General features: G+C 71.4%; 51 protein-coding genes and 1 pseudogene (2 of these 52 only partly in view). 20 read left to right on the top strand and 32 right to left on the bottom strand.

Translation table 11 applies throughout. The features are described from left to right. Positions 1-209 carry the 3' portion of an HAD-IA family hydrolase gene (locus tag AC07DI_RS00780; protein WP_478901314.1) on the top strand. 424 nt of this gene lie to the left of the window's left edge, so 209 of the gene's 633 nt are visible here — the last part of the coding sequence; the start codon falls outside the window, past its left edge; its stop codon occupies positions 207-209. A gap of 49 nt (positions 210-258) precedes the next feature. On the opposite strand, the gene AC07DI_RS00775 is transcribed toward AC07DI_RS00780, so the two are convergent. Next, on the bottom strand, positions 259-1,167 hold the full coding sequence (locus AC07DI_RS00775) for an aminoglycoside phosphotransferase family protein (protein ID WP_384249148.1): 909 nt from the start codon (positions 1,165-1,167) through the stop codon (positions 259-261). A 152-nt stretch (positions 1,168-1,319) separates the two neighbouring features. Here AC07DI_RS00775 and AC07DI_RS00770 point away from each other — a divergent pair, with 152 nt between their 5' ends. Beyond that, complete coding sequence (locus AC07DI_RS00770; protein ID WP_478901312.1) at positions 1,320-2,252, top strand: sigma-70 family RNA polymerase sigma factor; 933 nt, start codon at positions 1,320-1,322, stop codon at positions 2,250-2,252. A gap of 24 nt (positions 2,253-2,276) precedes the next feature. On the opposite strand, the gene AC07DI_RS00765 is transcribed toward AC07DI_RS00770, so the two are convergent. The 4 genes from AC07DI_RS00765 to sodN form a co-directional block, all read right to left on the bottom strand. After that, the gene (locus AC07DI_RS00765) at positions 2,277-4,466 is read right to left on the bottom strand and encodes a GTP-binding protein (RefSeq protein WP_478901310.1); all 2,190 of its coding nucleotides are present in this window, start codon (positions 4,464-4,466) and stop codon (positions 2,277-2,279) included. A 223-nt stretch (positions 4,467-4,689) separates the two neighbouring features. Then, a complete protein-coding gene (locus tag AC07DI_RS00760) occupies positions 4,690-5,469 on the bottom strand; it encodes an ANTAR domain-containing protein (RefSeq protein WP_384249141.1) in 780 nt (259 codons plus the stop codon). Between the two features lie 88 nt (positions 5,470-5,557). Further along, the gene (locus tag AC07DI_RS00755) at positions 5,558-6,298 is read right to left on the bottom strand and encodes a GAF and ANTAR domain-containing protein (RefSeq protein WP_478901309.1); all 741 of its coding nucleotides are present in this window, start codon (positions 6,296-6,298) and stop codon (positions 5,558-5,560) included. Positions 6,299-6,548: 250 nt separating this feature from the next. Beyond that, complete coding sequence (gene sodN, locus AC07DI_RS00750) at positions 6,549-6,944, bottom strand: superoxide dismutase, Ni (RefSeq protein WP_164560667.1); 396 nt, start codon at positions 6,942-6,944, stop codon at positions 6,549-6,551. A 143-nt stretch (positions 6,945-7,087) separates the two neighbouring features. Here sodN and sodX point away from each other — a divergent pair, with 143 nt between their 5' ends. Beyond that, positions 7,088-7,522: a nickel-type superoxide dismutase maturation protease gene (gene sodX / locus AC07DI_RS00745; protein ID WP_478901707.1), complete on the top strand. Its 435-nt coding sequence runs from the start codon at positions 7,088-7,090 to the stop codon at positions 7,520-7,522. Here sodX and AC07DI_RS00740 read toward each other — a convergent pair. After that, positions 7,405-8,055 (bottom strand): CGNR zinc finger domain-containing protein, encoded by a 651-nt coding sequence (locus tag AC07DI_RS00740; protein ID WP_478901308.1) that lies wholly within the window; start codon positions 8,053-8,055, stop codon positions 7,405-7,407. The two genes, sodX and AC07DI_RS00740, sit on opposite strands and share 118 nt — an antisense overlap. A gap of 92 nt (positions 8,056-8,147) precedes the next feature. On the opposite strand from AC07DI_RS00740, the gene AC07DI_RS00735 reads away from it, so the two are divergent. Then, positions 8,148-8,933, top strand: a complete 786-nt coding sequence (locus tag AC07DI_RS00735) for a class I SAM-dependent methyltransferase (RefSeq protein WP_478901307.1) — start codon at positions 8,148-8,150, stop codon at positions 8,931-8,933. A gap of 118 nt (positions 8,934-9,051) precedes the next feature. Here AC07DI_RS00735 and AC07DI_RS00730 read toward each other — a convergent pair whose 3' ends face one another. The 3 genes from AC07DI_RS00730 to AC07DI_RS00720 are packed head-to-tail and all read right to left on the bottom strand — an operon-like array spanning position 9,052 to position 11,751. Beyond that, positions 9,052-9,813 carry an amino acid ABC transporter ATP-binding protein gene (locus AC07DI_RS00730; protein ID WP_478901306.1) on the bottom strand — a complete coding sequence of 254 codons (762 nt, stop codon included), beginning with the start codon at positions 9,811-9,813 and terminating at the stop codon, positions 9,052-9,054. After that, positions 9,810-10,751: an amino acid ABC transporter permease gene (locus tag AC07DI_RS00725; protein ID WP_478901304.1), complete on the bottom strand. Its 942-nt coding sequence runs from the start codon at positions 10,749-10,751 to the stop codon at positions 9,810-9,812. The genes AC07DI_RS00730 and AC07DI_RS00725 overlap by 4 nt, the downstream gene beginning before the upstream one ends. A 43-nt stretch (positions 10,752-10,794) precedes the next feature. Continuing rightward, positions 10,795-11,751, bottom strand: a complete 957-nt coding sequence (locus AC07DI_RS00720) for an ABC transporter substrate-binding protein (protein WP_478901303.1) — start codon at positions 11,749-11,751, stop codon at positions 10,795-10,797. A 687-nt stretch (positions 11,752-12,438) separates the two neighbouring features. Between AC07DI_RS00720 and AC07DI_RS00715 the strand changes: the two genes are divergently transcribed. Together AC07DI_RS00715 and AC07DI_RS00710 are read left to right on the top strand one after the other, a co-directional pair. Further along, entirely contained in the window at positions 12,439-13,659 is a 1,221-nt protein-coding gene (locus tag AC07DI_RS00715; protein ID WP_384249120.1) for an NAD(P)-dependent malic enzyme, read from the top strand. A gap of 118 nt (positions 13,660-13,777) precedes the next feature. Continuing rightward, positions 13,778-14,740 (top strand): zinc-binding dehydrogenase, encoded by a 963-nt coding sequence (locus tag AC07DI_RS00710; protein WP_478901302.1) that lies wholly within the window; start codon positions 13,778-13,780, stop codon positions 14,738-14,740. On the opposite strand, the pseudogene AC07DI_RS00705 reads toward AC07DI_RS00710, so the two are convergent. The 3 genes and pseudogenes from AC07DI_RS00705 to AC07DI_RS00695 form a co-directional block, all read right to left on the bottom strand. Then, positions 14,696-14,857: pseudogene (locus AC07DI_RS00705) on the bottom strand (helix-turn-helix domain-containing protein); the annotation flags it as partial. The gene AC07DI_RS00710 and the pseudogene AC07DI_RS00705 overlap by 45 nt on opposite strands. A gap of 132 nt (positions 14,858-14,989) precedes the next feature. Next, positions 14,990-16,051 carry a PadR family transcriptional regulator gene (locus AC07DI_RS00700; protein ID WP_478901301.1) on the bottom strand — a complete coding sequence of 354 codons (1,062 nt, stop codon included), beginning with the start codon at positions 16,049-16,051 and terminating at the stop codon, positions 14,990-14,992. A gap of 1 nt (position 16,052) precedes the next feature. Next, on the bottom strand, positions 16,053-17,021 hold the full coding sequence (locus AC07DI_RS00695; protein WP_478901300.1) for a DUF4097 family beta strand repeat-containing protein: 969 nt from the start codon (positions 17,019-17,021) through the stop codon (positions 16,053-16,055). Between the two features lie 246 nt (positions 17,022-17,267). On the opposite strand from AC07DI_RS00695, the gene AC07DI_RS00690 reads away from it, so the two are divergent. Next, positions 17,268-18,107, top strand: a complete 840-nt coding sequence (locus AC07DI_RS00690) for a hypothetical protein (RefSeq protein WP_478901299.1) — start codon at positions 17,268-17,270, stop codon at positions 18,105-18,107. Between the two features lie 114 nt (positions 18,108-18,221). On the opposite strand, the gene AC07DI_RS00685 is transcribed toward AC07DI_RS00690, so the two are convergent. The 5 genes from AC07DI_RS00685 to AC07DI_RS00665 form a co-directional block, all read right to left on the bottom strand. Continuing rightward, positions 18,222-18,404, bottom strand: a complete 183-nt coding sequence (locus tag AC07DI_RS00685; RefSeq protein ID WP_003961784.1) for a DUF6104 family protein — start codon at positions 18,402-18,404, stop codon at positions 18,222-18,224. A 132-nt stretch (positions 18,405-18,536) separates the two neighbouring features. After that, positions 18,537-22,352, bottom strand: a complete 3,816-nt coding sequence (locus tag AC07DI_RS00680; protein ID WP_478901297.1) for a multifunctional oxoglutarate decarboxylase/oxoglutarate dehydrogenase thiamine pyrophosphate-binding subunit/dihydrolipoyllysine-residue succinyltransferase subunit — start codon at positions 22,350-22,352, stop codon at positions 18,537-18,539. Positions 22,353-22,627: 275 nt separating this feature from the next. Then, entirely contained in the window at positions 22,628-23,707 is a 1,080-nt protein-coding gene (locus AC07DI_RS00675; protein ID WP_384249105.1) for a HAMP domain-containing sensor histidine kinase, read from the bottom strand. 13 nt (positions 23,708-23,720) lie between these two features. Continuing rightward, positions 23,721-24,461, bottom strand: coding sequence for a response regulator transcription factor (locus AC07DI_RS00670; RefSeq protein ID WP_384249103.1), 741 nt, complete (start codon positions 24,459-24,461; stop codon positions 23,721-23,723). A 65-nt stretch (positions 24,462-24,526) separates the two neighbouring features. Then, on the bottom strand, positions 24,527-25,204 hold the full coding sequence (locus tag AC07DI_RS00665) for a spermidine synthase family protein (protein ID WP_384249101.1): 678 nt from the start codon (positions 25,202-25,204) through the stop codon (positions 24,527-24,529). Between the two features lie 164 nt (positions 25,205-25,368). Between AC07DI_RS00665 and AC07DI_RS00660 the strand changes: the two genes are divergently transcribed. Then, on the top strand, positions 25,369-26,310 hold the full coding sequence (locus AC07DI_RS00660; protein ID WP_478901296.1) for a rhomboid-like protein: 942 nt from the start codon (positions 25,369-25,371) through the stop codon (positions 26,308-26,310). 67 nt (positions 26,311-26,377) lie between these two features. Here the strand turns inward: AC07DI_RS00660 and AC07DI_RS00655 are convergent, their stop codons facing one another. Beyond that, positions 26,378-27,412 carry a methyltransferase gene (locus AC07DI_RS00655; RefSeq protein ID WP_478901294.1) on the bottom strand — a complete coding sequence of 345 codons (1,035 nt, stop codon included), beginning with the start codon at positions 27,410-27,412 and terminating at the stop codon, positions 26,378-26,380. Positions 27,413-27,660: 248 nt separating this feature from the next. On the opposite strand from AC07DI_RS00655, the gene lon reads away from it, so the two are divergent. Next, positions 27,661-30,081 carry an endopeptidase La gene (lon, locus tag AC07DI_RS00650; RefSeq protein ID WP_384249093.1) on the top strand — a complete coding sequence of 807 codons (2,421 nt, stop codon included), beginning with the start codon at positions 27,661-27,663 and terminating at the stop codon, positions 30,079-30,081. A gap of 53 nt (positions 30,082-30,134) precedes the next feature. On the opposite strand, the gene AC07DI_RS00645 is transcribed toward lon, so the two are convergent. Beyond that, positions 30,135-30,971 (bottom strand): lysozyme, encoded by an 837-nt coding sequence (locus tag AC07DI_RS00645; RefSeq protein ID WP_384249091.1) that lies wholly within the window; start codon positions 30,969-30,971, stop codon positions 30,135-30,137. A 268-nt stretch (positions 30,972-31,239) separates the two neighbouring features. Between AC07DI_RS00645 and AC07DI_RS00640 the strand changes: the two genes are divergently transcribed. After that, positions 31,240-31,728 (top strand): MarR family winged helix-turn-helix transcriptional regulator, encoded by a 489-nt coding sequence (locus AC07DI_RS00640; protein WP_384249089.1) that lies wholly within the window; start codon positions 31,240-31,242, stop codon positions 31,726-31,728. Between the two features lie 48 nt (positions 31,729-31,776). Here AC07DI_RS00640 and AC07DI_RS00635 read toward each other — a convergent pair whose 3' ends face one another. Continuing rightward, the gene (locus tag AC07DI_RS00635; protein WP_478901292.1) at positions 31,777-32,622 is read right to left on the bottom strand and encodes a protein phosphatase 2C domain-containing protein; all 846 of its coding nucleotides are present in this window, start codon (positions 32,620-32,622) and stop codon (positions 31,777-31,779) included. Positions 32,623-32,978: 356 nt separating this feature from the next. Between AC07DI_RS00635 and AC07DI_RS00630 the strand changes: the two genes are divergently transcribed. Genes AC07DI_RS00630 through AC07DI_RS00610 form a run of 5 tightly spaced genes read left to right on the top strand, consistent with a single transcriptional unit; the run spans position 32,979 to position 38,743 of the window. Then, on the top strand, positions 32,979-35,861 hold the full coding sequence (locus tag AC07DI_RS00630) for a sensor histidine kinase (RefSeq protein ID WP_478901291.1): 2,883 nt from the start codon (positions 32,979-32,981) through the stop codon (positions 35,859-35,861). Between the two features lie 8 nt (positions 35,862-35,869). Beyond that, positions 35,870-36,454 (top strand): roadblock/LC7 domain-containing protein, encoded by a 585-nt coding sequence (locus AC07DI_RS00625; protein ID WP_478901289.1) that lies wholly within the window; start codon positions 35,870-35,872, stop codon positions 36,452-36,454. Further along, complete coding sequence (locus AC07DI_RS00620; RefSeq protein ID WP_384249082.1) at positions 36,451-36,882, top strand: DUF742 domain-containing protein; 432 nt, start codon at positions 36,451-36,453, stop codon at positions 36,880-36,882. The genes AC07DI_RS00625 and AC07DI_RS00620 overlap by 4 nt, the downstream gene beginning before the upstream one ends. Then, a complete protein-coding gene (locus tag AC07DI_RS00615) occupies positions 36,863-37,480 on the top strand; it encodes a GTP-binding protein (RefSeq protein ID WP_478901288.1) in 618 nt (205 codons plus the stop codon). The genes AC07DI_RS00620 and AC07DI_RS00615 overlap by 20 nt, the downstream gene beginning before the upstream one ends. Before the next feature lie 24 nt (positions 37,481-37,504). Next, positions 37,505-38,743: a styrene monooxygenase/indole monooxygenase family protein gene (locus AC07DI_RS00610; protein ID WP_384249076.1), complete on the top strand. Its 1,239-nt coding sequence runs from the start codon at positions 37,505-37,507 to the stop codon at positions 38,741-38,743. Here the strand turns inward: AC07DI_RS00610 and AC07DI_RS00605 are convergent. The 4 genes from AC07DI_RS00605 to AC07DI_RS00590 all read right to left on the bottom strand — a co-directional run bounded on the left by AC07DI_RS00605 (position 38,713) and on the right by AC07DI_RS00590 (position 42,434). Continuing rightward, positions 38,713-39,864 carry a C40 family peptidase gene (locus AC07DI_RS00605; protein WP_478901285.1) on the bottom strand — a complete coding sequence of 384 codons (1,152 nt, stop codon included), beginning with the start codon at positions 39,862-39,864 and terminating at the stop codon, positions 38,713-38,715. The genes AC07DI_RS00610 and AC07DI_RS00605 overlap by 31 nt on opposite strands. A gap of 475 nt (positions 39,865-40,339) precedes the next feature. Continuing rightward, on the bottom strand, positions 40,340-40,615 hold the full coding sequence (locus AC07DI_RS00600) for a hypothetical protein (protein ID WP_478901284.1): 276 nt from the start codon (positions 40,613-40,615) through the stop codon (positions 40,340-40,342). Positions 40,616-40,656: 41 nt separating this feature from the next. Further along, positions 40,657-41,385: a TetR/AcrR family transcriptional regulator gene (locus AC07DI_RS00595; RefSeq protein WP_384249069.1), complete on the bottom strand. Its 729-nt coding sequence runs from the start codon at positions 41,383-41,385 to the stop codon at positions 40,657-40,659. A 110-nt stretch (positions 41,386-41,495) separates the two neighbouring features. Beyond that, the gene (locus AC07DI_RS00590) at positions 41,496-42,434 is read right to left on the bottom strand and encodes an AurF N-oxygenase family protein (RefSeq protein WP_478901282.1); all 939 of its coding nucleotides are present in this window, start codon (positions 42,432-42,434) and stop codon (positions 41,496-41,498) included. A 127-nt stretch (positions 42,435-42,561) separates the two neighbouring features. On the opposite strand from AC07DI_RS00590, the gene AC07DI_RS00585 reads away from it, so the two are divergent. Then, the gene (locus AC07DI_RS00585; RefSeq protein ID WP_384249063.1) at positions 42,562-43,668 is read left to right on the top strand and encodes a ferritin-like domain-containing protein; all 1,107 of its coding nucleotides are present in this window, start codon (positions 42,562-42,564) and stop codon (positions 43,666-43,668) included. A gap of 27 nt (positions 43,669-43,695) precedes the next feature. Here AC07DI_RS00585 and AC07DI_RS00580 read toward each other — a convergent pair whose 3' ends face one another. The 6 genes from AC07DI_RS00580 to AC07DI_RS00555 all read right to left on the bottom strand — a co-directional run bounded on the left by AC07DI_RS00580 (position 43,696) and on the right by AC07DI_RS00555 (position 50,155). Then, on the bottom strand, positions 43,696-45,156 hold the full coding sequence (locus AC07DI_RS00580) for a penicillin-binding transpeptidase domain-containing protein (protein ID WP_478901279.1): 1,461 nt from the start codon (positions 45,154-45,156) through the stop codon (positions 43,696-43,698). Positions 45,157-45,181: 25 nt separating this feature from the next. After that, complete coding sequence (locus AC07DI_RS00575; protein WP_478901277.1) at positions 45,182-46,546, bottom strand: FtsW/RodA/SpoVE family cell cycle protein; 1,365 nt, start codon at positions 46,544-46,546, stop codon at positions 45,182-45,184. A gap of 283 nt (positions 46,547-46,829) precedes the next feature. Then, entirely contained in the window at positions 46,830-47,180 is a 351-nt protein-coding gene (locus AC07DI_RS00570) for an SH3 domain-containing protein (RefSeq protein ID WP_384249056.1), read from the bottom strand. Between the two features lie 192 nt (positions 47,181-47,372). Further along, on the bottom strand, positions 47,373-48,695 hold the full coding sequence (locus AC07DI_RS00565) for an ATP-binding protein (protein WP_478901275.1): 1,323 nt from the start codon (positions 48,693-48,695) through the stop codon (positions 47,373-47,375). After that, the gene (locus tag AC07DI_RS00560; RefSeq protein ID WP_478901273.1) at positions 48,695-49,477 is read right to left on the bottom strand and encodes a hypothetical protein; all 783 of its coding nucleotides are present in this window, start codon (positions 49,475-49,477) and stop codon (positions 48,695-48,697) included. The genes AC07DI_RS00565 and AC07DI_RS00560 overlap by 1 nt, the downstream gene beginning before the upstream one ends. Positions 49,478-49,531: 54 nt before the next feature. Then, positions 49,532-50,155 carry a class F sortase gene (locus tag AC07DI_RS00555; protein WP_478901271.1) on the bottom strand — a complete coding sequence of 208 codons (624 nt, stop codon included), beginning with the start codon at positions 50,153-50,155 and terminating at the stop codon, positions 49,532-49,534. Between the two features lie 309 nt (positions 50,156-50,464). Between AC07DI_RS00555 and AC07DI_RS00550 the strand changes: the two genes are divergently transcribed. Further along, positions 50,465-51,274 (top strand): nuclease-related domain-containing protein, encoded by an 810-nt coding sequence (locus tag AC07DI_RS00550; protein WP_384249046.1) that lies wholly within the window; start codon positions 50,465-50,467, stop codon positions 51,272-51,274. A 382-nt stretch (positions 51,275-51,656) separates the two neighbouring features. On the opposite strand, the gene ligD is transcribed toward AC07DI_RS00550, so the two are convergent. Next, positions 51,657-52,541: a non-homologous end-joining DNA ligase gene (gene ligD, locus AC07DI_RS00545; protein ID WP_478901270.1), complete on the bottom strand. Its 885-nt coding sequence runs from the start codon at positions 52,539-52,541 to the stop codon at positions 51,657-51,659. Positions 52,542-52,650: 109 nt separating this feature from the next. Between ligD and ku the strand changes: the two genes are divergently transcribed. Next, complete coding sequence (gene ku / locus AC07DI_RS00540; protein ID WP_478901269.1) at positions 52,651-53,874, top strand: non-homologous end joining protein Ku; 1,224 nt, start codon at positions 52,651-52,653, stop codon at positions 53,872-53,874. 37 nt (positions 53,875-53,911) lie between these two features. Here ku and AC07DI_RS00535 read toward each other — a convergent pair whose 3' ends face one another. Then, a complete protein-coding gene (locus tag AC07DI_RS00535; RefSeq protein ID WP_478901267.1) occupies positions 53,912-54,676 on the bottom strand; it encodes a thioesterase II family protein in 765 nt (254 codons plus the stop codon). Positions 54,677-54,957: 281 nt separating this feature from the next. Here AC07DI_RS00535 and AC07DI_RS00530 point away from each other — a divergent pair, with 281 nt between their 5' ends. Next, complete coding sequence (locus tag AC07DI_RS00530; protein ID WP_478901706.1) at positions 54,958-55,353, top strand: ArsR/SmtB family transcription factor; 396 nt, start codon at positions 54,958-54,960, stop codon at positions 55,351-55,353. Beyond that, positions 55,346-56,315 carry the 5' portion of a cation-translocating P-type ATPase gene (locus AC07DI_RS00525; RefSeq protein WP_478901266.1) on the top strand. It continues 1,076 nt past the right edge of the window, so only the first 970 of its 2,046 coding nucleotides appear in the window; it begins with the start codon at positions 55,346-55,348; its stop codon lies off the right edge, out of view. The genes AC07DI_RS00530 and AC07DI_RS00525 overlap by 8 nt, the downstream gene beginning before the upstream one ends.

The following is a 56,315-nucleotide window of genomic DNA, read 5'->3' as shown; positions in this document are numbered from 1 at the left end:
ACGTGATCAGCAGCGCCGACATCGGCATCACCAAACCGGACCGCCGCATGTACGAGGCGGCGGCGGAGCGGGCCGGTGCCGCCCCGGACCGTTGCCTCTTCGTGGACGACCGGCAGGAGAACGTGAAGGCCGCCGTCGCGCTCGGGATGACCGGTCTGCTCTACCGCGAACCGGCCGACCTGCGAACGGCGCTGGCCCCGCTGATCTGACCGGTGCACACGCCGCCCGCCCGGCCCATCCCGCCCATCCCGCCCACCTCTACGTACGCGCGTACTCCGCGAAGTCGTCGAGCACCGCGTTCAGGTGTCGCAGGGCCGCTGTCACCCGCGCGGGGACGGCGAAGAACGGGTCGTCGGGCACCGGCAACGATCCGGCGAGTGCCAGGCCGCGGGCGCGGGCCCACGTCGCGTCATCCATGTCGACCGCCGCGCGGAACGCCTCGCGCGCCTCGGCGGGCAGGAACATCCAGGTGGGGATCAGATCGCAGGCCGGGTCGCCGACGGCGAGCGTGCCGAAGTCGATGACGGCGCTCAGGTGGCCGTCGACGGCGAGGAGATTGCCGGTCGCGAGGTCTCCGTGCAGCCACACCGGATCGCGGTCCCACGCGGGCGCCGCCAGAGCCGCCTCCCAGACCGCCGTGACGGCGTCCGTGTCGACGATGCCGGCCAGTTTCGTGATCTTGGACCGTACGAGGGAGTCGGCGGCCAGTGCGTCACATTCGGTGCCCACGCGCTCGCCGCGGAAGGCGTTGCTCAGGTCCGGGGCGGGGCCGCCGGTGGCGTCGATCTTGTGCAACGCCCGGACGAACCCGGCCAGCTCATGCGCCGCGCGTACCGGGTCGGCGAGTCCTTCGGTCGTCGCGGCCTCGCCGTCCAGCCAGCGGTAGACCGACCAGGGGAAGGGGTAACCCTGTCCGGGGCGGCCCGCGGCGATCGGTGTCGAGACGGTGAGCGGCAGCTGTGGGGCCAGCCATGGAAGCCACCGCTGCTCGCGCTCGACCTGCCCGGTCCATCGGGGATACCGGGGCAGTCGTACGGACATGTCGTCACCGAGCCGGAACGTCGCGTTGTCCATGCCGGGCAGCGGTACCGACGCCACGGGCAGTCCGGCCCACTGCGGGAACTGCTCGGCGAGCAGGCGGCGGACGAGGTCGGCGTCGATCTTCACGTACAACTCCTGTGGTGGTGGACGGGCTTGGGTGGGCGGGGCCCTGGGCGGAGCTCACGCGCGGGTGATCATTACTGTTCTCCTCGGTTGTCACGTTTGTGTGGGGTGGGTCCGTCATACCTATGACGGACCGCGAGGGGAGAAAGTGACAGATGGACGAGAACGGATCCGCGCAAGTCGCGCTCGCGGCAAGGTTCGAGGAGCACAGGCCCCGGCTGAACGCGGTCGCCTACCGCATGCTCGGCTCGCTGAGCGACTCCGAGGACGCGGTGCAGGAGGCGTGGTTCCGGCTGAGCCGCACCGAGGACGGCCCGGGGCCGGGGGAGGTGCAGAACCTGGGCGGCTGGCTGACCACCGTCGTCGGCCGCATCTGCCTCGACCAGTTGCGCTCGCGGCAGTCCCGGCGCGAGGACTCCCTGGACGCCTCACTCCAGATCTTCGGCGAGACGCACATTCCGGACCCGGTCGTGAGGCGCCTGGACACCGTCGACCCCGAGCAGGAGGTGCTGCTCGCCGACTCGGTGGGCCTCGCGCTCCTCGTCGTACTCGACACGCTGGCGCCCGCCGAGCGGCTCGCGTTCGTGCTGCACGACATGTTCGCCGTGCCCTTCGACGAGATCGCGCCCATCGTGGAGCGTTCGACGGCGGCGACGCGACAGCTGGCAAGCCGGGCGCGCCGCCGCGTGCAGGGTTCCACACCGGCCGCCGAGACCGATGTGGCCAAGCAGCGCGAGGTCGTCGAGGCCTGGCTGGCCGCCACGCGCGCCGGCGACTTCGACGCGCTGCTCGAACTCCTCGACCCGGACGTCGTGCTGCGTGCGGACACCGGCGAGCTGTCCTCGGGCCTGTCGAAGGTGGTCCGGGGCGCCGCCGCGGTGGTCGGGCAGGCGAAGATGTTCGCGCGGGTCGCCGCCGACCAGCATCTCGTGCTGATCAACGGCCTGCCCGGCATGGTCGGGATGCCCGGCGGCGAGGCGGTCGCGCTGGGAGCCTTCACGGTGGTGGACGGCAGGATCGCGGAGATCAACATCATCGCGGACATCGCGCGGCTGAAGCGGCTCAACCTTCCTGCGGTGGGCGCCTGATCACGACCTGACCCAAGGAGGGCGTCAACGCCCCACGGCGCCCTCCCGGCTCCCCCGCGCCGCCCGACTCCCCTGCCCCTCGCGTCCCCCGCCGCTCGTCCGGCGCACCACTCGCAACAGGTACTCCTTGCGGTTGAGCGGGTCGTGGTCCGTCCGCTCGCGCGTCGGGGGCGTGTCGCCGCGTACCGGCTCGTAGTGGTCGAAGGCCGTCTCCAACTCGGCCTCGCCGCGCGTCAGTCCGGGGAGCAGCTGTTCCAGCGCGTGCACGCGCTGCGCGGGAACGTCCCCTTCCAGGCGGTACGACGCCCCGGCCGCCGTCGGCGTGTGCGGGACGGCCCGCAGCCGCGCGAGGGCGGGCAGGACCGCCCCGACCGTGTCGGCGGGCACGTCGAGCCGGAAGCGGTGCATCGGCTCGTACACCGCCGTGCCCGCCGCTCGCAGCGCGTCCATCAGCACGAGCGGCGTCAGGTTCCGGAAGTCTCCCGCGGTGCTCGACATGCTCTTGTCGAAGGTGCCGTGGGCGTGGCTCTGCCGCGGCCAGTACCCGCAGTGCGTCATCGTGACCACGCAGTCGGGGACGCGCCAGCCGTAAAGGCCCTGCCGCAGTGTCTCCCCGACGGTTTCCTCGACGGCACGGAAGAACGCGTACGGCATCGAACCGAGCTCGACGCCGAGCCGGAACAGCACACCGGCGCCGACCGGCGCGGGCTCCACCCGCAGTCCGACCGTGGCGAGGAACGGATTGGGCTCCTTGTCGATGAGCTCGAACGCCGAGCCGGTGCCGACGACCCGTTCCACGCAGATCGTCGTCGTCTCCCGGAAGGCGACGTCGAGCCCGAAGTCCTCGGCGAGCGTCGCCTGGATGACCTCCTTCTGGACTTCGCCGTAGAGCGAGACCGACACCTCCTGGCGGATGTCGTCCTGCCGCAGGTCGATCAGCGGGTCCTGCTCGGCGAGCTGGGTGAGGGCCAGGTGCAGGGCGCCGCGGTCGGCGGGGCGCAGCGGGGAGACGACCGTCTCCAGGGTCGGCGGCGCGAAGAAGTGGGCGCTGGGCCCGACCCCCTCACCCGGCACGCCGATCACGTCCCCGATCCGGATGTCGCCGAGCCCCCAGAGCCTGCCGATCCGCCCCGCCCTGACCTCGGGGCCGCGCACGTCCGTGCCCCGGTCGAAGACGTTGACGGCGGTGACCTTGCCCTCGCGGCGGGTCGCGTGACCGTGCTCCCCGTAGGTCGTGATGTCCAGGCGGTCGCGCGTGCGGACCGTGCCAGAGAACATCCGTACGTACGCGATCTTCTCCCCGGCCGCGCCGCGCTCGACCTTGAAGACGCTCCCGGAGACCGGCCCTTCGGCATCGCCGGGTGAAGAGGGCAGCAACTCCCTGATGCCGTCCATCAGTTCCGCGACTCCCATCCCCGTCACGGCCGAGCCGAAGAACACCGGGTGCACGAGGGCGCGACGGGTCTGACGGGCCAGTTCGGTGCGGAGACGGTCGTAGGAGAGGGACGTCGCGTCGTCGAGGTACGCGGCGAGGAGCGCGTCGTCGTGGCTGGTGAGCAGGTCGGTGAGGCGGGCGGTGTGGCTCTTCGGTCCCGTTCCCGCACGGGGATGCGCGGCGTACGCGGTGAAGTCGGCCTCGCGCGTCCCGAGGCCGGAAACCGTGCCCATCGGGACGATGTCCGGGGTCAGCCGCTCGGCGATGTGCCGCAGGACGCCCTCGTACCGCGCGCCGCGGCGGTCCGCCTTGTTGACGAAGATCAGCGTGGGGATGCGCAGCCGCCGCAGCGTCCGCAGCAGGACGCGGGTCTGCGCCTGGACGCCCTCCACGGCGGAGATCACGAGCACGGCGCCGTCGAGCACGCTCAGGACCCGCTCCACCTCGGCGATGAAGTCCGGGTGGCCGGGGGTGTCGATCAGGTTGACCGTGACGCCGTCGCCGGGCATACCGTCGCCCGCCGTGCCGTCGCCCGGCGTACCGTCCCGCGCGCCCCCTCGCGGCGCCTCGATGACGAAGGAGACGACGGCGGACTTGATGGTGATGCCGCGTTGCCGTTCCAGGGCGAGTGAGTCGGTCCGGGTGTTTCCGTCGTCGACGCGGCCGATCTCGTCGATCACTCCTGCGGCATGCAGGAGCCGCTCGGTCAGGCTGGTCTTACCGGCGTCGATGTGGGCCAGGATGCCCAGGTTCAGAAAGTGCGGAGCACATGAATGCACGTACCGTCATGTCCTTTGCGGAAGTGGGAATTCCTTTCGTGTGGGACATGCACGAACGCCGCATTTCGTCTCCTTCGCAGGTACATCGCTGTTTGCGCCGGGCCCCGCAGGCTCCGGCAGGACCAGTGCAGCAGGGGTCGGCCGGGCGCCGCAAATGGTTTAGCCCGCGCGTACGGCAGGTGCGTATGGCAGGTGCGTACGGCACGTGCGTGGCGGGCGAGGGTCAGGACGGGCCCGTGCCGCCGCCCGCCGTGCCGCCGCCGTCCGTGCCGCCGCTCTCCGCGCCGCCCCCGCCGACGTTGTTGGCGTCCAGACGCAGTCGGCGGGCCAGGACGTCACGGGCGACATCGAGGAGCGGGCGGTCGTGGCTGTAGGCGTAACCGCGCAGCCGGACCAGGGCGTGGTCGCAGTCGGTCTCCAGCTGGGCGGCGAGCATGCCGGTGGCCTGGTGGACCTCGGCGAAGTGCAGGCCGGGATCGTCGAGCAGCGGGGCCTGCGGGAGCCCGGCGTCGGCGGCGGTGGCGATGGCGATCTGCGCGATGGTGTCGGCCAGCCGGAACGCCTCGGTGAGCTGCTCGGTGGTCATTGCGCCGGGACGCGTGCGGTGACCGGTGAGGGCGCCGAGCGAGATGACCCCGATACGCAGCGGGAAGGAGAACACCGCGCGCACGCCGAGACCCTGGATGGCGACGGGCAGACCGGGCCAGCGTTCGGGTGCGAAGGTGGAGCCGTCGCTCACGTCGGGCAGCAGGAGCAGCGCGCCGTGCCGGGCCGCGTCCAGGCTGGGGCCCTGGCCCTGGACCTGCTGGAGGTCCTCAAGGGCGAGCGAGCGTGCCCCGAAGGACTGCACCAGCTCGGCGGGGCCGCCCCCCGGGGACAGCAGCAGGCCGAGACCGTCCAGGCCCAGCATGTCGGCGCAGGCCTCCAGCGGGAGCGGCGCGAGGCCCGGCCCCTTGTGCGAGCTGAGGGCACGCAGGTAGTCGGCCATCACCGGATGGGTCACCGGACACCCTCCGTTCCCGGTGCGGTGGCGTGACTTGGCGGACACGACCCAGGGCCGGCCCACCAGTCAGCGCCGATGGGCCGACGCTTCACGGATCGCGCCTGAGGAGCGAGGCGTCGGCTGTCCCCTGCAGGACCTGGCGGGCGATCTCGGTGAGTCGCATCTGGTGGCTGCGTGCGTAACGGCGCATGAGGGTGAATGCCTCCTCTACGCCGGTGTCGCGACGGTGCGCCAGGTAGCCCTTGGCCTGTTCGATGATGATGCGGCTGTCCAGAGCGGCCTGCAGCTGCGCGGACACCGTCATCTGCTCACTCACCGCCCGCTGTTGCAGGACCCCGATGGTGGCGGTGTCGGCCAGCGCCTGGCCGAGCCGCACCTGGGAGTCGCTGAGCGGCCCCGGGCGGTCCCGGAACAGGTTGAGCGCCCCGATGACCTGGTCGTGCAGCCGCAGCGGCGCGGCCACGACCGAGGTGAATCCCGTCTCGACGGCCCGCGGCGAGAACCGCGGCCACCGCATCCGGGCCGCGGCGGACGCCAGCGGTACGTCGGGGACCTGGTCCCCGGTGCGGTAGCAGTCCCTGCAGGGGCCCTCGTCCCACTCGATGCTGGCGAGCTCGAGCTGACGCGTGCGCTCGTCCGACGCCGCGGCGTCCACCAGCCGTCCGTCCGGAGTGGCGAGCAGTACTCCGGCGGCCGCGACGTCCAGCAGGGCGACGCAGTGCTCGGCGAGCGAGTGCAGGAAACCGATGACGTCGAAATCCTGCACCAGGGTGTCGGCGAGGTCGACGAATGCGGAGGCCAACAGCTCCTCGCGTGGCGGCTCCAGCATGTCCCACCCACCTCCCAGTGATGTGGCTCTACCTTCCCACAGGCTCGCCGCGTCCACCGGCCGTCCAGCGCTCATTCGGCGGTCGTCCGGCAGCCATTCGGCGGCTGTTCGGCGGCGGCCCGCCAAGGGGCCCGACGCAGAACCGCACCCGGCCCGCCATGGGCGCCGTTCTCTTGGCGGTGGGCGGACCGGGTGCGGTCGAAGAGGCGTGACGACCCGCTCAGCAGCAGGTCGACGGCTCGGACGGCGATCAGGCCTTCTTGGTCTCCCAGAAGATCTTGTCGATCTGGGCGATGTAGTCCAGCGCCTTCTGGCCCGTGGCCGGGTCGGTCGAGCCCTTCGCGGCCGAGAGGGCCTTGAGGGTGTCGTTGACCAGCTGGTGCAGCTCCGGGTACTTCTCGAAGTGCGGGGGCTTGAAGTAGTCGCTCCAGAGCACCGAGACGTGGTGCTTGGCGAGCTCGGCGCGCTGTTCCTTGATGACCGTGGCGCGCGCCTGGAAGTGCGCGTCGTCGTTGCCGGCCATCTTCTCCTGCACGGCCTTGACCGACTCCGCCTCGATGCGGGCCTGGGCCGGGTCGTACACACCGCAGGGCAGGTCGCAGTGGGCGCTGACCTTCACCTTGGGGGCAAACAGGCGGGAAAGCATGTGCTGTCCTCCTCGTGATCGTCTTCTCAGGTGGGACATTACTCCGTGAGAGGCGGGTTTTCGCGGGTGCCCCCATGGGCTTAGGACAAAAGTCCAGGGTCAGACTGGGACTGGTGGAGGATAGGACCGGGGAGGTGCCGGTGATGCCGGAGCTGTCGCAGGAGAGCGAGCGCGGGAAGGCCCTTGTGCCGTGGGGCGCGGCGGAGGTGACGGGTCCTTCGATGGTGCCGACGCTGCGGCACGGGGACCGGTTGCTCGTGCGCTGGGGGGCGCGCGTACGTCCGGGTGACGTGGTGATCCTGTGCCATCCCTTCCAGCAGGACCTGCTGGTCGTCAAGCGGGCCGCGGAGCGGCGCGAGGGCGGCTGGTGGGTGCTCGGCGACAACGCCTTCGCGGGCGGGGACAGCACGGACTACGGCGTCGTCCCCGAGGAGCTCGTCCTCGGGAAGGTGCGGTTCCGCTACCGCCCGCCCGCGCCGGGCCGCCGCTCGCCGTTCGCGCTGGTGCGCTGGGCGCTGGGTGCCGTACGGCCGGTGCCGGCGGATCGTTCCGTCTCCAGGCGCTTGCGGGCGCGGTAGGCGGCGACGTTGGCGCGGGTCGCGCAGCGGTCCGAGCAGTAGCGCCGGGAGCGGTTCGTCGACGTGTCGAGGTAGGCGTTGCGGCACGGCGCGGCCTCGCACAGGCCGAGGCGTTCCACGCCGTGCTCGGTGAGGTGGAAGGCGAGGCCCATGGCGGCGATCGCGGCGTACCCCGCCGTCGCGTTCGAGGGGTGGTCCGCCAGGTGCATGTGCCACAGCGGGCGGCCGTCGTCGTCCCGGTGGTCGTGGCCCGAGATCTGCGGGCTGACGGGGAACTCCAGGAGCAGTGAGTTCAGCAGGTCGACCGCGAGCGTCTCGTCGCCGCCGTCCGCCGCCTCGAAGACCGCCCGGAGCCTGCCGCGTACGGAGCGGAAGCGGGTGACGTCGGAGTCGGTCGCGCGGCGGGCCATCTGCGTGCTCGGCCCGAAGAGCTCCCTGATCGCCTCGACGGACGTCAGCGTGTCCGTGTTGCGGCCCGGCTCCTCGCTGTTGACCAGGCGTACGGCGTAGTCCGAGTAATAGGCCAGTTCCACTTGTAGTCCTTACGGGGGCGGGCTAGGGTTCATCTCGTCGGCCGGTAATAGCCGATTGCGGTACCAGGGTATTACGGAGTGGAGGGGTTCTGATGACGGATACGGAGACGGGAACCGAGGCGGGGGCCGCGTCCGGCACCGACTGGCGTGCCTGGCAGGAAAGCTGGGACCGGCAGCAGCAGTGGTACCTGCCCGACCGCGAGGAGCGGTTCCGGATCATGCTCGACATGGTCGAGGCCGTGGTCGGCACCGCGCCGCGCGTCCTCGATCTGGCGTGCGGTACGGGAAGTATTACGGACCGGCTCCTCAAGAGGTTCCCGGAGGCGACGAGCGTCGGCGTCGATCTGGACCCCGCGCTGCTCACCATCGCCGAGGGCACCTTCGCCGGGGACGACCGGGTGACGTTCGTGACGGCCGACCTGAAGGACCCCGACTGGACCGCGGCGCTGCCGCACGACTCGTACGACGCCGTGCTGACGGCGACGGCGCTGCACTGGCTCTACAGCGAGCCGCTGGCCGCGCTCTACGGTCAGGTCGCCGGGATCGTCCGCGACGGCGGCGTCTTCATGAACGCGGACCACATGCCGGATCCGGCGACGCCGCGGCTGAACGCCGCCGAGAGTGCGTATCGCCACGGGCGGATGGAGCGAGTCAAGGCCGAGGGGGTCCTGGACTGGAAGGAGTGGTGGCAGCTCGCCGCCCAGGATCCGGTCCTCGCGGGGCCCACCGCCAAGCGGTTCGAGATCTACGGGGAGCATGCGGACGGGGACACGCCCTCTGCCGAATGGCATGCCCGCACCCTTCGTGAGGCCGGTTTCGCCGAGGCGCGGCCCGTCTGGGCCTCGCCCTCGGACGCGGTGGTTCTTGGTCTCAAGTAGCCGGCCAACACAAGGGGCGGTACGGATCACTGATCCGTGCCGCCCCTTGTGTGCGTTCTCGCGTGCGGGTCCGCCGTGGTTGCCCGCCGCAGTTCCCCGCGCCCCTTACGGGGCGCTCCTACAGCACCTTCGACAGGAACGACTGCGTGCGTTCCTGCTGCGGGTTCGTCAGGACCTCGCGGGGGTGGCCGGATTCGACCACCACGCCCTCGTCCATGAAGACGAGGCTGTCGCCGACCTCACGGGCGAAGCCCATCTCGTGGGTGACGACGACCATCGTCATGCCGGACTCGGCGAGATCGCGCATCACGTCGAGCACGTCGCCGACGAGCTCGGGGTCGAGCGCCGACGTCGGCTCGTCGAAGAGCATCAGCTTCGGGTCCATCGCGAGCGCCCGGGCGATCGCCACCCGCTGCTGCTGGCCGCCGGAGAGCTGTGAGGGGTAGTTGCCCGCCTTGTCACCGAGGCCGACCCGATCGAGGAGCTGCGCGGCCCGCTCCCGCGCCTGCGCCTTGGCAACGCCCTTGACCTGGACCGGCGCCTCCATGACGTTCTCCAGCGCCGTCATGTGCGGGAAGAGGTTGAAGCGCTGGAAGACCATGCCGATATCCCGGCGCTGCAGGGCGACCTCGTGGTCCCTGAGTTCGTACAGCTTGTCGCCCTTCTGGCGGTAGCCGACCAAATTCCCGTCGACGTACAGCCGCCCGGCGTTGATCTTCTCCAGGTGGTTGATGCAGCGCAGGAACGTCGACTTGCCGGAGCCGGAAGGACCGATGAGGCAGAAGACCTCGCCGGACTTGACCTCGAGGTCGATGCCCTTGAGGACCTCGACGTTGCCGAAGGACTTGTGGACGCCTTCGGACTTCACCATGGCGGTCATGCGGTGCCTCCGCGCGGGCTGTTGAGGGACAGCATGTTGGCCTTGATCTTCTGCCAGGGCGTGGCCGGCAGCGAGCGCGACGAACCGCGCGCGTAGTACCGCTCCAGGTAGAACTGACCGATGCTGAGGATCGACGTCATGATGAGGTACCAGCAGGCGGCGAGCAGCAGCGTCTCCACCGTCGCGCCCGACGAGGTGCCGATGTCCTGGGCGTACTTGAGGAGTTCGTAGTACTGGACGGCCGCGACCAGCGACGTCGTCTTCAGCATGTTGATGAACTCGTTGCCGGTCGGCGGCACGACGACACGCATCGCCTGCGGCAGCACGACGCGGCGCAGCGTCTTGTTGTGGCTCATGCCGAGCGCCTGCGCCGCCTCGGTCTGGCCCTCGTCGACCGAGAGCAGGCCGGCGCGGCAGATCTCCGCCATGTACGCGGCCTCGTTGAGGCCGAGGCCGAGCAGTGCCGTCAGCATCGGCGTCATGAAGTCCGACCACTCGTCCTTGTAGACCGGACCGAGGTTGATGTAGTCGAAGACGAAGCCGAGGTTGAACCAGACGAAGAGCTGGACCAGGACCGGCGTACCGCGGAAGAACCAGATGTAGAACCAGGCGATCGACTGGGTCACGGGGTTCTTCGAAAGACGCATGATCGACAGGAGCACACCGCCGACCACGCCGATGAGCATCGACAGGAAGGTGAGGATCAGGGTCTCGCGGACGCCCTTGAGGATGCGCTCGTCGAAGAAGTTGTCGGGGATGGCGCCCCAGTTGATGTCGCCCTGCGCGAAGGCGAAGACGATCGAGGCGAGCACGCCGATCGCCAGGACGGCGGCGATGTAGCGGCCGAAGTGCCGGACCGGGATGGCCTTGATGGCCTCCGCCGGGCGGGCCGCGGGGACGTCGTCCGCCGGGCCCTTCTTGGAGATGTCGGGGGTCACGTGAGGTGGCCTTTCAGCGACGGGGAGGGAGGGAGACGGTGGATCACTTGCCGCCGTTGACCTTGGCTTCCTTGACCGCGCCGTCCTCGACGCCCCACTTCTTGATGATCTTTGCGTACTCGCCGTTCTTGATGATCGCGTCGAGCGCGGCCTTGACGGCGTCCCGCAGCTCGGTGTTCTTCTTGGCGACCGCGATGCCGTACGGGGCGGCCTGGACCTGCTCGCCGACCAGCTCGAAGTCCTTGCCGCCGCCCGAGGTCTTCACCGCGTACGCGGCGACGGGGAAGTCGGACGAACCCGCGTCGGCGCCGCCGGAGCGCAGCCGGGTCTGGGCCTGCTGGTCGTTGTCGAACTGCTCGATCGCGATCTTCTTGCCGCCCTTGCACTTCTTCGACTCGGCCTTGGCCAGGTCGTGCGAGACGGTGCCGCGCTGGACGACGATCTTCTTCCCGCAGAGGTCGGCCCAGGTCTTGATGGACCGGCCCTCGCCCTTGTTGGCGTAGATCGAGACGCCCGCGGTGAAGTAGTCGACGAAGTCGACGCCGGTGCCGACCTTCTTGCCGGTCTCCTCGTCGATGCCTTCCTGGCGGTTCTTCGTGTCGGTCATGGCCGACATCGCGATCTGGTAGCGCTTGGAGCGCAGGCCGCCGAGGAGGGTGTCGAAGGTGCCGTTCTCGAATTCGACCTTCACGCCGAGCTGCTTGCCCAGCGCCTCTCCCAGGTCGGGGTCGATACCCACGGTGTTGCCGGACTTGTCCTTGAATTCGACCGGCGGGTAGGCGATGTCGGACCCGACCTTGAGGACGCCCTTGTCGCGGATGTCCTGGGGGAGCTTGTCGGCGAGCGGGGCGTTGCTGACCGAGTTGCTCTCCTTGTCGTTGGTCTGGTCGCCACAGCCGGAAAGCAGCAGCGTGCCGACGACCGCGAGCGTACCGACCGCCGTAATCCGTGACTTTGCGGACTTGGCTGCGGTCCTACGACAAATGGAGCGTGCGGTCATGGTGGGTCCTCCGGCGGATGAGGGAGTTGCCGATGGGTCGGGCACACACCTTCGGGTGTCGCGACCTCGTGTGATGACGGCATCTTGCCATTCGGACCGTCCGATTCTGGGTGCCGGAGATGTCAAAATCGGATAACGGGCGGGCTTCGAATCGCAACAACCCGGCACGGTGCGGGCGTATGGGGGCGGTATCGAATCAGCGTCAACCAAGAGATATCCGGTGAATCTCGCTATGTGGACCGCTGGAGCGCACTATTCGGAGAATTCGGACATTGGCTGATCGCGGCCCTGAAAGCCCTCCCTTTCCGGTCGGGTGGGCTGATGTCGGAAAAGGGCGGTAAAGGCTGATCATGGGGCTCTTGGGCGCGGAGTGGGCGCGCCGGAGGTGGCACCACGGTGGCACCGCGTGCCGTCGCGCAGGTCACCCGCCCGGCCCAGTGACACTCGTCCCGGCCTCGAGGGACGTCCGCGGAGCATGCTGCAACCAATGTCACTCGCCCGTGTGCACCGCCTTCGGGTACAAAGGTTGGCTACACCCCTCATCCGGGGCCCAGGGCGCGTGTGCGGCGCGCCCGCGTGTCCGTACCTCCCTCCGCCGACAGGCGGAGAACGGACGCGGTGCCCGCCCACTTCTCAACCGGGAGTGGACACCCTCAACTGATGAATAAGACTTAAGGGGTCAGACAAGTGGCAGCGGAGATCGTCAATCCTCGCAGCGACAGCAGTACGGATCACGAAGGCGACGATCTCGTCGATTCCTTCGATCCGGCGTTTGCGCTGCACCGCGGCGGCAAGATGGCCGTGCAGGCCACCGTGCCGGTCCGCGACAAGGACGACCTGTCCCTGGCTTACACGCCCGGCGTCGCGAAGGTGTGCAGCGCGATCGCCGAGCGGCCGGAACTCGTCCACGACTACACGTGGAAATCCAATGTCGTCGCCGTGGTGACCGACGGGACCGCGGTGCTCGGTCTCGGCGACATCGGCGCCGAGGCCTCCCTCCCCGTGATGGAGGGCAAGGCCATTCTCTTCAAGCAGTTCGGCGGCGTGGACGCGGTGCCGATCGCCCTCGCGACGACGGACGCCGACGAAATCGTCGAGACCGTCGTGCGCCTCGCCCCGTCGTTCGGCGGCGTCAACCTGGAGGACATCTCGGCGCCCCGGTGCTTCGAGATCGAGCGCAAGCTGCAGGAGCGCCTGGACATCCCCGTCTTCCACGACGACCAGCACGGCACGGCCGTCGTGACGCTGGCCGCGCTGCGCAACGCGGCGAAGCTGACCGGGCGCACGCTCGGCGAGCTGCGCGCCGTCATTTCCGGCGCGGGCGCGGCCGGGGTCGCCATCGCCAAGTTCCTCCTTGAGGCGGGGCTCGGCGACGTGGCGGTCGCCGACCGCAAGGGCGTCGTGAGCCGCGACCGGGACGACCTCACCCCGGTCAAGCGCGAGCTCGCCGAGCTGACCAACAAGGCCGGGATCAGCGGTTCGCTGGAGGCGGCCCTCAACGGCGCCGACGTGTTCATCGGCGTCTCGGGCGGCACCGTCCCCGAGCCGGCCGTCGCCTCCATGGCGCCGAACTCCTTCGTGTTCGCCATGGCCAACCCGAACCCCGAGGTCCACCCCGACGTCGCGCACAAGTACGCGGCCGTGGTGGCGACCGGACGCTCGGACTACCCGAACCAGATCAACAACGTCCTGGCCTTCCCCGGCATCTTCGCCGGTGCGCTCCAGGTGCGCGCCTCCCGGATCACCGAGGGCATGAAGATCGCCGCGGCCGACGCCCTCGCGGACGTCGTCGGGGACGAGCTCTCCGCGGACTACGTGATCCCCTCGCCGTTCGACGAGCGGGTCGCCCCGGCCGTGACGGCGGCGGTCGCGGCCGCCGCCCGTGCCGAGGGTGTGGCCCGCAGCTGACACCGGGTCCGGGCATCCACCGCGCCCCCTGCCGCGCACCTCGTGCGGCAGGCGGCGCGGCGCGTGTCACAGCCGTACGAGGTTCCGTCCGGGCACCCCTCACGCCTAGGGTCACCTCATGTTCGCTGCCTACGCTGCTCGTATCGACCGTGACCAGCCGCTCAGTGGCCTTGAGTTGGGGGAGCGGCCCGCCCCCGAGGCGCGCTCCGGCTGGTCGACCGTGAACGTCAGGGCCGCCTCCCTCAACCACCACGACCTGTGGTCGCTGCGCGGGGTCGGCCTGGCCGAGGACAAGCTGCCGATGATCCTCGGCTGTGACGCCGCCGGCGTCGACGAGGACGGGAACGAGGTGGTGCTCCACTCCGTCATCGGACAGAGTGGGCACGGCGTCGGCCCTCGTGAGGGCCGCTCCATCCTCACGGAGAAGTACCAGGGCACCTTCGCCGAACGCGTCGCCGTGCCTACCTGGAACGTCCTGCCCAAGCCGAAGGAGCTCTCCTTCGCCGAGGCGGCCTGCCTGCCCACCGCGTGGCTGACCGCGTACCGGATGCTGTTCACCAACGCCGGGGTACGGCCCGGGGACTCGGTCCTCGTGCAGGGCGCGGGCGGCGGAGTCGCCACCGCGGCCATCGTGCTCGGCAAGGCGGCCGGCCTGCGGGTCTTCGCGACGAGCCGGGACGAGGCCAAGCGCAAGAGGGCTCTTGAGCTGGGCGCGGTGGAGGCCGTCGAGGCGGGCGCGCGGCTCCCGGAGCGGGTGGACGCCGTCATCGAGACGGTGGGCGCTGCGACCTGGTCCCATTCGGTCAAGTCTCTGAAGCCGGGCGGCACGCTGGTCATCTCGGGCGCGACCAGCGGCGACCGTCCCTCGCACGCCGAACTCACCCGGATCTTCTTCCTCGAACTGAAGGTGGTCGGCTCGACCATGGGCACCAAGGACGAGCTGGAGGACCTGCTGGCCTTCTGCGCGGCCACGGGGGTACGGCCGGTGATCGACGAGGTGCTGCCCCTGGACCGGGCCCGCGAGGGCTTCGAACGGCTGGCGTCCGGCGAGCAGTTCGGAAAGATCGTCCTGGAGGTCTGAGCCCGTCACCCGCAGACGCGGGCTGCGCACCTGCACGGCCTCCAGCTACTCCACCAGCTTCCGCAGCGCGGCGACGGCTCGCAGGTCGATCCGTGGGTCGCGATCGCCCGCGCGCAGATCGCCACCGCGCGGCGCGACCGGACGAGGTCTCGCGGGCGGGGCCTCCTGCGCGGGCTTGCGGAGCGCTGCCTGGTGCGGTGGGTGTGACTCCGTACCGGTCGGGGTCACACCCATCGCGTGCCGTCGGTGTCAGTGGCTCGGCGTGCGCAGGGTGGCGCCGATGTGTGCCGCTGCCTGGGTCAAGTGGCGGCGGGCCTCGCGGAGTTGGTCCTCCGTGACGCCGTGGTCGCGGGCCGCGTCGCGGATGTCGTCGCGGAAGCGGTCCAGGAGGCGGTCGAGGTCTCTGCCGGGGTCGCCGGTGGAGTCCTCACCGGCCCAGTCGGGGCTGTACTCCACCAGGACGTCCTCGCGGGCGGCGCTGAACTTGGGCCCGGCCCCGGCGGGCGCCTCCTTGGCGGCGGCACCCGGAGTCCCCGCACCCGCCGCGGCACCGAAGTCCCTGCCGAAGTCCCTGCCCAGGCCCACGCCGAAGTCGCCGAACTCCTTGGCCAGTTCCGTCAGGCCCTCTCGTACGCCCGTCGGCCAGTCTCCGCGCGCGAAGTGGTCCTGGACCTGCTCCTGCACCCGCTTGGCGATGCGCTGGACCTTGTCCTGGGCGTCCTTGGCCTGGCGGCGGGCCCGCTGGGCCTCCTCGCGGGCCCGGCGGCTCTCGTCCTTCGCCCGCCTGGCCTGCTCCTTCCATTCCTGCTTGGCCCGCTTGAACTCCTCCTTGGCCTGGCGCCAGCTCTCCTTGTCGCCCAGCGTCCCGTCGAAGAAGTCACCCGGGTCGGGGAACACGGGACCGATCTCCGGGCCGCCCGCGGCACGCGCCTCCTTGGCGGCCGCGCGCATCTCGCGGCGCAGCGCACCGGCCGCCCCCTGGACGCCGTCGCGGATCTCGGCGGCGAGCTCGGCGACCGACTCGCGGATCTCCAGCTCCAGATCGACCAGCTCGCCGCTGCGGTCGGCCAGTTCGGCACGGCCCGCGTCGGTGATGGCGTAGACCTTCCGGCCGCCCTCGGTGGTGTGGGTGACCAGGCCCTCGGCCTCCAGCTTCGCGAGGCGGGGGTAGACGGTGCCTGCCGACGGTGCGTACAGCCCCTGGAAGCGCTCTTCCAGGAGACGGATCACCTCGTAGCCATGGCGGGGGGCCTCGTCGAGCAGCTTGAGCAGGTAGAGCCGGAGGCGGCCGTGGGCGAACACGGGGGGCATGTCAGAGCACCTTCTTGGGGGTCGGGCCATCGGTCGGGCCGCTGGTTGAGCCGTCGGTCGGACCGGCGGTCGGGCCGTCGTCCGAGCTGTCCGTCGGCGTGGGGGCGGAGTCCACCGGGGCGATGTCCAGGGGGACCTCGTCCTCGTCGTATGGATCTTCGTCCTTCCGCGGCCTGCGCAGGAGCGCGATGGACCCGGACACGGTCGTCGCCTTGAGCCGGCCGCGGCCGGCGCCGAGGCGGCCCGTGATGCGCTTGGCGCCCCACTGGCCGCTCACCCGCAGATCCTCGAAGGCGTTCGACACCGATCCGCTCGCCGTGTCCACCTCGACCTCGGCGTCCGCCGGATGCGGCAGCCGGATCGCGATCTCGCCCGAGACGCTGGTCAGGGCGACGTTCGTCGTGCCGTCCGCGGGGTCGAGGTCCACGATCATCGAGCCGCTCACCGAGTCGGCCCGGAGGGAGGGGCCCGCGGCCTCGACCGCGGTGAGGTTGCCGGAGACGGAGTTGTACCGGAGGTCGCCGGTGACACCCTGTGCCTCCACGCTCCCGGAGACCGTGTCCGCGCGGACCGGGCCGGAGAGGCCGAGCAGGGTCGTGTCGCCGGTGACGCCCTTCACCGCGGTGTGCCCCTCGATCCCGGAGATCACCGCGCCCGCGCCGACCACGCCCACTTCGACACGGGCCCCGGCGGGCACGGCCAGCGAGACCACCGCGCTGCGCCGCCAGCCCTTGCGGTCCAGCCACTTGAGGAACCCCTTCCAGGGCAGGTCCTCATAGGCGACCGTGAGGGTCCCGTCCTCCTCGGTCACGCACAGGGGTGGTCCCTCGATCTCGGAGACCTCCAGGCGGGCGGAGTCCTCGTCCGTGCCCACGACGTTCACCGCGCCGTTGACGAGGCGCACGTGCAGTGCGGTCACGGGTGCGTCGAACGTGAGCTTCTGGGGCTCGGCGACGGACCACTCCGACATGAGCTGACCTCCTTGGCGGGCTTCGGCGGGCCGATACGACACGCCATATCGCAATCTCTGCTACTCACGATATATCGCGGATTCGGAGAGTCAAGACACACGGAAGAGTGAACCTCCGCTGTTCCGCTGCCCCGCTGCCCCGCTGCCCTGTGCGCTGCTGCCCTGCCGCGCCGCCGTCCCGCCGCACCGCCTGCCCCAGAACAACACCTATGCGCCGAATGCTCAGATCTGTCCTAGCGTGGAACCATGTCGTCCGACTCTCCCGCCCCCGGCGCTCCCGCGCGCGCCAGGGCCGCCGGCGCACTGCTGCTCTGCCGGGCCGAGCCCGACGCCGTCGAGCCCGCGGCCCAGCTGCTCCGCGAGCGGATGCTCCTCGCGGAGGCGGGCCCCGGCTGGAGCGTGCTGGTGCCCGAGGGCAAGCCGTGGCTGCACGGCGAGGAGCCCGTCGACCGGGTGCTGACCGGGTGGGCCACCGCGCTCGCCGTCGGCGTGGGCTGGCCTGTGCTCGCCCTGTGGTGGGACGGTGACCGGTCCGGCTACACCCTCGCGGCGGGCTTCCGGCGGACCGTCGGGTACGAATGGCTGGCCAACGGCACACCCGTCGGGGAGGACGAGGCGATGCGCACGTTCGCCGCGCGCCTCGGCCTCGACCCGGTACTGGACATGCAGTCCCTGGACACGCTCACCCGGCCCGACACCGCGGCCGACGCACGCGCCAGGATGCTCGGACTCCTCGCCGTCCTCACCCGCACGGGCCTCACCCTGCCCCCGGGGCTCGCTCCCGGTGAACCCGCCGACCGGCTGCGCGAGGTCGCGCGGCGCCGACAGGGGGTGCGGCAGGTCGAGTGGCCCGGCTGGCGGGACGCGGTGCGCGCGGAGCTCGGGGCGGTCGAGAAGAGCCCGCTCGGCCCCTGGGTGCGCGGGCCCAGGGCGCGGACGGTCGCGGCGGCCCAGGTCGCGGTGGGACTGCCGCTCGCGGGGTGGGCGCTGCGGCGGCACAGTGGCGGGTGGACCGCGGCGGCCGCGCTGCTGCTGGCGCAAGGGGCGGCGGGGCTGGCGTACGACCGGATGCGGGCCCGGGACTGAGCGAAGGGGCCGGCCGAGCTGGTCAGGAGGCTCCGTCCTGCCCAGTGACCACGCCTACGGATAGGTCAGCGGACACCCGGACCCCCAGTCCATCACTGTGGACCACGTGTCGGACTACTCGTCCTCGTCCTCGTCGTCGAGCCGCGCCAGCCACGTCGCCAGGCGCTCGACCGGGACCTCGAAGTCGGGGTTGAGGTCCACGAAGGTGCGGAGCTGCTCGGCGAGCCACTCGAAGGTGACCTCCTCCTCGCCGCGCCGCTTCTCCAGCTCCTCGATGCCACGGTCGGTGAAGTACAACTCATGCTCCTGATGCGGACGGATCGTTCCACCTCAGGATAGGCGGCGCCGGGCGGGCCCAGGAACGCCGGAGGGCCCGGCCCCGAGTCATGGAACTCGGGGCCGGGCCCACCTGCGTACGACCGTCGGGGACTACGCCTCGAAGACCTCGGTGATCAGCTGCTCCTGCTCGGCCTGGTGGCGCTTGGCCGAACCGACCGCCGGGGACGAGCCGTGCGGCCGCGAGATGCGGCGCAGGCGCTCGCCGTGCGGGATGTCCGCGCCGACCGCCAGGTCCAGGTGGTCGATGAGGTTGAGGGCGATGAATGGCCATGCGCCCTGGTTCGCCGGCTCCTCCTGCGCCCACAGGTATTTCTCGGCGTTCGGGTACTTGGCGATCTCCGCCTGGAGCTCCGCACCAGGCAGCGGGTAAAGGCGCTCGATGCGGATGAGGGCCGTGTCCGTGGCGCCGCGCTTCTGCCGCTCGGCCTCCAGGTCGTAGTACAGCTTGCCCGCGCAGAAGACGACCTTGCGGACCGCCGCCGCCTCGACGTGGCTGTCACCGATGACCGGGCGGAAGCCGCCCGTCGTGAACTCCTCCGTCTTCGAGGCAGCCGCCTTGAGGCGCAGCATCGACTTCGGGGTGAAGACCACCAGCGGCTTGTGGTGCGGGTTGTGCACCTGCCACCGCAGGAGGTGGAAGTAGTTCGAAGGGAGGGTCGGCATCGCGACCGTCATGTTGTTCTGCGCGCACAGCTGGAGGAAGCGCTCGATGCGGGCGGACGAGTGGTCCGGGCCCTGGCCCTCGTAGCCGTGCGGCAGGAGCAGGGTGACACCGGAGTGCTGGTTCCACTTCTGCTCGGCGGCGGAGATGTACTCGTCCACCACCGTCTGCGCGCCGTTGACGAAGTCACCGAACTGCGCTTCCCACATGACGAGCGACTCGGGGCGGGCCAGCGAGTAGCCGTACTCGAAGCCCATCACCGCGTACTCGGAGAGGAGCGAGTCGTAGACGTTGTAGCGCGCCTGGTCCTCGGAGAGGTACATCAGCGGCGTGTAGTCCTCGCCCGTCGCGCGGTCGATGAGGACCGCGTGGCGCTGGCCGAACGTGCCGCGGCGGGAGTCCTGGCCCGACAGGCGGACCGGGGTGCCCTCCAGGAGCAGCGAGCCGATGGCGAGGGTCTCGCCCATGCCCCAGTCGATCGTGCCCTCTTCGACCATCGTCGCGCGGCGCTGCAGCTGCGGCAGCAGACGCGGGTGGACGGTGACCCGGTCGGGGATGTTGACCTGGGACTCGGCGATCCGCTTGACGACCTCCTGGGAGATCGCGGTCTCGACGTGCACCGGGAACTCGGCCTGCGGCGCGGGCACGTCGGCCTGCGCGGGCTGCGAGACGGCCTCGCGGACCTCGGTGAAGACCTTCTCCAGCTGGCCCTGGAAGTCCTGCAGCGCCTGCTCGGCCTCTTCCAGGGTGATGTCGCCGCGACCGATGAGGGACTCGGTGTAGAGCTTGCGCACCGAGCGCTTCTTGTCGATCAGGTCGTACATCAGCGGCTGGGTGAACGCCGGGTTGTCCGACTCGTTGTGACCGCGGCGGCGGTAGCAGATGAGGTCGATGACGACGTCCTTGTTGAACGCCTGCCGGAACTCGAAGGCAAGGCGGGCAACGCGGACGACGGCCTCGGGGTCGTCGCCGTTCACGTGGAAGATCGGCGCCTCGATCATGCGGGCCACGTCGGTGGCGTACATGGAGGAGCGCGAGGACTCCGGGGCGGCGGTGAAGCCGACCTGGTTGTTGATGACGATGTGGACCGTGCCGCCCGTGCGGTAGCCGCGCAGCTGCGACATGTTGAGCGTCTCGGCGACCACACCCTGGCCCGCGAAGGCCGCGTCACCGTGCAGGGCGACGGGCAGGACCGTGAAGTCCGTGCCGCCCTTGTTGATGATGTCCTGCTTGGCGCGGACGATGCCCTCGATGACCGGGTCGACCGTCTCCAGGTGGGACGGGTTCGCGGCCAGCGAGACCTTGATCTGCTCGCCGTCCAGGCCGGTGAAGGTGCCCTCGGCGCCCAGGTGGTACTTCACGTCGCCGGAGCCGTGCATGGACTTGGGGTCCATGTTGCCCTCGAACTCGCGGAAGATCTGGGCGTACGACTTGCCGACGATGTTGGCGAGGACGTTCAGGCGGCCGCGGTGGGCCATGCCGATGACGACCTCGTCCAGGCGCGACTCGGCGGCGCTGTCGAGCACGGCGTCGAGCAGCGGGATGACGGACTCGCCGCCCTCCAGGGAGAAGCGCTTCTGGCCGACGTACTTCGTCTGCAGGAAGGTCTCGAAGGCCTCCGCGGAGTTCAGCCGGCGCAGGATGCGCAGCTGCTCCTCGCGCTCGGGCTTGGTGGCGTGGGTCCGCTCGATGCGGTCCTGGAGCCACTTGCGCTGCTTCGGGTCCTGGATGTGCATGAACTCGACGCCGGTGGTGCGGCAGTACGAGTCGCGAAGCACGCCGAGGACATCGCGCAGCTTCATCATCGACTTGCCGGCGAAGCCGCCGACCGCGAACTCCCGCTCCAGGTCCCACAGGGTGAGGCCGTGCTCGGTGATGTCCAGGTCGGGGTGCTTGCGCTGCTTGTACTCCAGCGGGTCCGTGTCGGCCATGACGTGGCCGCGGACGCGGTAGGAGTGGATCAGCTCGAAGACGCGGGCGGCCTTCGTGACGTCGTCGTCGTGCGAGGCGTCGATGTCCTTGAGCCAGCGGACCGGCTCGTAGGGGATGCGCAGCGCCTTGAAGATCTCGTCGTAGAACTCGTTCTCACCGAGGAGGAGGTTCGCGACGATCCGCAGGAACTCGCCGGAGGCGGCGCCCTGGATGACCCGGTGGTCGTAGGTCGACGTGAGCGTCATGACCTTGGAGATGCCGAGCTTGTTCAGGGTGTCCTGGGAGGTGCCCTGGAACTCCGCGGGGTAGTCCATGGAGCCGACGCCCATGATGACCGACTGTCCGGGCATCAGACGCGGGACCGAGTGGACGGTGCCGAGGCCGCCGGGGTTGGTCAGGGAGACCGTCACGCCGGTGAAGTCGTCCATGCCCAGCTTGCCCTCGCGGGCGCGGCGGACGATGTCCTCGTAGGCCTGCCAGAACTCGAAGAAGTTCAGGGTCTCGGCCTTCTTGATGCCCGCGACGACGAGCTGGCGGTCGCCGTTGGGCTTCACCAGGTCGATGGCGAGGCCGAAGTTGATGTGCTCCGGCTTGACCAGGGTGGGCTTGCCGTCCTTCTCGACGAAGGAGTAGTTCATCGAGGGCATGGCCTTGATGGCCTGCACCATCGCGTACCCGATGAGGTGCGTGAAGGAGATCTTCCCGCCGCGGGCGCGCTTGAGGTGGTTGTTGATGACGATGCGGTTGTCGAAGAGCAGCTTCACCGGGACCGCGCGGACCGACGTCGCCGTCGGGACCTCGATCGAGGCGTTCATGTTCTTCGCGACGGCGGCGCTCGGGCCGCGCAGCGTCACGTACTCGGGCCCGGACGGGGCCTCGGTCGCGGGCTCCGCCTTGGCGGCGGGCTTCTCGGCCGCGGGCTTGGTCGCCGCGGGCTTGGCTGCCGCGGGGGCCGGAGCGGCTGCCGCGGGCTTCGCGGGAGCTGCCGGAGCCGCGGTGGCGGGCGCGGCCTGGGCCGCGGGCTTCGCCGGGGCGGCGGGTGCGGCCTGGGCGGCGGGAGCACTGGTGTCCGCGGCCCCCGCGGCCGCGTCACCCGCCGGCTTCGCCGGGGCGGCTGCGGAGGCGCCCGCCCCTGGCTTGTAGTCGGCGAAGAAGTCCCACCAGGCTCGGTCGACCGAGTTCGGGTCCTGGAGGTACTGCTGATAGATCTCGTCGACGAGCCACTCGTTGGGACCGAAGGCAGCGGCAGGGTCCTTGCCCTGCCCGTCTTGGTCGGTCGAGATGCTCGAGCTACTGGGGGACTGTGACGACACGGCGGTAACCGCCCTCTTCCGCTTCACAAGGTGATGGACAGCGGAAATAAAGGCTACGCCTCCCAGGGCGTGAGGTGCAGACCGGGCCGGGCATCCGTCGCGTAAGTCACACCGGAGCAATGGTTTCGGCGCGGTAATTGGCGGGAAACAAGCGAGGTTCCGCAACGCCAGATGGCCGCGCGGGTACGTCGGTCGGACGTCTACGCGCGGCGGCGGCCCCCGGGCGCCCCTGAGCAGCCCGGTTCATCGCTTCCGCTTCGAACCCTACGTCAACTTCACGCTTCGGGCAGGCCCGGAAGAGTGACCTGGATCCGGCAACCGCGAGAGGATTCGGCCACCCCGATGTGACCGCCGTGCAGATCCACCGCCCACCGCGCGATGGCGAGGCCGAGCCCCGTGCCGCCGTCGTTGCCGGAGCCCTTGGCCTGGGCGCCCGCGTGGCCGCCGCGGTTGAAGCGCTCGAAGACGCGGTGCCACTCCGACTCCGGGATGCCGGGGCCCTCGTCGAGCACCTCGAGCTCCAGGGACTCGGGGTAGGGGCCGCGCCGGGCCCGTACCGTCACGCGCCCGTGCGGCGGGCTGTGCTTGACCGCGTTGTCGATGAGGTTCGCCACCACTTGGTGGAGCCGCTCCACGTCCGCGTGCGCCGTCAGCTCCGGGGGCGACACGTCGAGGTGCAGATGGACGTCCGTACGGGTGTGGCTGCCGGAGCCCGAAGCGATGCCCGCGCGCGCGGAGGCCACCATGTTGGCCTCCTTCAGGACGCCCGAAAGGTAGGGCCACACCTCGAAGCGGCGCGCCTTGAGCGGCACGACGCCGTTGTCCAGACGGGACAGGTCGAGCAGCGTCTCCACGAGCCGCCCCAGGCGCTCGGTCTGCTTCAGGGCCGTACGCATCGTCTCGGGGTCGGCGGCCGAGACGCCGTCCACGACGTTCTCCAGGACCGCGCGCAGGCCCGCGATGGGCGTGCGCAGCTCGTGCGAGACGTTGGCGACGAGCTCCTTGCGCTGGGTGTCCTGCGCCTCCAGGTCGTCGGCCATGGCGTTGATCGTGGAGGCCACGTCGCCCAGCTCGTCGCGCCGGTCGGCACCGCGCGCCCGGCGCGTGTAGTCGCCGTGCGAGACGGCGCGGGCCACCGCGTTCATCTCGTCCAGCGGCGCGGTGAGGCTGTGCGCCACGAACTGCGTGATGAGCAGGGTGGCGATCACCGAGAAGACGGTGATGAAGCGCAGCTCGGTCTCCGTCTTCATGGCCACGAGGAGCAGACCCGTGGTGATGAACACCGAGACGACCACGAGGGCGCCGAGCTTGGTCTTGATGGAGAAGGGCCGCAGTCCCTGGAAGGGTCCGCTCATCGCGCGACCTGCCTCACGGGGTGGGGGTCTCCAGCGCGTACCCGACGCCGTGCACGGTACGGATCCGCTCCGCCCCGATCTTCCGGCGCAGCGCCTTGATGTGGCTGTCGACGGTACGGGTGCCCGACGCGTCGGCCCAGTCCCACACCTCCGCGAGCAGCTGCTCGCGGGAGAGGACGGCGCGCGGGGTGTTGGCCAGGCAGACGAGGAGGTCGAACTCGGTGGGCGTCAGGTGGACGTCCTCGCTGCGCACCCGCACACGCCGCTGGGCGTGGTCGATCTCCAGTTCGCCCAGGCGCAGGATGCCGCTGCGGGGCGTGGTCGCGGCGAGCGCGGCCCGCTCGACCCGGCGCAGCAGGACGTGCACCCGGGCCGCGAGCTCCCGCATGGAGAACGGCTTGGTCATGTAGTCGTCCGCGCCGACCCCGAGCCCGACCAGCATGTCCGTCTCGTCGTCACGCGCGGTGAGCATGAGCACCGGGACGGGCCGCTGGGCCTGCACGCGCCGGCACACCTCCAGGCCGTCGAAGCCCGGCAGCATGATGTCGAGGATCAGCAGGTCGGGCTGCCATGCCTGGGCGGTGTCGACCGCCGAAGGGCCGTCGACCGCCGTTTGCACAACAAAACCCTCGGCACGTAGCCGTGCGGCGATGGCGTCGACGATCGTCGGGTCGTCCTCGACCACCAGCACCCGGCGCTGGGAGCCGGGTGTCGCCGCCGCGGCGCCGTTGTGGGAGGTGTGTGTCTGCTCCATCGCCCGCCCCTGACACTGATCGCTTGTGTTCGGTCAGCAGAGTACGGGTCGCGAAGGCACCTCGGCTACGCAGCCCTGACGCCGAGATGGACCACGTCCGGGACGCCTCGGGCAACGGGGATCTCTTCCGTCCGTACCCTCTGGAATCCGGCATTCCGTAGAGCGTCGTCGAAAGCGGACGAGGGTTGGGCGGACCACACGGCGAGCACTCCGCCGGGGTTGAGACGTGCTTTGCACGCCGTCAGACCGGCTGGCGAGTAAAGGGAGTTGTTGCCCTCCGTCACCGTCCAGTCGGGGCCGTTGTCGATGTCCAGGCAGAGCGCGTCATACGTCTCCGTGGCCTCCGAGAGGTAGGTGACGAGGTCGGTGTGAAGAATCTGCGAACGACGGTCGGCGAGCGCTGCCGCGGAGAGCCCGGCGAGCGGTCCGCCGCGGTGCCAGTCGATGATCGCCCGCTCGCGCTCGACGACGGCGATGCGTCCCCAGCGGGGGTCAGCGGCGGCGTGCGCGAGGGAGAACCCGACGCCGAGCCCGCCGATCAGGACGCTGGGTCCGGGGCGGTCGTCGAGGGCGTCGCGGGCCGCGTCGACGAGCAGCCGCTCGGAGCGGCCGTCGGAGGTGTCCATCAGGAAGCAGCCGTTGGCGATGATCTGCAGCAGCTCACCGTGGCGCCGCAGGACGACCTCGCCGAACGGACCCTCGCGCCGGTCGAGGACGACGGGGGCGGTGGTGTGGGTGTGCATGGCGCCAGCGTATTTCCACGGCGGGCCCGGTTTCCGGTGGGTTCCGTGCAACGCAGGACGCGCCGCGCGGGTTGCCTGTGAGACGTACCTCACGTAGTACCTGTCATAGACAACGCCGGAAAAGAGGGCAAAGGGTGGGGTGGGACGGAAGGAGCGCCTCACCCGTGAACCAGAGAGTGCAGCCCGCCGGGGCCGCGCCCGACGCGAGAACGCCGGGCCCGGCGACGCCCGGCGCGGAGCCGTCCGGCACCCCTGCCACCGAGACCACCGAGGTGCCCCGCACCCTCGACGGGATACCGCAGCAGTCCACCCGCCGATGCGAGCCCCCGTCGGCCGGGACCGCCACCCGTACCGGCCCCGTCTCCGGCCCCCTCGCCGCGCCGGGCCCCGCTCGCATCCGCGCCCTGCCCAAGGTGTGGCGGCTGCTGCCCACCCCCACCGGTACGCCCTTCACCTTCGGGTACGCCCTCGTGCTCGCCGTCACCTCGGTGGTGATGCAGCACGCCGACCCCGACCTCGTCTACTCGCTGCTCCAGGGTTCGAGCACCGATGTCGCGCACCTCGCGCACAGCCCCGCCCTCGTCCTGGTCGCCAGCGCGCTGTGGATCGCGGGCGGCGTCACCTCCCCGTACGCGATCGGGTTCCTGCTCGTCCTCACCGCGCTGGAGCGCCGCATCGGCGGCATCCGCGCCGCCGGGGTCTTCCTCCTCGGCCATGTCGTCGCCACGCTCGTGACCGAGGTTCCGGTCGCCTTCTCGGTCCTCGCGGGGCAGCTGCCGGGCAGCTCGCTGCACCGCCTCGACTACGGCATCAGCTTCGGCGTGGCCGCCAGCGTCGGCGCGCTCGCGGGGCTTCTCTCGCCGTGGCCGCGCTGGGCCGTCCTCGCCGGTTTCGGGTGGATGCTGGTCGAGGACCTGATCGAGTTCGCCGACCCCATGACGAACTGGGGCCATCTGCTCGCGCTCCTGATCGGCGTCTCCACCTGGCCGCTGCTCAGGCGAGGGCGGCAGCCGGCCGGGCCGGTGCGTGGCGCGGCGGCCACGGGCCCGGACCGCCGCCCACAACGCCCGCAACGCGCGGAAGCCGGACCGCACAGGGCACGGTGAAGCCGGAGCCCGGCCACACGGCGCCGAGCCGCACCGCGCCGACCGAGTTACACCGCACCGCGCCGAGCTACGCCGCCTCCGCCTCCACGATCGACGCGAACATCTCGGTCGGCAGGATCCGCGTCAGCCGCAGCCCCGCCACCGTGAGCAGCGCCGAGAACTCGTCCTCCGTGCGCTCCTGGCCGTCCACGATCGCCGCCATCGCCACGTCCAGGGTCTTGCCGAGGTGGGGCGCGTTGCCGGCAGGCAGGACGCAGTCGACGATCAGGAGACGGGCATCCGGCGCCATCGCCGCACGGCAGTTGCGCAGGATCCGCAGACAGGCGTCGTCGGGCCAGTCGTGCAGGACGTGCTTGAGGACGTAGATGTCGCCGCCCTCGGGGACCTGCGTGAAGAAGTCCCCCGACTCGGCACGCCACCTGCCCCGGACCGTGTCGTCCCCGGCCAGCATGTGCGTGGTCACCGCGGCCGGCTGGTCGAACAGGACGCCCGTCAGACCGGGGCGCCCGCGCAGGACCGTGCGGAGCAGCCCGCCGCGTCCGCCGCCGACGTCCACCACGATGCCCTTGTCAGGGAAGGGGTACGTCCCGGCGACCACCGCGTCGAACGGGCCCGACAGCGACGCCATGCCGCTGTCGAAGAGGTCCCGCAGCGCCGGGTCGTCGGCCAGGTGGTCGAAGAACGGCTTCCCGAAGAGGCGCTCGAAGGACGGTCCTGCCTGACGCACCGTCTCCTCCAGTCCCGCCGAGGTCTGCTGGAACGCCGGATCGGTCAGCATCAGGACCGCCGCGTGCAGGGAATTCGGCACGTCCGTGCGCAGGGCGTCGGCGAGCGGGGTGAGGTGGAACGCGCCCGTCCCGTCCTCGCGGAAGATGTCGCGCGTGGCGAGGTAGCGCAGGACCCGGCGCAGATGTCCGGCGTGCGTGTCGGTGAGTTCGGCCAGCTGCCCCGCGGTGCGCGGGCCCGCCGCGAGCCGGTCGGCGATCCGGCAGCGCGCCGCCGTGCGCAGCGCCGCCGAGAAGAGGTGCCCCAGCGCGTAATCGGCGAGCTGACCGGCCGTGTCCTGCGGGCCGTGGTCGCCGGTCCCGGGTGTGTCCACCATGGATGCCCTCCGTGAGAGTCGGAGTGTCCACGGTCCCAACGGAACGGCCGCAGGGGAACGCCACCCGGCGGCCATCCCCGGGCCGCGTGACCGGAAATGGGTCCCACCGCTCCTCGCCGTCCCCGCCGCGCATTCCGTGTCAGTGGCCGATTCCGGGTGATCGCTCACAGCGAACAAGTCGGGGGAACATCCAGACGCTCATAACCATTGAGTCGGTATAGCTCAACTTGAATGCCGAAGGGGAGATCATGGCTACTGAGTCCACCACGTCCACGTCGCTCACTCTGCCCGTGCTGCCGCTCGACGACGAGGTCGTCCTGCCCGGCATGGTCGTGCCCTTCGATCTGTCCGACGCGGACGTGCGGGCCGCGGTGGAGGCCGCGCAGGCCGCCGCGCGCTCCGAGGGCGACAGCAAGCCGAAGGTGCTCCTTGTTCCGCGCATCGACGGGACGTACGCCGCGACCGGCGTCCTCGGCACCGTCGAGCAGGTCGGGCGGCTCTCCGACGGCGACCCCGGCGCCCTCATCCGCGGCCGCGACCGCGTGCGGATCGGCGCGGGGACGACCGGCCCCGGCGCGGCCCTCTGGGTCGAGGGGCTGAAGATCGACGACGTTGTGCCCGAGCCCCTGCCCGGGGCCGTCACCGAGCTCGTCAAGGAGTACAAGGCGCTCGCCACCAGCTGGCTGAAGAAGCGCGGCGCCTGGCAGGTCGTCGACCGCGTCACGCAGATCGACGACGTCTCCGCGCTCGCCGACAACTCCGGCTACTCACCGTTCCTGACCACCCAGCAGAAGATCGAGCTCCTGGAGACCGACGACGCGGTGGCCCGCCTCAGGCTCGCCACCGAGCAGCTGCGCGAGCACCTCGCCGAGCAGGACGTCGCCGAGTCCATCGCCAAGGACGTCCAGGAGGGCGTGGACAAGCAGCAGCGCGAGTTCCTGCTGCGGCGCCAGCTCGACGCCGTCCGCAAGGAGCTGCGCGAGCTGAACGGCGACAGCAAGGACTCGGCCGAGGAGTCCGACGACTACCGCGCCCGCGTAGAGGCCGCCGACCTCCCCGAGAAGGTGCGCGAGGCCGCCCTCAAGGAAGTCGACAAGCTGGAGCGTGCCAGCGACCAGTCGCCCGAGGGCTCCTGGATCCGCACCTGGCTGGACACCGTCCTCGAACTGCCCTGGAACGAACGCACCGAGGACCAGTACGACATCAAGGGCGCCCAGCGGATCCTCGACGCCGAGCACTCCGGGCTGCAGGACGTCAAGGAGCGCATCACCGAGTACCTCGCGGTGCGCAAGCGCCGCTCCGAGCGCGGCCTCGGCGTCGTCGGGGGCCGTCGTGGCGGCGCGGTCCTCGCCCTGGTCGGCCCGCCCGGCGTCGGCAAGACCTCGCTGGGCGAGTCCGTCGCGCACGCCATGGGCCGCAAGTTCGTGCGGGTCGCGCTCGGCGGCGTACGCGACGAGGCGGAGATCCGCGGCCACCGGCGTACGTACGTGGGGGCCCTGCCCGGCCGGATCGTGCGGGCCGTCAAGGAGGCCGGGTCCATGAACCCGGTCGTGCTCCTCGACGAGATCGACAAGGTGGGCTCGGACTTCCGGGGCGACCCGGCCGCCGCCCTCCTCGAAGTCCTCGACCCGGCGCAGAACCACACCTTCCGCGACCACTACCTGGAGGTCGAACTCGACCTCAGCGACGTCGTCTTCCTCGCGACGGCGAACGTCCTCGAAGCCATCCCCGAGCCCCTGCTCGACCGCATGGAGCTGGTCAGGCTGGACGGTTACACCGAGGACGAGAAGGTCGTCATCGCCCGCGACCACCTGCTCCCGCGCCAGCTGGAGCGGGCGGGCCTGGAGAAGGACGAGGTGACGCTGGACGAGAGCGCGCTGCGCAAGCTCGCAGGCGAGTACACGCGCGAAGCGGGCGTACGCAACCTGGAGCGCTCCGTGGCCCGGCTGCTCCGCAAGGTCGCCGCGCAGCACGAACTGGGCGAGAAGGAGCTGCCGTTCACCGTCACGGACGCCGATCTGCGGGAGCTGATCGGACGACCGCGGCACGTGCCCGAGTCGGCGCAGGACCCGGCCGAGCGGCGCACGGCGGTGCCGGGCGTGGCCACCGGGCTCGCGGTCACCGGCGCGGGCGGCGACGTGCTCTTCGTGGAGGCCTCGCTCGCCGACCCGGAGACCGGGGCCTCGGGGCTCACGCTCACCGGCCAGCTCGGTGACGTCATGAAGGAGTCGGCGCAGATCGCGCTGAGCTTCCTGCGCTCCCACGGCGCCGAACTGGAACTGCCCGTCGCCGACCTGAAGGAGCGGGGCGTGCACGTCCACTTCCCGGCCGGCGCGGTGCCCAAGGACGGGCCGAGCGCGGGCGTCACGCTGACGACCGCCCTCGCCTCACTGCTCAGCGGGCGGCTCGTCCGGACGGACGTGGCGATGACCGGCGAGGTCTCGCTGACCGGCCGGGTCCTGCCGATCGGCGGCGTCAAGCAGAAGCTGCTGGCCGCGCACCGCGCCGGGATCACCACGGTGATCATCCCCAAGCGGAACGAGGCGGACCTCGACGACGTCCCGGCCGAGGTCCTCCAGAAGCTCGACGTGCACGCGGTCACGGACGTCCGCCAGGTGCTCGAACTGGCGCTCACCGAGGCCGAGGTGCGGGTCCCGGCCGCGGCGTAGCGGACAGCGGAATGGCGGCCACCCCGGCACCGGGGCGGTCGCCGTCCGCGCACTCAGCCGTTGGCGAGCGCCTGCACCCGGTCGTAGGCGCCGTTGAACTTGTCGTGGTCGCCGACCGTCGGCCCGGACGAGGTGTACTGCCACATGGTCTGGAAGCCCCAGCCGGCCGGGAGCTCACCGGGCCCGGTGTCGTAGCGGGCGATCCACAGCGGGTTGCTGGCCCCGAAGCCGCTGTAGTTGCCCGTGCACTGCTTCCACCAGCTGGTGGCGGTGTAGATGACGGCGTCGCGCCCGGTGCGCGCCTTGTACGTGGTCAGGAAGTCGCGGATCCAGCTGACCATCCCCGACTGGGACAGGCCGAAGCAGGCCGTCCCGTACGGGTTCCACTCGATGTCCAGTGCGCCCGGCAGCGTCCTGCCGTCCCGCGACCAGCCGCCGCCGTTGCTCGCGAAGTAGTTGGCCTGGGTGGCGCCGCTCGAGGTGTCGGGCGTCGCGAAGTGGTACGAACCGCGGATCATGCCCACGTTGTACGAACCGGTGTACTGCTGGGAGAAGTAGGGGTTCTTGTAGGACGTGCTCTCGGTGGCCTTGACGTAGGCCCACTTCACTCCGCTGTTCCACAGCGTCGACCAGGCGACGTTGCCCTGGTGGCTGCTGACGTCGACGCCCTCGGTCTGCACGGCGTCACCGCCGCTGGGCAGACCGCCCTGGCCGTCGTGTTCGATGACGCCCTGGCCGAGGCGGGCGGTGCCGCGCCGGGGGATGTCGTCGTCCGCCGTGGCCGCCGTGGGGAGCGTCAGGAGGAGGGAGAGAGCGGAGAGGGCTGCGAGGAGAACCCCCGCCGGCGACAAGCGCGAGCGGCGGGCCGTTCCGGGTCTGTGCACGGGCATGGGCGTGCCTCCGAAGGCCTCAGTGGTGCTCGGTGGGGACCTGTCGACATGCTCCTGCTTGGTTCTGGTGTGAACATGTCACTTGAAAGCTACGCACGTAGACCGCCGCCGGGGAAGGGGGACACACTTCTGCCGTTGGTCCACTCCTGTGGCGGCGGCACCGGCAAGGACCGGTCGCGGCCTTGCGAAATACTGGTCAGGCCGCTGTCGCCACGGCCGCGGCGCGAGGGTCTTCCGGCGACAACTTTCAGAATCGGGAAAGCGGGACATGGGTGCTGCAGAAGAGGGCGTGGAGCGCGGCGCGCAGAGCGACGCGGAGCAGGGGGAGGACCGTGAGTTCCTCTCCCTGGAACGGGAGTTGTCCCTGCTGATGCGCCGCGCGCGGGCGTCGTCGGGCGAGATGGCGCGGCAGGTCCACCCCGAACTGGAGCCCGCGGCGTACGGGCTGCTCGTCTGCCTGGACGACTCGGGACCGCGGCGGGCCACGGAACTCGCGGCGTACATCGGCGTCGGCAAGGCCACGATAAGCCGCCAGCTGCGGGCGCTGGAGGAGCTCGGCCTGGTCGCCCGCGAGCCCGACCCGGCCGACGGCCGCGCCTGGCTCATCCGGCTCACCCCGGACGGCCGCACCCGCTTCCGCACGGTGCGCGCCGCGCGCCGCGCCCAGTACGTGCGCAGGCTCGCGAGCTGGGACCGCTCGGAGGTCGCCGAACTGGCCCGCCTGCTCGGCCGCCTGAACGAGAGCGCGGACGCCTGAGGGGTGCGCGTGCCGGTCGGCCGCGGCTGTCTCGCGGGGCGCCCGGCCTCACAACTCCACGTACACGGCCGCCGCGTCGTCATGCCGCTTCCCGCGCGGGAACGCGAGGCGGTCCGGGTCCGCCAGCTCCAACTCCCTGACCCGGTCGAGCAGGTGCTGCGGCCCCTGCTTGCGCAGCAGCGCCAGGCAGTCGGCCCAGTCGCCCTCGCCGAACGTCTCGACCCAGCGTCCGGCCCCGTCGGTGAGAGCCGCCACCGCCGTCACGTCCTCCCGCGCCAGCTCGCCCGTGACGGCGCGCAGCGCGGCCGATGGATCGGCGGCGGCCGTGAAGAAGCCGTCCTCCGCGTTGCGCAGCGCCTCGACCGCCGCCCCGTAGGCGCGGGCGGCCACATCCCGCTCGGCCGAGCCGCGCGGCAGGGCGCGCACCTGGTCGCGCAGGGCTCCCACGGCGGGCGGCAGTTCGGCCAGGCGGCGGTCGAGGATCGCGGTCACCTCGCCACCACGGCCCGCGACGAGGAGCGCCGAGTCGGAAAGGACCAGATGCTCGACCCGCTCCTCGTCCCACCGCACGAGCACCACCGTTGCCTGAGGCGTACGAGGGTGAGAAAGGTCACAGGTCGAACTGTGGGCGCCGGCCGTACGCGAAATGGCGGCCGCCAGAACCTCAGTGAGCGTCATATCTCGCTGTGAAACGGACAGTTCGCCCAGCGCGCCGCCGAGCCGCGCGGTGAACCAGTGGACGGAATGCGGACAGCCCACCGTCCCCTCGGGTGGCGTCACGCCGTCCAGCAGGACGAGCGATCCGCCCTGTCCGGACGCGGGAAGCGCGACCGAGGCGTAGTCCTCGTTGGGGCGAGCGGGGTCGCCGGGCTCGGTGGCGAGTTCGATACGCATCCGGCCAGTCTGCACGAGGCCCGCGCGGAGGCCAGGGGGAGCGGCGAAGGAGGCAAGGCGCGTGCCGCAGCGGCGGGCGGCGCGCCGGAATTTGTCCGGAATGATCACCTCCGGCGGGGTGTGGCGGCGCATCCTGCCAAAGCCTTCCTGAGACGTCCAACCGGCGCTCCGCACGGGCCGCGCACCCGCCCCACCGGGACTTGCTCGCCAACTCCCCGCCGATGTTCACTCCTTCGGGTGGCCAGGCAGGCGATGCACGACCGCCACTCACCGGCACTGGAAGGGTCAGAAGCCGTACCGGGGGAGCGCTCGTGTTGACAGGCCGTCACCCGGGCCCAGAGCAGACGAAAACAAGAATGCGAGCACCGGTGCAGAAGATGCGGCCTCGGCGCAAAGGCAAGCAGACGGCCCCCGAAGGGGCCACGCCGGGCGCGACCACTCCGACCGGGCGTGCGCAGGAGCGCACGTCAGCGGGTTCCGGACCGGACGCCGGAGCGGGCGCGGACGCGGCGGCGGCCTCCGCCGTGACTGACAGCTCCGCGGCGCCCGCGCCCTCCCCGGCGCCGGCCGCCACGCCGTTCCCCGAGCCGGCGCCCCCGGTCGACAAGGCACCCACCGCGCGCGTACGCAATCGGCTGATCGTCGCCGTGGCCGTGGTGGCCGCCGCCGTCGCGGGCGCGGGCGCACCCGCCGTCGTCGCCGCGTCCGACCGGCTGAACGACACCCAGAGCCTGGTGACGCTCGCAGAACAGACCCAGCAGGCGGTCTCGCTCGGCCACTCGCTCGCCGACGAGCGGGACGAGGTCACCACGTTCATCGCCTCCGGGCGCCCGCAGGGCAAGGGCCTCTCCCAGAGCCGCAGCGCCCGCGTGGACCGGCAGATCGACGAGCTCCGCGACGCCGACGCGCCCGCCGAGCTGCGCGACGACCTCGCCGACATCGCCGCCGTCCGCAGAGAGGCGCTCACCGGCCGGAGCACCGCTCTCGAAGCCCATGAGGCGTACAGCAAGGTCATCGCCGAGCTGCACGGGATGACCCGCCGGCTGGCCGAGCAGCTGCCGTCCGAGGCGAACGGCGGCGCGCTCGCCCTCGCCGACCTCGACCACGCCGTCGAGCAGGCCGCCGCCGCCCGCGGCCTGCTCCTCGCCGCCCTCGCCCTGCCCGCCCCGGACCCCGGCACCACCACCATCGACCCGGTCACCGGCCTGCCGGCCACCGGCGCCGAGGAGTCGTCGGCCGAGGCCAAGCGCCGCGACGAGCTCAGCGCCGCCGCCCAGCAGGCCCGCGTCCGCGAGCTCGCCTCGCTCGCCGACTTCCTGGACGCCGCGAGCGCCCCCGCCCGCGCCACGTACGAGTCGACCGTCACCGGTTCCGAGGTCACCTCCGCGGAGAAGTACCTGGAGCGCCTCACCGACCGGCCCACGTTCTCCGACGCCGAGCGGCGCTACGACAGGAAGAAGGTCGACGCCGCGCTCTCCGCCCGCATCGAGACGATGCGCGGCGCCGAGTCCGCGCTCAACGTCGAGCGCACCAAGCAGCTGGCCCAGCTGCGCGACGACGACGTCACGGCCCTGGAGATCCGGATCGCGCTCGTCGGTGTCTGCCTCCTCGTCGCGGTCGGCGTCGCCATGGGAGCGGCCCGCTCGCTGACCCGGCCGCTCGCGGTCCTGCGCCGGGGATCGGCCCGCCTCGCCACCGAGCCCGCGCCCCAGGAGCCGATCCGCTTCACCGGCCGCGACGACGAGTTCGCCCAGGTCGTCCGCTCGGTCAACGCGCTGCACGGCCACGCCGCCGCCCTCGCCGAGCGCCTCGCCACCCTCGAATCGGACCGCAAGCACCTCATCGGGCAGCGGCAGTCCATGGCCGACGAGCGCGCGGCGCTGCGCGAGGAGCTCGCCGAGGCCTCCGCGCACCTGGAGCGGGTGCGCAAGTCCATCCACGGCACCTTCGTCAACCTCGCCCTGCGCACCCTCGGCCTGGTGGAGCGCCAGCTCGCCGTCATCGAGAACCTGGAGGACCGCGAGCAGGACCCCGACCGGCTCGCCACCCTCTTCAAACTCGACCACCTGGCCACGGTCATGCGCAGGCACAGCGAGAACCTCCTGGTCCTCGCCGGTGCCGAACACGGCCATCAGCACCCGGGCGCGGTCCCGCTCGTCGACGTGGTGCGCGCGGCCGTCTCCGAGATCGAGCGGTACGAACGCGTCCGCATCGCCACGCTGCCGCCGCACGCGCACGTGGCGGGCTTCGTCGCGGACGACATCAGCCACCTCACCGCGGAACTCCTGGAGAACGCGACCTCGTTCTCGCCGCCGGACGCCGCCGTCGAGGTCTCCGGCTGGCTCCTGGAGAACGGCGAGGTCATGCTCTCCGTCCAGGACGAGGGCATCGGTGTCTCCCAGGACCGGATGCGGGAGCTCAACGCCCGCCTCACGGACTTCGACCCCGACGACGTGTACGACCAGGAGACCGGGGACGGGCTCGGGCTCGGCCTCTACGTCGTGGCGCGGCTCGCGGCGCGGCACGGGGCGCGGGTGCGGCTGCGGGAGCAGAAGCAGGGCGGGGTCGCGGCGGTCGTGGTCCTGCCGACGGCGATCCTCGCGGAGGCCCCGTCCCCGGCACAAGCGCCTGCCGCCGTGGGTGTGCCGCCCCGCGCCGGGGAGGCCGGGCTCGTCCACCTGCCCGGCTCGGAGGCCGAGGCCAACTCCAACGTGATCCCGGGGCGGCTGACGGGTGGGGCCGCGTCCGCCCTCGGCGAGGGGGAGGATCCGCTGATCGCCGCGGCGGAGCGGACGCTGGAGACGGCGCTGCCGGGCTCCGGGCCCGCGCCTTCGGCGGAGACGACCATGGAGCTCATGGCGCCGCCGTCGCCCGAACCGGCCCAGCGGGAAGCGGAGCCCGAGCCCGCGCCCGCGCAGGAGCCCGCTGAGGAGCAGAAGCCCGCTGAGGAGCCCAAGCCCGCGCCCAAGTGGGAGCGGGTCACCGACAAGGGGCTGCCGAAGCGGACGCCCAGGATCACCGCGCCCGCGGCCGCGCCGCCGAAGCCGCGCGGCGGCTCCGTCGACGCCGACGCGCTCCGCCGGCGCCTCGGCGGATTCCACCAGGGCGCGCAGAGCGGCCGACGGGACGTGGAGGCCGAGCTCGCGGCAGAAAGCTCCGCAGAACCGTCGGAACGTAACGAAAAGAACGCACAAGCCGCAGACGTAATGGGGGACTCAGTCGAGGAGGCAAGCAGTTGACTGCGCCCATGCGCACGCCCAGTTCTTCCGCCGCACCCGCCGAAGCCGCAGCACCCACAGGATCTGCCACACCCACAGGATCTGCCGCACCCGAAGAATCCGCCGCACCCGCGGGCTCCGCACCCGGCACGTACGGGCTCAGCAGTGAAGCCCGCAACCTGCACTGGCTCCTGACGAACCTCGTGGAGGAGGTCCCCGGACTCCTCTCCGTCGCGGTGGTCTCCTCCGACGGGCTCCTGCTGCTCTCCTCCGACCCCGGCAGGAACGCGGAGCGCCCCGCGGCGAACCCCACGGGACCCAAGGGATCGAGCGCCGACCTCGCCACCATCGTGTCGGGTCTCGGCTCCCTCACCATCGGGGCCGCCAAGCTGATGGACGGCGGAGCGGTCAAGCAGACCATGGTCGCGATGGAGGAGGGCAGCCTCTTCGTGATGTCGATCAGCGACGGCTCGCTGCTCGGCGTGCACGCCACCCCGGACTGCGACATGAGCGTCGTCGCGTACCACATGGCGCTCTTCGTCGGCCGCGCCGGGCACGTCCTCACCCCCGAACTCCGCAGCGAGCTGCGCCAGTCGATGGAGAGCGCCCGATGAGCAGCAGGAGCAGCAACAGCAGCAGTGGCAGCCGCAAACCGCCGAAGCTGCCGCAGCGCGGCGGCGAACGAAAACCGGCCCGCGTCCGCCCCTACTCGCTGACCGGCGGGCGGACCCGGTTCGGGCACGTCCTGCTCGTCGAGACGTTCGTCGCCGCGCTCGAAGCGCCCGAGGAGCGCCTCGAACTGCCCAAGGGCACGCTGTCGAAGGTCATGCCGGAGATGCGGGCCATCGTGGAGATCTGCCGGCGCATGCGCACGGTGGCGGAGATCGCCGCGCTCCTGAAGATGCCGCTCGGCGTGGTCCGCGTACTGCTCAGCGACCTCGCCGACCAGGGAAAGATCCGGGTGTACGGAACGGGCCACGGCCCGGGACAGCCCGACCGCGCACTGCTGGAAAGGGTGCTGAGTGGACTCCGCCGTCTCTGAACTCCTCGAGAACGAGGGTCAGTTGCAGGCCTGGCAGACGGACAGGTCACGCGCTCCGATCGCCACGAAGATAGTGGTGGCGGGCGGTTTCGGCGTCGGCAAGACGACGCTGGTGACCGCCGTGTCCGAGATCACGCCCCTCCAGACGGAGGCGCTGATGACGCAGGCGAGCGCCGACACCGACGATCTGAGCGGGACCCCGGAGAAGACGACCACGACGGTCGCCATGGACTTCGGCCGCATCACGCTCGACGACGACCTGGTGCTCTACCTCTTCGGCACGCCCGGTCAGCAGCGCTTCTGGTTCATGTGGGACGACCTGGTGCGCGGCGCGATCGGCGCCGTCGTGCTCGCCGACACGCGCCGGCTGCCCGACTGCTTCCCGGCGCTCGACTACTTCGAGAGCTGCGGCCTGCCGTACGTCGTGGCCGTCAACCACTTCGACGGCAGCGAGGAGTTCGAGGCGGCCGACGTGCGCGAGGCGCTGACGGTGCCCCCGCACATCCCGGTGCTGATCATGGACGCGCGCCGGCGGATCTCGGTGATCGAGTCGCTGCTCGCCCTGGTCGGCCACGCGCTCGACGCGACCCCTGAGTAAGAGTTCGAGCTAGAGAAGGACCGCATGCGAAAGATACTTGTCGTCGGAGCAGGTCAGGCCGGGCTCCAGATCGCCCTCGGGCTCCAGGCGCAGGGGTACGAGGTCACCCTGATGTCCAACCGCACGGCGGACGAGATCCGGTCGGGCCGGGTCATGTCCACGCAGTGCATGTTCCATACGGCGCTCCAGCACGAGCGCGACATCAAGGCGAACTTCTGGGAGTCGCAGGCCCCGAGGATCGAGGGCGTCGGCATCTCCGTCGCGGGCCCCGACTCCTCCCGCGTCATCGACTGGGTCGGCAAGCTGGACGGGTACGCCCAGTCCGTGGACCAGCGTGTGAAGATGGCGGGCTGGATGGAGACGTTCGCGCAGCGCGGTGGCCAGCTGGTCATCCATGGTGCGGCCGTCTCCGACCTCGACTACTTCTCGCGCACCTACGACCTGGTGCTCGTCGCGGCGGGCAAGGGCGAGCTCGTCTCGATGTTCGAGCGCGACGCGTCCCGCTCGCCGTTCGACACCCCGCAGCGTGCGCTCGCGGTGGCGTACGTGCACGGCCTCGGCCCGCGCCCGGAGCACCCGGAGTTCGACGCGGTGCGCTGCAACATGGTGCCCGGTGTGGGCGAGCTCTTCGTCATGCCGACGCTCACCACGTCCGGCCGCGCGGACATCCTCTTCTGGGAGGGCATCCCCGGCGGCCCGCTCGACGTCTTCCAGGGCGTCAAGGACCCCAGCGAGCACCTGGCGCTGACCCTTGAACTCCTGGAGAAGTTCCTGCCCTGGGAGTACGCGCGCGCCACCAAGGTCGAGCTGACCGACGCGGGCGGCACGCTGGCCGGGCGGTACGCCCCCACCGTGCGCAAGCCGATCGGGCGGCTGCCCAGCGGGGGACTCGTCCTCGGGGTCGCCGACGTCGTCGTCGCCAACGACCCGATCACCGGCCAGGGCTCCAACTCGGCTTCCAAGTGCGCCGCCTCGTACCTCTCCTCCATCGTCGAGCACGGCGACAAGCCCTTCGACGCCGAGTGGATGCAGTCGGCCTTCGACCGCTACTGGGAGACGGCGCAGCACGTCACCAAGTGGACCAACGCGATGCTGGGCGCCCCGCCGGAGCACGTCCTGAACCTCCTCGGCGCGGCCGGTCAGCTCCAGCCGGTCGCCGACCGGTTCGTCAACGGCTTCAACGACCCGGCCGATCTGGAGAACTTCTTCTTCGACCCGGACAAGGCGGCCGCCTACCTGGCGTCCGTCGCGCCCGGCGCCTGACCACCGTCGTACCCGAGGTCGCTGCCCGAGGTGGCGCCCTCGGGCAACTTCGGCGGGGTGTACCCCCGGAAGGCCCGGCCCTTGGGGTCGGGCCGTACGGCGCCGAGCACGGGGTTCGCCGCGATCGGTGAGACCTTGACGCGGGCGCCGGGGCGTGGTGCCTGGACGACCTTGCCCTCGCCCAGGTACATCGCCACATGGGTGGCCTTGGGGAAGTAGACGACCAGGTCACCGGGGCGCAGCTTCCCCAGCGGGATACGGCGCAGCTCCGCCCACTGCTCCTGGCTGGTGCGCGGGATCCGCCGGCCCGCGCGCGCCCAGGCCCGCTGGGTCAGGCCCGAGCAGTCGAACGCCTTCGGGCCCTCGGCGCCCCACTTGTAGGGCCGTCCGATCTGCCGCACCGCGTAGTCCAGGGCCGTGTCGCCCCGTCGCGAGGGGGCCCGGGTGGCGGGGCTGCCGCTGAGCGCGCCGGACCCCATGAACCGGCGTTGCGCCCTGGCCGTGCCCGCGTCCTCCGCCTGCCGCAGCGCGACCAGCTGCTCGGGGGTGAGTGCGGAGAGCAGCTCCTGGACCTCCCTGAGCTGCTTCTCGACCGCGTCCCGCTGCGTCTTCTGCCGTGCGGCCAGGGCGAGTTGGGCGTCCAGAGCCTTCTTCGCCGCGCTCGCGAGGCGGTCCGCCTTCCGCTCGCCGCCGACGAGGCGGTCCACCGTGGCGGCGCGGTCCTTTGCCGCCTGCTGGATCACGTGCCCCTGGTCGAGGGCGCGCTGGGGGTCGCGGGCGAGCAGCAGGCGCAGGTAGGGGGAGAGGTCGGTGGTGCCCTGGTACTGCTGGCGGGCGAAGCGGCCGGCGGCGCCGCGGCTGTCGCGGACCGAGGCGCGGGCCTTCGCCAGCCTCTTCTCCAGGCCGGCCGTCGTGGCCCGCTGCTTCTTGAGCTTCTCCTCGGTCGCGTTGTACGTCTCCGTGGCCTCCTCGGCCGCTCGGTACAGGCGCTGAAGGTCCGTCAGGAGGGTGGATACGGGGCGGCCCTCGGGGCGGGGCTCCGCGTGTGCGGTGGGGGTGGTCGTCAGCAGCGTGCCGATCACGGCACCCGTGCAGACCCAGTGCAGCAGCCGTCCTGACATGGCGTCACCTCCGGTGCGGGAATTGCGGGGACGGGCTTTCCGTCGCGCATCGCGAGCGTGGGGGGTGGGCGGGGGGTTCGCCTCTCGGCGGGGGGCGGGTGGCGCAATCCGGTCACCCGTCCGGGATGGGGCGGCGTGGGGAGTTGCGGGGGGTGTGCGGGTGCGGGTACTTGTGCGGGTGCGTCGTGGCTGGTCGCGCAGTTCCCCGCGCCCCTGGCTGCGACGGGGCTCTGTGGCCTTGAGTCGCGCCGCCTCCTGTGGCTGGTCGCGCAGTTCCCCGTGCCCCTGGCTGCGACGGGGTTCTGTGGCCTTGAGTCGCGCCGCCTCCTGTGGCTGGTCGCGCAGTTCCCCGCGCCCCTGGCTGCGACGGGGCTCTGTGGCCTTGAGTCGTGCAGCCTCGCGTGGCTGGGTGCGCGGTTCCCCGCGCCCCTGGCTGCGACGGGGCTCTGTCGTCCTGAGCCGTGCCGCCCGCCCCTTAAGGCGGCGTCGGCTTGGACCACGGCCATTTCAGGCCGCCTGCGGGCTTGTCGCCGGCCGGGTCGAACTCGTAGCGCCACTTCGGAGTCAGGGAGAGCTTTCGGGTCGGCTCCGTGGCCGTGCGGCGGTAGACCAGGACGGTCGGCGGGCCGCCCGCGTCGTCCGGGACCGGTACGCGGTACACCTTCGGGGGGTGCCCGGTCGGCCCGAGCAGGACCGGGAGCACCCGGCCGTCCAGGGGGCCACCCACGAAGGGGGTGTCTTCGCTCTTCACGCCCCCAGTGTCACATCACTCGCGGCGGCACGCCCCGGGCGTCAGAGCAGGTGCGCCGCGTCCGCCGCCACGGGCAGCACGTTCCGCGCGAGCTCGCCGACAGGGCCGTCCGGCGTCTCCAGGGTCAGCGCCCACCGCACGACGTCCGCGGTCTGCGGATCGCGTCCCGCCGTCGTCACGAGCACCGCCATGAACTGCTCCACGAGCATGTCCCGCAACTCGTCGAGCGGCGGCTGCTTCTCCTCGTCGAGCCAGATCAGCGAGGCCGCCTCGACCGCTGTGATCCACATCCGTACGGTCATCCGCAGGCGCGGCCCCGGCTTCGGCACGCCCAGGTGGCTGAGGATGTGCTCGGCCGCGGCCCTGCGCACGCCGTCCACTATGGCCGTCGTCCGCGACGTCTCCACCACGCTGCCGCCCTGCAGCAGCGCGCTGAACCCCGTGTCGTGCTGGTCGACGAAGGCCAGGTACCGGTCGAGCGCCCGGGCGAGGCGCCGGGTGAGCGGTCCGTCCTGCGGCTCGGCGAAGCACTGCTCCAGGTCGTTCGCCGCGGAGCGCAGCGCGGCCTCGTACAGCTGCTGCTTGCCGCCGGGGAAGTACCGGTACACGAGCGGCCGGGAGACCCCGGCCGCCTCCGCCACGTCGTCGAGGTTGACCTCCTCGGGCGCGCGGTGCGCGAAGAGGGTGAGCGCGGAGTCCAGGAGCTGCCGCCGCCGCGCCTCGACGCTCATGCGGCGGTACGCGGGCGTGGTGGCGGCAGGCGAGGTCATGCTCCGCAGCGTAACCCGGGGGATGCGCCCCGTCGGAGGCGCGGGACTGTGACATCCGCGGCTCCACCGGGCGGGCGCGACCAGCCGCAGCGCACCCGCGGCGGAAGAACCTAGGCCAGCAACCCCGAACTCCGCCAGAGCCGTCGGCCGACCCCCCGCATCACACCGATGTCGTCCAGGAAGTCCGTCAGCCGCTTCGCTCCCGTCTGCATGACCTCCCTGCGGTGTCCGCTGGCCTGCACCTGAGCGACGGCTTCCCCGCGGTCCAGGCCGACGTTCGTGTACACCTCGGGATTGACGAAGGCGATGGAGAAGACGCGGGCGGCCTCACCGCAGCTGACCCGCGTCAGCGCCCGCTCCCAGCGGGGCGCGGTCACCATCTGGCGCCGCAACTCCTCACGGGCGTAACGGACATGGCGGGCCTCCTCGACGACATGGATGCGGGTCACGCCGCGCACCAGCGTCTGGACGCGCTCGTCCGGGAAGGTGAGGCGCTGCATCCAGTCGAGGATCTCCTCGCCGAGCAGCGTGCAGGCGAACGAGCCGGGGGTGGTGGAGACCGTCTTGAGGACGCGGGCGAGGTTGTGGTTGAGGCGCGTGACCGGGTACGTCGGGGCGCCGCCCTTCTCGATCATCCGCGCGAACATCATCGAGTGCCGGCACTCGTCGGCTATCTCGGTGAGCGCGTACCGCACATGCGCGCTGGTCACCGACTTGTCGTAGATGTGCCGGACGAGCAGCTGCATCAGGATGATCTCGAACCAGATGCCGAGCGAGGCGAGCGAGGCGGCCTCGTGCCGGGCGAGGTCGAGCCGCTGCTCCTCGGACATCCGCTTCCACAGCGGGGTGTCGTAGAGGGAGACGAGCTCGGGCGGCCAGAACCACTTGCCCTTCTCGACGGGCGCGTCCCAGTCGAGTTCCCTGTCCGGGTCGAAGGAGTGCTTGGCGGACGACTCCAGGAGCCGCACGGCGACCTGCTCCCGGTCCTTGAGCAGTCCGAGCGCGTCCCGCAGGCCGTCCAGCGAAGCGTCTTCCGTCACGGTCGTCATGACTTGTTCCTGCCTTGTCGCGGGGTTACCGGCGGTCACGTCTTATGAGACTGCCTGTCAGCAAGGCCGTCAATCCCTTGCGCGCGACTTGTTGACCCTTTATCCAGCTCCGTGTGAGCCTGCCGTCATGGCGACGCACGAGCTCTACACGAGTCCACCCGATGGCCTCAACTGGCAAGTACCGTCCGCCAGTTCGGCCCGCTTCAGCTGGGAGTACGACGAAGGGCGCGAACGCCTCCTCGCTCTCTACCAGAAGGGCAAGGACAAGCAGTGGGACGGCGCCAAGCGCATCGACTGGGATCTGGAGGTCGACCCGCTCGACCCCCTCGGCACCCCCGACGAGTCCATGACGCTCTACGGCACGCCCCACTGGGCGAAGATGACCGACAACGACAAGGGCGAACTGCGCAAGCACTACGCCTCCTGGCAGTTCAGCCAGTTCCTGCACGGCGAGCAGGGCGCCATGGTCTGCGCGGCCCGGATCGTCGAGTCGGTCCCCGACCTGGACGCCAAGTTCTACTCCGCGACCCAGACCATGGACGAGGCCCGGCACGCGGAGGTCTACGGCCGCTTCCTGCACGACAAGATCGGGATGCTCTACCCGATCAACGACAGCCTCCAGGCGCTGCTCGGCGACACCCTGCGCGACGCGCGCTGGGACATGCCCTACCTCGGCATGCAGGTCCTCATCGAAGGCCTCGCGCTCGCCGCGTTCGGCATGATCCGCGACACCACGGACAAGCCGCTGCCCAAGCAGATCCTCGCCTACGTCATGCAGGACGAGGCCCGGCACGTGGCGTTCGGCAGGATGGCGCTGCGCGACTACTACGGCCAGCTCACCGACGCGGAACGGCGCGAACGCGAGGAATTCGTCATCGAGGGCTGCTACCTGATGCGCGACCGGCTGCGCGGCGAGGAGGTCCTGGAGAACTTCGGCATCCCCAAGGCGCAGGCCGAGCAGTACAGCGAGGAGTCCGAATTCCTGACGCTCTTCCGGCAGTTGCTGTTCTCGCGCATCGTGCCGTGCGTCAAGGACATCGGCCTGTGGGGCAAGCGCCTCCAGCAGGCCTACGTCGACATGGGCGTCTTCGAGATGGGCAACGCCAACCTCGACCAGCTCATGGCCCAGGACGAGGAGGTCGCCGAGAAGCTGGACGCGGAGCGCTTCGCCGCCGAGGAGCAGGAGCGCGTGGCGGAGGTGCGGGACGCGATCGCGTCCGGGGAGGCGGACTGAGACCCGAGGGCGAGGAGGGGGCCACGCTCAGCGGGGGCCGAGCGCCGCCTCCATCACCGCCTTCGCGATCGGCGCCGCGCTGCCGCCCCCGCTGATGTCCCCGCGGTCCGCCGCCGCGTCCTCGACGACCACCGCGACGGCCACCGAGGGCTCCCCGTCACCCGGCGCCTGCGCCCAGGAGATGAACCACGCGTACGGGGCACCGATGTTGTCGACGCCGTGCTGGGCGGTGCCCGTCTTGCCACCGACGATCACGCCGGGGATCGCCGCGTTCGTGCCGGTGCCCTCCTCGACGACCTGCTGCATCATCTCGCGCAGCTGCATCGCCGTGGCCGGACTCATCGCCTGGCGCAGGGTCCTGGTGCCCGAGGCGTCGATCACGTCGCCGTCGTCGGTCGTCGTACGGTCCACCAGACGCGGAGCCTTGACCGAGCCGCCGTTGGCCACGGCCGCCGAGACCATCGCCATCTGCAACGGCGTCGCCCTGGTGTCGTACTGCCCGATGGCGGAGAGCGCGAGCTGCGCCTTGTCCATCGAGGTGTCGAAGTTGCTGGCGGAGACGGCCGAGGGAATCCGCAGAGAGCCGTCGTTGAAGCCGAAGCCCCATGCCGTGCCGGACATCCGGGCGAGCCCCGTGTCGACCCCGAGCTTCGCGAAGAACGTGTTGCAGGACCACCGGAAGGCATAGCGCAGCGACGCGTCGGCGCACCCGTCCACCTCGTTGGTCAGCTGGGTACTGGTACCGGGCAGCGTGTACGGGCTCGGCGACTTCGTCGGCGCGTCCAGGTCCTTCACCGTGCCCGCGTCGAGCGCCGCCGCGGCCGTGACCACCTTGAACGTCGACCCGGGCGGGTAGGTCTGGCGGATCGCGCGGTTCAGCATCGGCTTGTACGCGCCCCTGGTCAGCTCCGCCCAGTCGTCCGCGACCTGCGGGCCGGTCCCCGAGAGCCGTTCCGGGTCGTACGAAGGGGTGCTGACAAGGGCGAGGATCTTGCCCGTCGAGGGTTCGAGCGCGGCCACCGCGCCCCGCTTCCCGCCGAGACCCGCGTACGCCGCCCGCTGCGCCGCCGCCTTGATGGTGGTCTCCACCCGGCCGCCGGGGGTCCGGGCGCGCGTGATGTCGTTCCAGAGGGGGAGCGGGGCGAGCATCGGGTCGGTGCCGGAGAGGATGCCGTCCTCGGCGTGCTCCAGGAAGGTCGTGCCGTACACCTGCGAGGCGAAGCCGGTCACCGGTGCGTACAACGGCCCGTTCTTGTACGTGCGTTCGTAGCGGAGCTGCTCGCCGGTGTCCTTGGACCCGGTGACGGGCCGTCCGTCGACCAGGATGTCGCCGCGCGGCTGGCCGAACCGGACGATGGCGTTGCGGCGGTTGGCCGGATTGGCGTCGAGGTCGCCGGCCTGTACGACCTGGACGCGGGTGGCGTTGACGAGCAGGGCGATGAGCAGCAGCGCGCAGAACGCGGCGGCGTGCCGGATGTACCTGGTCACACGGCCTCCCCGCGGATGGGTCCGGTCACGCGGCCGCCCCGCCCACCGGCTGGCTGCGCGCCGAGTCACTGACCCGGATCAGCAGCGCCACGATGATCCAGTTGGTGACGACCGAGGACCCGCCCTGGGCGAGGAACGGCATCGCCATGCCGGTGAGCGGGATGAGGCCCGTGACGCCGCCCGCGATGACGAAGACCTGGAGCGCGACGATCGACGCGAGCCCGATCGCGAGCAGCCGTCCGAAGGGCTCGCGCAGGGCGAGCCCGGCACGGAATCCGCGCTCCACGAGCAGGGCGTAGAGCAGGAAGATCGCGCAGAGGCCGGAGAGGCCCAGCTCCTCGCCCGCGGTCGCCAGGATGAAGTCGGACTTCGCGGCGAAGCCGATGAGGATGGAGTGCCCGAGCCCGAGACCGGTGCCGAGCATCCCGCCGGCCGCGAACGCGAAGAGCGACTGGGCGAGTTGGTTGGGCCCGCGCCCCGCGTCGATGGAGGCGAAGGGGTGCAGCCAGTCCTCCACCCGGCTGTGCACGTGCGGCTCCAGCGAACCGACCGCGAACGCGCCGAGCGCCGCGAGCAGCAGGCCGACGGCGATCCAGCCGGTGCGGCCCGTGGCGACGTACAGCAGGATCACGAAGAGCCCGAAGAAGAGCAGCGAGGTGCCGAGATCGCGCTCCAGAACGAGGACGCCGACGCTCAGCAACCAGATCGCGACGATGGGTCCGAGGACGCGCCCGGTGGGCAGCTGGAGTCGCTTGAACCTCCACAGCGTGCGGCCGGTGTACGCGAGGGCGTTGCGGTTGGCCGCGAGGTAGCTGGCGAAGAAGACGGCGAGCAGGATCTTGGCGAACTCACCGGGCTGGAAGGAGAGGATGCCGACCCTGATCCAGATCCGGGCGCCGTTCACGGCGGGGAAGAAGATCGGCACGATCATCAGGATGAGCGCGGTGACGACGGAGAGATAGGCGTAGCGCTGCAGGGCGCGGTGGTCGCGCAGGAGGACGACGACGGCGATGGACAGGCCGACGCCGATGGTCGACCAGATCAGCTGGGCGGGCGCGGCCTCGTCGTTCGGGGTCTCCAGGTCGAGCCGGTAGATGAGCACCAGGCCCAGGCCGTTGAGGAGCACGGCGATGGGCAGGAGCAGCGGATCGGCGTACGGGGCACGGAAGCGGACGGCGAGGTGCGCGAGGAGGGCGAGCACGCCGAGCCCGGCGCCGTAACCGGCGGCGCCGGGCGGGACGGTGCCGTGTCTGGCGAGGCCGACGGCGCAGTAGCCGTACACCGGGAGCAGGACGGCGACGACGAGCAGGGCGAGTTCGGTGCCCCGGCGCCGGGGGACGCGCACAGCGGGGACCGCGGGGGGTGCGGAGCCCGTGCTCGTTCCGGCCATGCCGGGAACGTAGCAAGTGATCGGCCTAAAGTCCGCTTATGTCGACTATGTCGGCCGGGCGGAGTGCGGGGCGCCGGTGAGGGGCCGTCAGAGCCTGTGTCATATCCCCGGCCGGGTGGGCGTCGTCTGGCACGCACGCTCGCCGCGTTGCCGAAAAGCCCTAGTAGCTCCTCCCCCAGGCCTGAAGGGCCCGGGGGGACCCCCACCGAGGACTTCCCGGCGCCTTGCGATCGCACGCACCAGACGACGCCCACTGATCCGACCGGGGATATGACACAGGCTCTCAGCACCAGCGCGGCACCTTTCCGATGTTGGCGATGTAGTGCGCGGCGCCCCAGGCCCAGGTCCCGTCGGTGAGCAGGTACCAGATGTTGTTGTTGACCACGCGTCCGCCGCGCGTCTTGCAGAAGATCGTGACGACCTTGCCGCGGGGCACGCTGCGGACCACCTTGCCGCCGCGGTTCGGCGCGGTGCGGAGCAGCAGTCCGTTCTTGGCGGTGACGCGGCCCTTGTAGACGGGCGGTTTGCCACCGGCGTCGTCGAGGGCGGCGGCCGGTCCTGTGACGGTGAGCGCGGCGAGGGCGCTGCCGGCGGCGAGGATGCCGAGCCGGGTGACGGTGGACCGCGGGGACATGGGGCCTCCTTGGGAGGGTAAGGCGGTTCGGGGGCGGCTCTGACGGTGAGACAGAAGCCGCAATTCACATGAAGCACGGCACATTGCACCCCCGCAACCTCACCAACCTCACCTGACGTCCCCGTAGGCACCCTCAAGGGGCGCGGGGGAGCGCGCGCTCAGCCACGACGCACCCGCAACCGGGAAGCGGACCTACCCCGTCCCGCTCCCGGCGTCGCCCTCGGAGCTCTCCTCGAACGGCAGCCGCACCGAAGCCACGGCCCCACCGCCCCCCGCTCCGTCGGCCGCATTGGAGAACGTCAGCCGGGCGCCGAGGACCGCCGCCTGACCCAGCGCGATGGTCAGACCGAGACCGTGCCCCTTGGCCGACGTGGCCTCGGTGCGGAAACGTTGCGGCCCGTGCTCCACCAGGTAGTCGGGGAAACCGTCACCGTGGTCCCGGACCGTCACGACCGGCCCGTCGACGGTCACGACGACCGGCGGACGCCCGTGTTTGTGCGCGTTGGCGACGAGGTTGCCGAGCACCCGCTCCAGGCGCCGCCGGTCGGTCTCCACGCAGACATCGCGGACGACGACGAGCTCCGTGCCCTCGCCGGAAGAGCGCACCACCCGCTCCGCCAGTGGAGCGAGCCGATGGGCGTCGAAGTCCACCCGCTCGCTCTTCGCGTCGAGCCGCGAGATCTCAAGGAGGTCCTCGGTCAGCGTGCGCAGCGCGGCGACGCGGTCCCGCACCAGCTCCGTCGGCCGGCCCGGCGGCAGCAGCTCGGCCGCCGCGTGCAGCCCGGTCAGCGGTGTACGCAGCTCGTGCGCCACGTCCGCGGTGAACCGCTGCTCGCTCAGGAGCTTGCCCTGAAGCGTCGAGGCCATGGTGTCCAGGGCCCCGGCGACCGCGGCCACCTCGTCCTGGTGGCGCGGCACCCCGGTGGCGCTCGGCCCGGAGTGCGGGTCCCTGACGCGCGCGTCCAGGTCACCCGCGCTGATCTTCCGCGCCACCTGCGCCGTCAGATGCAGCCGCCGGGTCACGCGGGTCACCGCGAACGCGCCGACCAGCAGCGTCGCCCCGATGGCGAGCGCCGAGGAGCCGACGATCGCCCGGTCGAGGCCGTCGATGGTGCGGGCGCCCTGCGCGTAGTCGACCCGGACGGCGATGACGTGGTCGTCCGCGGCGGGTCCCGCGGCCCACATCGTCGGCCGGGACTCGTGGTTCGCGACCATCGTGCCGCGCTGCCCGCCCACCGCGAGGTCGCGCAGCCCGCCGGGCAGGCCGGCCGGGTCGACGCCCGCGCCGGGGCCGAGGCGGTCACCGGCCTCGTAGCGCTCGGTGACCTCCTTCAGGCGGTCGAGGGCCCGTTCGCGGGCCTGGCCGACGGTCTGGTTGGTCACCGATACGTGTACGAGCGCGCCGAGCAGCGCGGCGAGCGCGCAGCACATGACGGTGATGAAGACGGCGGCCTTCCAGGTGAGGGTCGCCGTCCAGGCGGGGAGCCGGGGCCCGCGCGGCTGCCGGTCACTCATCACCCGCCGCTCCCGGAGGAGGAGCCGGCCGAAGCGGAGGAGCCGGAGGACGACGCGGAGGGGGAGGGCGGCGGCGTGGCGGGCCTGGCCGTCGCGGACCGGTGCGATTTGGGGTGGGGCGCGTTCCCGGAGCGGACGATCTCGTCGCTCTTCGGCAGCATCGCCTTCTGGTGCGAGTCCCACGACCAGACGGTGTGGTACTCGTACCCCGCCAGGCTGGAGACGGCGCGGATGATCAGATCGCGCCCGGCGAGCTCGACGCCGAGCACGGCGTCGCTCATCTCCATGATCTGCGTCAGCTGCCGCTTCTCCTCGGCGTAGACGCGGATGTCGAGGTTGTCGTCGGGTGTCGAGATGCCGACGATCAGGTCGTCCTTGCCGTCGCCGGTCAGATCGCGGTAGTACGCCTTGAGGACCGGGCAGCGCCCCGGCGAGCCGTCCTCGGCGCAGTCCTTGAGCCGCTCGACCGTCTCCTTGTACGTGCGGTCGGAGGGTTCGTACGTCCCCGGGTTCTCGGTGAAGTCCGCGCGGACGACGTCGACCGCGTCCACCTTGCGCAGGTCGCCCTTCGGCACCTCGACGCCCTTGACCCTGACGCTCTCTATGGCGCCGTAGTCCTCGGCGGGCACCGAGGGGGACGGCAGGTCGGGCCAGAGGTGGGTCGGGCCCTGGGCGGTCGGCGTCGCGCCCGCGCTCTCCAGCCCGCCCGGGTCGCCGCACCCCGCGGCGAGGAGCACGGCGAGAACGGCGAAGGCGGCGGGCGCGAGCCGGCTGCGGTTCACTGCACTCCTGCCTGCCGCGGGGTGCGGCCTGTCGTGTCGCCAGGCCTGCCGTGCTCACGGCACCAGGTCGGCGTAGAGAATGATGTTGTCCGAGCGGTGGCCGCCCACGATGGGCCCGCCGCAGGTCAGCAGGCGCAGCTCGGGCCGGCCGGTCGCCCCGTACACCTTATTGGTGGGGAAGTCCTTCTTGTCGACCTGCTGGATCTCACGCACCGCGAACGTCGCCGTGCTGCCGTCCGCGCGCGGGACCCGCACAGTGTCCCCGACCTTGACCTTCGCGACGTTCTTCAGCAGCGCGGGACCGTTCGCCGTGTCGTAGTGCGCGACGATCACGGCGGCCCCCTTCTCGCCGGGAGTGACCCCGCCGGTCCACCAGCCGGGCTCGTCCGCCTTGTCCACCGGCGGCACGCCGAGCGTGCCGTCCGCGCCGACGCCGAGATCGAGCATCGATGTCGCGTCGACGCCCGCGGAGGGTATGCGCAGGCCGGTCGGCCTGGACGCCATCATCGGGGCGACGGCCCGCTCGGCGTGGGCGCCGACGGCGTTGCGCACCTTGACGTCGGGGGCGGGGTCACCGCTGCCGCTGCCGCCCTGACCGCAGGCGATGAGACCGAGGCCGAGGGAGCCGATCAGTGCCGCGGCGGCCGCGAGGTGGTGGGTGCGGGTGCGGGTGGTCACGGTGGGCTCCTGGGGGAGAGGGGGACGGGGGGGGGAGGGGAGGCGCGGGTTCGGAGCCCCTGACGTACTGAGGAGAAGCTCAGGCCCGACGATAGATGTCCGCTATTGCGGCAATTCGTCGTCTATGTAACAGCGGGCCATAGCTGCGGGGGCGGTGCGGTCACGGGGCGGCGGCACGTGAGGCGCGAGGCACCCGACCCCCCCGGCCCTGGCCCCGGCGCAAAGAAGCCCCAACCCCCCTCCCGCCGTGGCGAGGTTCTTGCCGCGGGAGCCCACGGGCTGTTCCCATGGTCGAGGGGGTGATGACGCATGACCGGACTGCGCGTCGTACCGGCTTGGCGGCATGGGCAGGAGCGGCTGTACGTGTGCCTGGCGGACGGCAGGAACGTGGCGTGGTACGACCGGGAGTCGGCCCGCGTGAACCTGCTCAGCGAGGATCGTGAGCAGGAAGTCCTCAAGGCCCTCGGGCCCTTCCTGACCGGCCAGTTCACGGTGGGCCCGCCGCCCGTGCCCACCCCCGTCGAGCTGGCCCGCCTCGCGCTCCACCCGGACGACGACCTGGCGCCCAACCGTCCCGGCGAGGCCCTGCGGATCTCCCTCGAACGCGACCCGGTGCCGGCCCGCAGGCTGCGCGCGGACGCCCGGCACCGCGCGCTCGCCGCGGAGCAGGCGGTCGGTGAGGCACTGGAGGCCCTCGAAGGCGCGGGCTGGCGGGTTCTGCACTCCGTTCCGCTGCCCGGCGGCGCCCGGATCCACCATCTGCTGATCGGCCCCGGTGGCCTGTTCTGCGTGGGCACGCTGGCCGTCCGCAAGCAGCGGGTACGCATCGCCGACCCGATGGTGACGGTCGGCCGCGCCGAGCCGGTCCCGCTGCTGCGCTCGATCCGCTCCGACGCGGGCCGTGCCTCCTTCGCGCTGACGGCCGAGGTCCGCCCCGTCCTGGCCCTGGCCGGAACAGGCGCCGCCGACCTGACCGTGACGGCGCCGCCCCGCGATGTACGAGTCCTCGGCGAGTCCGACCTACCGGGCCTGGCCCGCCTCGGCGGCGTACTGAAACCGGCCGACGTAGAGGCCCTCCACGCCCTGGCCAGAGACCGCCACACCTGGCAACAGGTCTGAGGCGCCACGCGCCCCTGAAGGGGCGCGGGAAGCCCCCACGGAGCGGCACCGGCCGCCGAAGCGGCCCGTGCGGGGGCGCCTGCTCTGCCGGGGCGGCGCGCTGGCGCCCCCGAAGGGGCGCGGGGAACGGCGCGCTCAGCCCCCACGCTCCCGCACAGGCCATCGAAGCGTTCCGCACGACGGCGCCTGCGGGCGGCCCGGAGGAGGCCTGCTCTGCGGGGGCGGCGCGCTGGCGCCCCCGAAGGGGCGCGGGGAACGGCGCGCCCAGCCCCCACGCTCCCGCACAGACCCGAGACGCCATACCCCCCTTAAGGGGCGCGGGGAACTGCGCAGACCGCCCCCACGACCCCGCACCGCCGCCGCCACCCCACCCCACCCCACCTCACCCCGGCAAAACCCCCGCCTGCCCCACATCAAGAAGAGGCGCAAGCAGATCCCCGTCCCGCTCCAGCCGCGCAGCGACATCTCCCGCGGTGAAGACCAGCCGCCCCGGCTCCCCGCACTCCTCGACCTCCCCCCACCTCACCGGCGCGGAAGCGGTCGGCTCGGCCCGAGCCCGCAGGGTGTACGGCGCCGCGGTCGTCTTCGCCGCAGCGTTCTGGCTGAAGTCGACGAAGACCTTGCCCGGCCGCAGGCTCCGCGTCATCCGGTGCACGACAAGACCGGGCAGCGCACGTTCCGCCTCGACGGCCAGCCCTTTGGCGTACGCGGTGACCCGTTCGGAGGGGGTCGGCTCCAGCGGTACGAGCAGATGCAGCCCCTTGCTGCCCGACGTCTTGGCGTAGACGTGGAACCCGTCGGCCACCAGCCGCTCCCGCAGCCAGAGCGCCGCCAGGCAGCACTCCACGACGGTGGCGGGCGGCCCCGGGTCGAGGTCGAACACCATCCGGTCGGCCTGCGCAGGGGCACCCGCACGCCACTGCGGCACGTGGAACTCCGTCACCAGATTGGCCGCCCACATAAGGGTGGGCAGGTCCTGGACGAGGATCTGCCGCACGCCCCCCTCGGAGCGGGGCACCTCGGCCGTCTGCACCCAGGCCGGTGTCCCCGGCGGCACGTTCTTGGAGAAGAACTGCTGGCCGTCGGGCCCGTCCGGATAGCGCAGGAAGGAGGCGGGCCTGTCGCGGAGGTGGGGGAGGAGGGCCTCGGCCGTACTCGCGTAGTAGTGCAGCACCTCGCCCTTGGTGAAGCCCGTCGCGGGGTACAGCACCTTGTCCAGATTGCTCAGCGGGAGCCGTCGCCCCTCCACCTCGGTGATAGGCGTCATAGGATGAGAGTCCCATAAAACGCCCATACATCAACAAAAGCACAAAAGCGCAAAAGCCCAATCACCCCCTATGCCTTTCTCCCCTTCCACCCCCCGTGAGGTGTCGGACGTGCGATCCATATGGAACGGCGCGATCTCCTTCGGCCTGGTCAGCATCCCGATCAAGCTCGTGAACGCGACCGAGAACCACTCGGTCTCCTTCCGCCAGATCCACACCGAGGACGGCGGCCGGATCCGCTACCGCAAGGTGTGCGAGCTGGAGGAGCGCGAGGTGCCGTCGGCGGAGATCGGCAAGGGGTACCAGGACGCGGACGGCTCGATCATCCCGATCACGGACCAGGATCTGGCCGCGCTCCCCATCCCGACGGCCAGGACGATCGAGATCGTCGCCTTCGTCCCGGCGGACCGCATCGACCCGCTCCAGATGGACGCCGCGTACTACCTCTCGGCGAACGGCGTCCCCGCCGCCAAGCCGTACACGCTGCTGCGCGAGGCGCTCAAGCGGAGCCAGAAGGTGGCCATCGCGAAGTTCGCCCTGCGGGGCCGGGAACGGCTCGGCATGCTGCGGGTGGTCGACGACGTGATCGCCATGCACGGCCTGCTGTGGCCGGACGAGATCCGGGCACCCGAAGGGGTGGCCCCCGATACGCACGTCACCGTCCGGGACGCGGAACTCGACCTGGCGGACGCCCTGATGGACACCCTCGGCGAGGTCGACATCTCCACCCTCCACGACGACTACCGCGACGCCGTCGAGGAACTCATCGCCTCGAAGGTCGAGGGAACGGGGCCGGCGGAGCGTACGCCCGCCGCGGAAGGAGGCGGCGGCAAGGTCATCGACCTGATCGCCGCCCTGGAGAGCAGCGTCCGTGCCGCCCGCACGGCACGCGGCGAGGAGCCGGCGGACGACACGGTGGCCGAAGTGACACCGATCCAGCGGAAGTCGTCGCGGGCGACGCCCAAGCAGGTGGGCGGCAAGAAGTCGACCGCGGCGTCGTCGGCCGCGGAGAAGAAGAAGGCAGCCCCCGCCAAGAAGCGGACGACGAAGGCGTCGGAGAACAGGGCACCGGAAGACAAGGCATCGGAGAGCAAGGCGCCAGCGAACAAGGCATCAGCGAACAAGGCATCAGCGAACAAGGCATCAGCGAACAAGGCATCAGCGAACAAGGCATCAGCGAACAAGGCATCTGAGAGCAAGGCCTCGCAGACCCGGGCGGCGCCCGCGAAGTCGGGCACCGCCAAGACGGCCGCCAAGAAGACGACGACGGCGGGCAAGAAGACGACCGCGGCGAAGAAGACGACGGCGACGGCGAGACGGCGGGCGTCCGCCTGAGGCGGACCCTCTCGCCGGCCGCTCCCCTCACCACCCGTCAGGGCGTGGCCGTACGCGACCCCCGCAGCGAGCCGGCGACGACGTCGGTGACGTACGGCAGATGATCGTCGAGGAAGAAGTGCCCTCCGGCCAGCACATGGAAGGCGAAGGCGCCCCGGGTCTCGCTCTCCCAGGCCCGCACGTTCTCGACGCCGACGCGCGGGTCGGCGTCACCGGCCATGGCGACGACGGGGCAGTCGAGCGGGGGCCCGCTCCGGTGGACGTGCCCGTCCAGGAGCCGGTAGTCGGCGCGTACCGGCGGCAGGATCATCTCCAGCAGGTCGGGGGAGGACAGGAGCACGTCCGCGGTGCCGGACAGGGTCCGCATGTCCTCGACGAGTTCACGGTCGGACATCTCGCTCACCGGCCGCCGGGCCGAGGCGGGCCGCGGCGGCAGTGAGGGCGCCTGCCGGCCGGAGACGAACAGGGCCGCGGGCGGCCGCCCCTCCGCGGTCATGCGCCGCGCCGTCTCGAACGCGAGGAGCGCGCCCATACTGTGTCCGAAAAGCGCTGTCGGCGCGCCGTCCGTCCACCCGGGAAGCGCGGCGAGCACGGCGTCGACGACCTCGTCGGCCCGCTCGGCGAACGGCTCGCGCATCCGCTCCTGCCGGCCCGGATACTGCACGACCAGCGGCTCGACGACGCCGGTGACGGCGGCCGACAGCGGACGGTAGGCGCTGGCGGAACCGCCCGCGTGCGGGAAGCAGACCAGGCGGGTCCCCGCATCGGGTGCGGGGTGGAAGCAACGTATCCAGTCGCCCACGAGCGGGCCTCCTCTCAAGTGCCGCGCACGGCGGCGGGTGTGCGACCGCCAGCATGCCCGAAGACGGCACGTCGGCGTTGATCATGTCCACGGACTGCGGCGCAGATCACGGCATCCGGGTCGACCTAGACTGGCCACGAAGACGAGAAGAAGCCGGACGCCGTACGACGAGAAGTGGCTGTCGTGTCGGCTGGATGCTGGAAGTCGTACGACAAGCCGGAAGCCGTACGACATGAAGCCGGACCGGCAAGCAGCGGACGAGGGTAAGAAGGACGACGGTGGTGGGAGTAGGAGCGGGAGCGGGAGGCCGGCAGGCGACGACGGGTGCCGACGGCCACGACGATCCGCCCGCCGAACTGCTCACCGAGGCCGCCGCCGCCTTCGGCCTGCTCGCCTCGTCCGCGCGGCTGCACATCGTGTGGGCCCTCGCCCAGGGCGAGAGCGACGTCAGCGGCCTCGCGGAACGGGTGGGCGGCGCGTTGCCCGCCGTCAGCCAGCACCTGACCAAGCTGAAGCTCGCCGGCCTCGTCGGCTCCCGCCGCGAGGGCCGCCGCGTGGTGTACTTCGTCGCCGATCCCGGCGTGGTGACGGTGGTGCGCCTGATGGTCACCCAACTCGCGTCCCGGGCAGAGGCGTCCGCCACCCCGGCCCGCCGCCTCCGCGGAACCGGTGCCTGAGGGTCTCGTGCCCGAGGTGCCGCTGAGGGGCACCAGGGCGTCGGTGATCGCCGAGAACCGCATCGGCCCGGCGCCCTCCCCGACGGCGCTGGAAGTCCTGCGCTCCCTGGACACCGGACCGCGCGGCCTCACCGAGGAGGAGGCCGACGCCCGCCTGGCCCGCCACGGCGAGAACACCTTGCCGACCCCGCGGACCCCGCGCTGGCCCGGCCGCTTCGTACGCGGTCTGCGCGACCCCTTCACCGCCGTCCTGCTCTGCCTCGGCCTTGTCTCCGCCACCGTCGCGGCCTGGGGCACCGCCTGCGTGATCACCCTCCTGGTGGCGGTCAGCTGCGCGCTCCGTGCGACCGGCGAACACCGCGCGGACCGTGCGATGACGGCGTTGCGCGACCTGGTGGCCACGACGGCCACGGTCGTACGCCGCCCCGCCGACGACGCCCCACCGGCGCGCCGCGAGATCCCGGTCGACCAACTCGTCCCGGGAGACATCGTGCGCCTCGGCCCGGGCGACCTGGTCCCGGCCGACGTCCGCCTGCTCCGGTCGCGCGGCCTGTACGTGAACGAGGCCGCGCTGACGGGGGAGTCGGCACCGGTACCGAAGCACCACGCGCCCGCGCCGGACGCCTGCTACCAGGGCAGCAGCGTCACGGCGGGCAGCGGCACGGCGGTGGTGACGGCGACGGGCGGGGGGACGTGCTTCGCCACGGCGTACACCGAGCAGCCAGCCGCGCCCGGAACCGGCGGAGCCACCGGAACTCCCCGATCTCCCGGAACCACCCGAGCAGACAGCCGCCGCACCCTCACCCCCACCTCCCTCCCCACCCCCACCTCCCTCCCCACCTCCCTCCTCAGCCCCACCTCCCTCCCCACCGCCTTCGACCGCTCCGTGCACGGCATCTCCTGGATCCTCATCCGCTTCATGCTGCTCATGCCGCCGCTCGTGCTGATGGCGGACGCGGCGC

The sequence above is a fragment of the Streptomyces sp. NPDC044106 genome (assembly GCF_056433985.1).
Note: the sequence above shows the minus strand (reverse complement) of the source record. Positions and strands in the feature narration are given on the sequence as shown.

Excerpts from the sequence above, each read along its gene's own strand:
- sodX (WP_478901707.1), top strand. The coding sequence starts at position 7,088 with ATGCCGGAGCTGTCGCAGGAGAGCGAGCGCGGGAAGGCCCTTGTGCCG.
- AC07DI_RS00575 (WP_478901277.1), bottom strand. The coding sequence starts at position 46,546 with ATGGCCGGAACGAGCACGGGCTCCGCACCCCCCGCGGTCCCCGCTGTG.
- AC07DI_RS00585 (WP_384249063.1), top strand. The coding sequence starts at position 42,562 with ATGGCGACGCACGAGCTCTACACGAGTCCACCCGATGGCCTCAACTGG.
- AC07DI_RS00620 (WP_384249082.1), top strand. The coding sequence starts at position 36,451 with ATGAGCAGCAGGAGCAGCAACAGCAGCAGTGGCAGCCGCAAACCGCCG.
- AC07DI_RS00645 (WP_384249091.1), bottom strand. The coding sequence starts at position 30,971 with ATGCCCGTGCACAGACCCGGAACGGCCCGCCGCTCGCGCTTGTCGCCG.
- AC07DI_RS00755 (WP_478901309.1), bottom strand. The coding sequence starts at position 6,298 with ATGCTGGAGCCGCCACGCGAGGAGCTGTTGGCCTCCGCATTCGTCGAC.
- AC07DI_RS00610 (WP_384249076.1), top strand. The coding sequence starts at position 37,505 with ATGCGAAAGATACTTGTCGTCGGAGCAGGTCAGGCCGGGCTCCAGATC.
- AC07DI_RS00595 (WP_384249069.1), bottom strand. The coding sequence starts at position 41,385 with ATGACCTCGCCTGCCGCCACCACGCCCGCGTACCGCCGCATGAGCGTC.
- AC07DI_RS00630 (WP_478901291.1), top strand. The coding sequence starts at position 32,979 with ATGCGAGCACCGGTGCAGAAGATGCGGCCTCGGCGCAAAGGCAAGCAG.
- AC07DI_RS00625 (WP_478901289.1), top strand. The coding sequence starts at position 35,870 with ATGCGCACGCCCAGTTCTTCCGCCGCACCCGCCGAAGCCGCAGCACCC.
- AC07DI_RS00635 (WP_478901292.1), bottom strand. The coding sequence starts at position 32,622 with ATGCGTATCGAACTCGCCACCGAGCCCGGCGACCCCGCTCGCCCCAAC.
- sodN (WP_164560667.1), bottom strand. The coding sequence starts at position 6,944 with ATGCTTTCCCGCCTGTTTGCCCCCAAGGTGAAGGTCAGCGCCCACTGC.
- AC07DI_RS00670 (WP_384249103.1), bottom strand. The coding sequence starts at position 24,461 with ATGGAGCAGACACACACCTCCCACAACGGCGCCGCGGCGGCGACACCC.
- AC07DI_RS00770 (WP_478901312.1), top strand. The coding sequence starts at position 1,320 with ATGGACGAGAACGGATCCGCGCAAGTCGCGCTCGCGGCAAGGTTCGAG.
- AC07DI_RS00735 (WP_478901307.1), top strand. The coding sequence starts at position 8,148 with ATGACGGATACGGAGACGGGAACCGAGGCGGGGGCCGCGTCCGGCACC.
- AC07DI_RS00690 (WP_478901299.1), top strand. The coding sequence starts at position 17,268 with ATGTCGTCCGACTCTCCCGCCCCCGGCGCTCCCGCGCGCGCCAGGGCC.
- AC07DI_RS00640 (WP_384249089.1), top strand. The coding sequence starts at position 31,240 with ATGGGTGCTGCAGAAGAGGGCGTGGAGCGCGGCGCGCAGAGCGACGCG.
- AC07DI_RS00565 (WP_478901275.1), bottom strand. The coding sequence starts at position 48,695 with ATGAGTGACCGGCAGCCGCGCGGGCCCCGGCTCCCCGCCTGGACGGCG.
- AC07DI_RS00665 (WP_384249101.1), bottom strand. The coding sequence starts at position 25,204 with ATGCACACCCACACCACCGCCCCCGTCGTCCTCGACCGGCGCGAGGGT.
- AC07DI_RS00710 (WP_478901302.1), top strand. The coding sequence starts at position 13,778 with ATGTTCGCTGCCTACGCTGCTCGTATCGACCGTGACCAGCCGCTCAGT.
- AC07DI_RS00730 (WP_478901306.1), bottom strand. The coding sequence starts at position 9,813 with ATGACCGCCATGGTGAAGTCCGAAGGCGTCCACAAGTCCTTCGGCAAC.
- AC07DI_RS00570 (WP_384249056.1), bottom strand. The coding sequence starts at position 47,180 with ATGTCCCCGCGGTCCACCGTCACCCGGCTCGGCATCCTCGCCGCCGGC.
- AC07DI_RS00655 (WP_478901294.1), bottom strand. The coding sequence starts at position 27,412 with ATGGTGGACACACCCGGGACCGGCGACCACGGCCCGCAGGACACGGCC.
- AC07DI_RS00695 (WP_478901300.1), bottom strand. The coding sequence starts at position 17,021 with ATGTCGGAGTGGTCCGTCGCCGAGCCCCAGAAGCTCACGTTCGACGCA.
- AC07DI_RS00605 (WP_478901285.1), bottom strand. The coding sequence starts at position 39,864 with ATGTCAGGACGGCTGCTGCACTGGGTCTGCACGGGTGCCGTGATCGGC.
- AC07DI_RS00590 (WP_478901282.1), bottom strand. The coding sequence starts at position 42,434 with ATGACGACCGTGACGGAAGACGCTTCGCTGGACGGCCTGCGGGACGCG.
- lon (WP_384249093.1), top strand. The coding sequence starts at position 27,661 with ATGGCTACTGAGTCCACCACGTCCACGTCGCTCACTCTGCCCGTGCTG.
- AC07DI_RS00550 (WP_384249046.1), top strand. The coding sequence starts at position 50,465 with ATGACCGGACTGCGCGTCGTACCGGCTTGGCGGCATGGGCAGGAGCGG.
- AC07DI_RS00675 (WP_384249105.1), bottom strand. The coding sequence starts at position 23,707 with ATGAGCGGACCCTTCCAGGGACTGCGGCCCTTCTCCATCAAGACCAAG.
- ligD (WP_478901270.1), bottom strand. The coding sequence starts at position 52,541 with ATGACGCCTATCACCGAGGTGGAGGGGCGACGGCTCCCGCTGAGCAAT.
- AC07DI_RS00720 (WP_478901303.1), bottom strand. The coding sequence starts at position 11,751 with ATGACCGCACGCTCCATTTGTCGTAGGACCGCAGCCAAGTCCGCAAAG.
- AC07DI_RS00700 (WP_478901301.1), bottom strand. The coding sequence starts at position 16,051 with ATGCCCCCCGTGTTCGCCCACGGCCGCCTCCGGCTCTACCTGCTCAAG.